Raw genomic sequence first — 57671 nt, forward strand, 5'->3', positions numbered from 1 at the left:
GGAATGGTGTCGGCGACGACAATTTCCGTGAACGGCGCCGCCGCCAGCCGCTCCAGGGCCGGCCCCGCGAACACCGCGTGAGTCGCCGCCCCGCGAACGCTCCGGGCCCCCCGGTCCATGACCAGCCGCGCCGCCTCGCAGACCGTCCCGGCGGTCGCGATCATGTCGTCGATCATGACGACATCGCGGCCTTCCACCTCGCCGATGATGTTGTACATGATCGCCGTGCTGCCGCTGGTGCGCCGCTTGTCGATCACCGCCAGATCGCACCCGACCTTCTCCGCGTACATGCGGGCCCGTTTGACGTTGCCGACGTCGGGGCTGACAAAGGTCACGTTCTTGAAATCCAGATTTTGAAAGTGCTTGGTAAACGCCGGCTCGGCCTGCAAATGGTCCACGGGGATATCGAAGAAGCCCTGAATCTGCGCCGCGTGCAGGTCCATCGTCAGGACGCGATCGGCCCCCGCCTCGCGGATCAGGTTGCTGACCAGCTTGGCCGTAATGGGCACGCGCCCCTCGTCCTTGCGATCCTGCCGCGCGTAACCGAAGTACGGCAGTACCGCCGTGATCCGCCGCGCCGACGCCCGCCGCAGGCAGTCCATGAATACGAGCATTTCGAGGAGATTGTCGTTCACCGGCCGGCAGGTCGGCTGAATCACGAACACATCGCGCCCGCGGACGTCGTCGTTCAGCTTGACGAACAATTCGCCGTCGGGAAACGTCTCGGCATGCGCCCGGCCGGGACGGATCTCCAAGTAATTGCAGATCGCGTCCGTGAGCGCGGGGTTGCCCCGCCCGCTGAAGACTTTTAATTCGCCGTCGGGTTGATTGTGCATCATCATGACGCCCCTCCGACAATGGAACTCTGCGCGGGCGGCCGCCGGACCACCTGCACCGTTCGCTTGGCCGGCGCGTTCGAAATAGGCCGCGCCCCCCCCACCGTGTCCAGCGCCGAGAGCGCGCCCGGGCCCACCCGCGCGCCATCGTTCACCACCGCGCCGTTCGCGACGTACGCGAAAGGTCCGACCGTGCATCCCGCGCCGATGCGGGCATTGCCTTCCAGAAAGCAAAAAGGCTTGATGACCGTCTCTGACCCAATGGCAACGCGGCTGTCAATCCACGTATTCACCGGATCGACGATCGTCACGCCCCGCTCCATCCACGCGTCCTGGATGCGCCGCTGCATCAGCCGCGCGACCTCGGCCAGATCGGCCCGCGAGTTGATGCCCGTCGCGTCCTGCGCGGGCACACTCGTACTCGCCCGAACCGTTCTTCCCGACGAGCGCAGGATCGAGAGGACGTCCGTGATGTAATATTCGCCCTTGGCGTTGTTCGGCGTGACCTGCGAAAGGGCGTCAAACATCGCCGTCGCATCGAAACAGTAATAGCTGGGATTGACTTCGCGAATTTCCAACTGCTCCGGCGTGCAATCCCGGTGCTCGACGATCCCGGCGAAGGAGCCGTCCTTATCGCGGAGGATTCGTCCGTAACTCGTCGGATCCTGCAGCACCGTCGTCGCCAGCGAGGCCGTCGCGCCGGTGGCGCGATGGCTGCCGACCAGCGTCCGCAGCGTTTCCGCGCGGATCATCGGCATGTCGCCGGCGATCACAACGCAGTCGCCCTCGAAGCCCGCCAGGGAATCCTCGCACATCAGCACCGCGTGGCCCGTACCTTTTTGCTCCGTTTGTTCGACAAAGGAAACGCCCGGCTCGGCGCCGAACGCCGCAATGACCGATTCCTTCCCAAAGCCCACGACGACGTAGCACTGCTCAATCCCCGCCTGGCGGCAGGCATCCAGAACGTACGCCAGCATCGGCTGTCCGCAGATCTCATGCATGACCTTCGGCAGGTCGGACTTCATCCGCGTCGACCGCCCCGCCGCGAGGACGATCGCGACCAGGCCGCGGGACGATGGCATTTTGCTTTGCGAATCTGAAGCCACTGGCGATTTCCCGGCAAAAAAACTACCCGGCGAGGACTCGAACCTCGACAAACAGGACCAAAACCTGTTGTGCTACCATTACACTACCGGGTAATGGTGTAGCGTTATTTTCGCCAAACGGCAGCGTCTTAGGCTCGGTCGTCACTTCGACCGGACAAAAGCTTGGCCCACCGGGGCCAGATTGGACGCGGCATCGATTGGGTCCACTCCCGAGGCTAGAGCACCGGGCCGCGTGCCACGATGCCCTCAGACCGCCGCCGCACTTTGGCGCCATCGGCCGGCCTCTTGGGGAGAGACATTCTCGCATTCGATCAATTGAATGCGGTCGGGAAGCGTAACCGGACTGGAACGGGGTGTCAACGCCCTTCAGCGAACCGTCGAAACGGCCCCCATAACAGCATTCTTCACAGCGTCCGAGAAACGCCCAGGAATAAGCCCCGCCGCCCCCACCCCGGCATCTTCGGCTCCCTTAATCCTTTGCCAAGAGCAGCCGCGTATTGGATATCAATAGTACCGTCCGCCCGAATACCGGAGGCGGGCGGCTCGTGTCCATCACGAGAACGCTTCAATGAAACTTCGCGTACATCCATTGTGCCGTATTCCTTCGATGGTGATTCTAGTCGCCGCCCTCGCCCTTCTGCCGGCGATGAGCGGTTGCAGCACCGAGGTGCTGAACGCCATGTTTGACTCCGGCGTTCTTTCTCAGAATTTTCCCGGCCAGACCGTTCCCCCGATCAGCGAAGCCGACCTGGCGGCCATGACCGACAGCGACGGCGACGGGATCCCGGACGATTTTGATGAATGGCCGGACGACCCCGACCACGACGGTGACGGTGTGACCGACGGTTCGGATGGCGATTGGGACGCCGACGGTGTTCCGAACTGGGAGGATCCCGACGCCCTTGCGCAGGACGCCGACGGCGATGGCATCCCCGATCTCTTTGACGAATATCCCCTGGATGATGACGCCAACGGCAACGGCGTGCCCGACGGTGAGGAAAACGACGCCGATGGCGACGGCACGCCCGACGCCTACGACACCTATCCCGACACCGCCGACGCGAACGGCAACGGCGTCCTGGACGGTCTGGAAAACGACTACGACGGCGACGGTCTCGCCGACGCCAACGACAATTACCCCGATCAGGACGACGCCAACGACAACGGCCTGCCCGACGGCTTCGATCCGTCCTACGACAACGACGCCGAGTATATCGGTCCGGTGGATGGAGAGTTGAATTAGGTCATCGCCCTGTGATGCCCCGGCCGCCTCGCGCCTTACGCGATCAAGACACAGAGAGGGCGAGGCACCGGCCGAGCCACGACCGCAAGACGGGTCTCCGTTTACGCGGAATCACATGACTACCTAAACAGGTCTTAGAGCGCATGCGCCGGCGTGGGCATGTCGGAGTGGATCTTCTGCTGCTGCGACTGCTCGCCGTCGTGGGAGAAGAGAACCATCTCGTCGTTGATCAGCGCTTGCAGGTGCACGGGCCGCCGCCAGATCCGCTGCACGTTTCGCAGCGCCAGCGATGCGTACTTGATGTCCAGGTCCACGCCGTTGTGCTTGTGGCCGAGGTACAACTCGCCGCGATTGGCGTAGTTGCCGTCGAGCACGTAGAGATACGGCTGACCGTGGTTGGTGAGCATGAAGAGGAGCTGAGCCTTGATCTTGTCGAAGTCGCGGTTGACCACGACCATGCGCCGCGTCGAGGGATCGAAGCGGTAGTGATAGAGGCGGAAGCGGTCGACGAATTCGGGGGTCAGGAATTCGTCAATGAACGTCACGTCGTTGTGGATGCGGCGGACCTCAAAGACCTTTTCCATCCCCTTGCCAAGCTTCTTGTCCCACTTGCGCTGCTCCTCCATCGAGCGGCATTCTTCGTAGTCCTTGCCGAAACGCCCCTTGTTCCAGCGATCCTCGATGTCGCGGAAGAGTTCCACGCCGATCTTGTACGGGTTCATCTGACCGGGGGACATGGCGACCGTGCCGCTGTGATGGTCGGCGTAGGTGATAATCTCGTCGTCGGCGAGGATTTTGGTGGTCATCAGACGGCTGTGCCAGAAGGTCGCCCAGCCCTCGTTCATGATCTTGGTCTGGCCCTGCGGGGCGTAGTAGTAGGCTTCTTCGCGGATGGTGGAGAGGATGTCGGCCTCCCAGTCCTCGAGCGGGGCGTGTTCCACGAGAAACTTCAGCACGTCCCGCAGCGGCTGCTTGGGCAGAACGCTCTTTTTCTTTTCATGCTGGGCGAGCAGGTTTTTGCGCTGCAGCCTCGTCGCCTCGGGCGGATTGATCCAGGATTCCATGTAGGGCTTGCTCTTGAGGCGGACGATCTTGCCCTCGACCTGCCGCTCGGCCGACATCGTCGTCGGGGCGGCGTCGGCCTCGGTCCGCTGCATGAACATGGCGTGGGGATCGATCAGGTTATCCAGCGAGTAGCAGATATCCACAAACCGTTCGACCTTCTCAAAGCCGAGTCGATCGACGTGACGACGAATGCGCGTGCTATGGTTGGCCATTTCGTCCATCATCTTGCGATTGGTCTTGCTGAACCAGTAGTTGTGCTTGAAGAAGTCGCAGTGCGCATAGACGTGGGCCATCACCAGCTTCTGATCGACCGTCGAGTTGTCCGCAACGAGATAGGCGTAGCAGGGGTCATTATTGATGACCATTTCGTAGATCTTGCCCAGACCGTACACGTGCTGCTTGCGGAGCCGCTCGTATTCCATGCCGAAGCGCCAATGCGGATATCGCTGCGGGAAGCCCCCGAACGCCGCGATCTCCTGCATCGTGTCGAAATCGACCAGCTCGAAGCGCGTCTCGAAAAAGTCCAGGCCGGCGGCGCGGGCAATCGCCGAGATTTCCCTTGCGTAGCGGGCCAGATCGGGTCGGGCGTGGTGGAGACTCATGGGATATTGGTCCTACAGGCCCAAGTGGCCCTCATCACTACTTTCCTGGGGAGAAAAAGGCCTTGAGGGAGTCGTAGATGTCGTCCTTGGTGTTCACCCGGCTGGTCACCACGTTGCCGACGTCGTCCAGGTGTTCGTGGATGACATTGATGAAGTTGCCGCTGCCGTAGGCGCTGGCCACCTGGCAGTAGCCGAACATGTTGATCTGCGGCAGGAGCGAGTCCCGCAGCATCTTGCAGCATTCCCGCGAGTCGCTCTCGCTGGAATTGTCGCCGTCGGAGAAGTGGAAGATGTAAATGTTCCACTCCGAGGGGCTGTAGTGCGTGTCGATGACGCTCTTGCAGAGCTTGAACGCGCTGGAGATCTTGGTACCGCCATCCTCGCGGATATGGAAGAAAGTCTGGCGATTCACCTCCGCCGCGCGGACGTCGTGGACGATGTACCGGCTTTCGATGCCTTCATAATTCCGCCGCAGCCAGGCATCGATCCAGAACGCCTCCAGCCGCACCAGTTCCTTCTGCTCGTCGCCCATCGATCCGGATACGTCCATCATGTAGATCAGCACCGCGTTGGACTGCGGTTTGAGCACGGTCTTCCAACTGCGATACCGCCGGTCAGACCGCACCGGCAGGATCATCGGATTGTCGGGGTCGTAGGTGCCGGCCATGATCTGCCGGCGCAGCGCCGCGCGGAAGGTCCGCTTGAAGTGCCGGAGCGATTCGGGTCCCGTGGTGCGGATGCCGCTGTAGCGATCCTTCTCCGAGGTGATTTGGTGCTGGCCCTTGGGCTTGATTCGAGGGAGCTTGAGCTCTTCGCCCAGGATGTCCGCCAGTTCGTCCAGCGAAACCTCGACCTCCATGATGTGCGAGCCGGGGGACGTTCCGCCGGGGCCCTGGTCACCGTCGCCGGAATCCACGGGATCGCCGACCTGCGCGTCGCCCGCGCCGACGCCGCCGTCGTTGTTGTCGCCGTAGCGGAAGTGCGGGATCTCGATGCCGCGGACGGGGATGCTGATGAGGTTCTTGCCTTCCTTGCCGATCAGCTCGCCGCGCGTGAGGAACTTGCGCAGGTCGTCGCGGATCTTGCCCTTGACGATCTGGCGAAACCTCTGGTGGTCTTTGTCGATCTTCAGATACACGGTCCTACCCGCTCAATGCGCCGCCCAACTCCTCTATTATACGGAGACGAACACTATTCCGGCGGCCATTCTCCAGATACTACGCAAGATATCGGACAGCCTATTGGGCGACTAGAGCATTCGTCGTCCGAACCACCAAACCCGCCGAGGGTGCTTCTTTCAACGCGTTCACTGGCCTGTAAGGCTTCAGAGGGCGAGAATAGCGGCATGTCCGTCAAAGTCGTCGCCTTTGATGTCTACGACACGCTGGCCCGGTGGCCGGTTGGCCGGGTCCAGCCGATCGAGGTCCAGCGACTCCTGGGCCGATTCGGCATCGAGATCAGCTACCAATCCTTCGAGGCCGCCCGGCAGGCGGTCTTTTTCTTCGACAGCCCCAAACGTGAGATCGTCGGGTGGACGGACTATCTCGCCCTCGTCTTCGCGCGGATGGGCGTGATGGTGCCGCTCGACCTCTTGACCTGTGTCGCGGCGGAGTACGAATCACGCAATAACATGGAGATTCTTCCCGGCGCGTTGGAGGCGATCGAGGGGGCGAAGCGGGCGGGGAAGGTGACCTGCGCATTCACGACATTGCCGAAGTTCATGATCGGTCTCCGCAAGCACGAACTGCTGTCGCGGCTGGATCATTATTTTGATGCGAGCGCAACCGGCTTCGGCAAGGGCCATCCGGCGTTCTACCGGCGGATCGCGGAGATGCTCGGCGTCGCGCCGAACGAGATTCTCGCCGTCGGCGACGATCCAATTTGCGATGTGGAGTTGCCAAGGGAGGCGGGGTGGAGAGCGGTGTTACTGAGTCGAGACGGCTCTCAAAGCAACGACAAAATTACCCTAAGCCTAAAGGCGCTTAGCGAATTACCGACTTATTATTCATCGTAGTCAGGCAGATGGTGCTGCGATGCGAACATCTGAATTACGGGCTTGGCATCGATATAGCTCGAATCACCGCTCGTTGATCGAACGGAGCGATCGATGCGCCTGTTTTTATTGTCTTGAGATTTTCCAACCGAGTGAGATCGAGCGATGGATAGACGTTCACGAAGGGAGGGGTACGACGGCCTTGTGCCCCCGCTGTGGCATTGATTCAGTGATTCCATCTGCTGCGCCCGTCGAATTGACCGATGCATTCTTGCGCGAAATGAACGAGCATTTCTTTTGATGCGGGGGGAACTACTTCTGCATCATCCGCTCGATGAAGCCGGTGTCGATGTTGGCGTTCAGGAAGTCGGAGTTCTGGAAGATCTGGCGCAGCAGCGGGATCGTCGTCTTGAGTGGGGCGATGTGGAACTCGTCGAGGCAGCGGCGCATGGTACGGATCGCTTCCTCACGGTTTTTGCGATGTACGATCAGTTTGCCCACGAGCGAATCGTAGTAGGGGCTGATGGTGTAGCCGGCGCAGGCGTGCGAATCGAAACGCACCCCCAGACCGCCCGGCGGGCGGAACTCGGCAATCGGTCCCGGCGCCGGACGAAAGCCGTGTTCGGTGTCCTCGGCGTTGATCCGCACCTCGATCGCGCAGCCGCTGCGCGGGATGTCCTTTTGCCGGAGCGTCAGCTTGTCCCCCGCCGCGATGCGGATCATCCACTTGATCAAATCGACGCCCGTGATTAGCTCCGTCACTGGATGCTCAACCTGAATCCGCGTATTGACTTCAAGGAAGTAATAGCTGCCGCCCTTGTCGACGATGAATTCGACCGTCCCGGCAGAAAAGTAGTCGGCGGCCTGGACCAGCTTGACGGCGGCCTCACACAGGCCGCTCCGCGTCTTTTCGTTGATCGCCGGGGAGGGCGATTCCTCGACGAGTTTCTGATGGCGGCGCTGGAGCGTGCAGTCGCGCTCCCACAGGTGGACGCAGTTGCCGTGCTGGTCGGCAAGGATCTGCACCTCGACGTGACGCGGCTGCTCCACGAGCTTTTCAATATAGACGCGACCGTCTTTGAAGGCGTTTTCCGCCTCGGTCCGGGCGTTGCGAATCTGCGTCCGGAGCGTCGCCTCGTTGTGCGCGATCCGCATGCCGCGCCCGCCGCCCCCCGCCGTGGCCTTGATCATGACCGGATAGCCGATCTCCGCGCTGATCTTCACGGCGTCGTCGTCGTCCTCGACCACGCCCTCGCTGCCGGGGACCGTCTTCACGCGACTCTTCCTGGCCAGCTTCTTGGCCGCGGCCTTGTCGCCCAATAGCTGGATCGATTCTGAACTCGGCCCGATGAATTCGATCTTGCTGGCCCGGCACTGCTCCGCGAAATCCGCGTTTTCCGCAAGAAATCCATATCCGGGGTGGATCGCATCGACGTTCGCGACCTCAGCCGCGGCGATGATTCGGTCGGCCCGCAGGTAGCTCTGCGACGCGGGGGCCGGGCCGATGCAGATCGCCTCATTGGCCAGCGTCAGATACGGCGCCCCGCGGTCGGCCTCGGAAAACACGGCGACCGTCTCGATCCCCATCTCGCGGCACGCGCGGAGGACGCGCAGCGCGATTTCGCCCCGGTTGGCCACGAGGATCTTGGAGAACATGCGTTTCTGCACGCCGCCCTTGGCAGGCTTCCGCGCGAAGGCGTCCGCCATTTTGGCCGACAAGCTGGCCGCCGATGAATTGGAGTCCTTGCCCGATGCCATCAAGCGACCCGCACCATCATCAGGGGCTGACCGAACTCGACGGGCGCGCCGTTGCGCACCTCAATCGATTCGATCGTGCCGGCCCGCTCGGCCTTGATCTCGTTGAAGACCTTCATGGCCTCGATGATGCAGACCACGGTCTCGGGGCTGACCTTGTCGCCGGTCTTGACGAAAGGCGGCGATTCGGGATTGGCGGCGGCGTAAAAGGTGCCGACCATCGGCGAGGCGATCGGTTGAAGTCCGGGATCGGCCACCGGGCTCGTCGCCGCGACGACCGGCGGGTTTGCGGAAGCGGCCATCATGGGCGGCGGCGGCGCATGATGTAACGGCGAGTGAACGACGGGAGCGCTGCCGCGGCGCAGGACAATCCGCTTTTCCCCGTCGCGGATCATGATCTCGGAAAGGTCGTTATCGACCATCAGGTCGGTAAGGGTCTTGATCTCTTCGATGTCCATCCAGGTGCTCTCAAGTGCTAAGCCGCCGGACACGGGGCTCCTTGTTCAAGGGGGCGATTCTAGGGGTACAGCATATTCCACGCAACCGGATTATCGCGGTTCACAAACCTCGTGCTGGTAAGATGATGATGAACGCACTAATTGTGGAGGCTGCATGTGGATGCGTAAACCCGTTCACTCGTCATTCCTATTGGTATTCGCCTTCTTCTCCATGTCGACCGCGTTGATGTGTTCAACAGTAACGATAAGCAGAGGCGGCTACCGCGGAGTATTACTCGCGGCGATCGGCTTGATGCTACTGGCCGACGCTATTTGCCTGAAGGAGATTCTCCGCAAGCATCCGGTCTGGATAGTTATTGCGGGTGCGATGATGCTGCCATCGCTATTCATTATTTGGGATTTTTGTTCGCGAGGACCGCATGTCTTTGGTCTCGTGAAGTGAGCAGCGGCGCGACGACGTATTGGATTAACGCCTGTGAGGATGAAGAGGTGTGGTTGCTGAAATAGCCGTATCGCAACCATCTAGGATGCCAGCGGACTTCGCGGAAGCCGGCCGGGTGATGGTGCCAGCCAATCCAGCCGGCGGAGGGTGAGTGGACGCGATTGGATGTGCCGAAGAGCGTCGTGCCGACGCCGAGAAAGAAGAAATCACCGGGACCGCCGATCGAGACGAGGCCGCTCGCGCATCGGGAGGTCGCGCAAGTAATGTCGTAATCCGGCGAAATCGACGGCGCGATGAGAACCGCGCTGTCAACGCGGATGTCCACGGGGAGCTGCTCCAGCGCCTTCAGCACGATCCAGCACCCGCCGGATTGCGCGAGCAGATTGACTGGGGCATCCGGGTAACGACACTTGTACGAAACGATCCGCTCGACGAGCCGCGCGGTCTGCCGCGCGTGGTGGCAGCGGCTCATCAGGTTGACCAGGCTGCGCAGGAAGGGAATGCCCCGGTTCCAGCCAAATCGCACGACCGCCCCGCGATACCGCGAGCGCAGCATGCCACACGCCATCGCGTGGTTATACGGGCTGGGGCCTTCAATGCCGCCTAATACCAGCAGCAGCCCGCGCTTTCGCCGCCTCGGCGTGTCCGCCTTCGCGGGCAGCCGGGGCCACCAAAATATGCTGGCGATCTTGACGAATACCCCCATGAGCGGATCGACCAGACCGCTCAGGATCGCGAAAGCGCTCCAGTAAACAGAGAAATGTCGCGGGGATGTGGGCAGCGGTGAACTGAGACTCAAATCCGCCATGCAGTCGAACCCTCACGCCAACCCTGTCCCTCGAAGGGAGAGGGAGCGGTCAGGCCCGTTCCATATACTCGCCGGTGCGCGTGTCGACGCGGACCACCTCGCCGTTGGTAATAAACGGCGGAACGCGAACGGTCAGACCGGTTTCGAGGATGGCCTCTTTGCTTTGGTTCGTCGCCGTCGCGCCTTTGACGACCGGCGCGGCATCGGTAACGGTCAGTTCGACAATGTTGGGCAACTCGACGCCGACGACCTGGCCGTCGACGAATTTGGCCATGAGCCGCTCATTGCCTTTGAGGTACTTGTCGGCATCGGGCATGATCTCGGCGGGGACGTTGATCTGGTCAAAGGTCGTGGTGTCCATGAGGACGAAACTGTCGCCCTCCTTGTAGAGATACTCGAACTGCTTGTCCTCGACGTGCGGGGATTCCAGCTCCTCATCCATGTTGAAGCGGTTGTCGATGACCTGGCCGGTCTTGAAGTTCTTGAGCTTGATCTGCATGTAGCTGCGCCAGTTGCCCTTGGCGACGCGCTGCGAGTCGTGGACGAACCAGAGCTTGCCCTCATAGATGACGGCCTGGCCTTTACGGATGTCGGTGGCTTTCGGCATGGTGTTTTCCCGGTTGATCGTATTGGCCAACCGATCGGATTCGCCAGGACAGCGGCGTTCGATAGGCTAACCTACTGTGAATAAGGACTTTGCAGCTCCGACCGACCGATTGGGAACGTCCCACGCATGATTCCAAAGACGGCGGGGCTTTGTAGTCGCACCAGTGTACAAGGAAGTTATAGTTTAGACAAAGGGACAATGGTCGGGCACATGTGGGAATTCATCATTGATCTGGCCGCGGATGTGGCCTATCTCGTTGTCTCGTCCATCGTGGAGACCAGGCGGTGGCTGCGGTAAAAGGAGCCTGATTTGTTTGCGGACATGGCCAAATTCGTCGGGGGGAAAATCGCCACGGCGCTCATTTTCCTCGCCGTCGCCGCCGGGGGTTATTGGTGCTACCAGAACCCCGAGGCGCTGAAGTCGATGGCACAAGTCGTGAAGCTGACGATCGTGTGGATCGTCATCGCCGCCGCCCTGCCGTGGTCCAGCTACCTCTTCATGCGGCCGCTCCTCGCGCGACAGGCCGCCATGCAGTCGGCCGGCAGCGCCGCCGCGACCTCCATCGCCGTCATCGGCGTATATAGCTTTGCGGATATCCTGTTGGCCTTGTGGATGGCCGGCTGGCAAGTTAACGGCGGGTTTACCTGGCTCGTCCTGATTCTTGGTTTTGCCGCCGCAGCGGCGTATAATTTCGTGATCTGCGAGTCCCTGGCCAGGCAGGTGGACTCGTGATCCGTCTTTGCAGCCCCCGTTGTTCTTCAATGGGAAGGGGTTCGTCATGACCGGGCCGCAGGTCGGTGAGCGCATCAGCGAATACGTCCTCGACGCGCTCGTCGGGGCGGGCAGCTTCGGCCAAGTCTGGAAGGCGCACCACCACGTCTGGAAGGACGAAGTTGTCGCCATAAAAGTCCCGACCGACTCCCAGTACGTTCGCAATCTTCAGAAGGAAGCCTGCACGATTCATGGCTTGCGCCATCCAAACATCGTCCGCGCCATCGGACTGGACCCCTACGCCGAGACGCCCTACCTCGTTATGGAATTCGTCGATGGCCAGTCGCTGGCCGGGCTGATCGCCGCCCATCGGCAAGGCTTGCCCATGCGATCGATCGAACAAATTCTGCGCGGCGTGCTCAGCGCCTTGGAATGCGCCCATGCCGGCGGGGTGATCCACCGCGATATCAAACCCGCGAACATCCTCGTGGCCGGCGCCGGAAAGCGGCCCGTCGATCAAATCCGCGCCGAGGATGTAAAGGTCACGGATTTCGGCCTTGGCCGCGCCGGAGAACTGACCGCAAATAGTATTCTCCAATCCGGCAGCCTGCTCGCCGAGGACGGCAAGAGCATTTCCGGCACGCTCGCTTACATGGCTCCTGAGCAGCGCGACGGCGGACAGACCGATGCCCGAAGCGACCTTTACTCCGTCGGCATCGTGCTGTTCGAGATGATCTGCGGCGAGCGGCCCAGCGGAAGCGACCTGCCGTCCTCGCTGCGGGAGGGCCTTCCCGCGTGGGTCGATACGGTCTACACCCGGCTGCACACTCGCCATGATCGGCGCTTCGCGAGCGCCGCCGACGTACTCCGGGCGATGCATGTCACGGCATCACCCGTGTCGGTGTCGGGTCGTGTTGAGATGCCGCCCTTGCCCGGGCCGCGGGCGTTCCGCGCCTCTGGCTGTCCCGGGTGCGGTTACGCCGGAGAGCCCGACGATAACTTCTGCATCATGTGCGGCGAGCAAATAGCGAGCCGCGTTCGCCGCTGTCCGACCTGCGGCGGCTATCCCGGTTCGGAGGATCTCTATTGCATTTTGTGCGGCGCCGTACTGTCGGCGTCCCTGGGGTGATGCGCGATGTTCGTTTGGACGACTGGAATGTCGCTCTTTCCGCTGATCTTCTTCGTGGTGATCTTCGCCGTCGTGGTGTATTCCTTCTTCAGCGCCGTCCGCGGACAAGGTCTGGAGATCGAGGAAAACTTGGGCGGCGGTGCGAATCGGTCGAGGTCGCCGCGGCGTTTCGCTGCCGAGTGGGAGTGCGAACGGTCGACCTGCCGCGCGGCCAACCCCGGCCACGCTCGGTTCTGCCGAATGTGCGGTCGCCGGCGCGAAGCTCCCCGGTAGCGTGTGGAGCGGCTTCAGGACTAGAATTGAGGTTGGATGAGCACAGCGGCGGATCATGCCTGCGAAATCGAGTCTGCCTATCTGGCCGGGGTTCAGGCCAATCTGAAGGCGGCCGGTTCGCGCCTTATCCGCGGCACGACCTTCAAGCACGAGGAACACGACCGCGGCGAGAATGTCCGCGCCGCCATGATCGAGCGCCGCATCTATGACAAGTCGCGCTACGCGAAGATGCCGCAGGGGCGCGGCTTCACCGTTCGCGGTTACGAACGCAGGTTCTTCTTCGGCCGGCGACTGCGAAGCGTCACGGCGGCGACCGTGATTGCCCCACCGGAGCCACTGCTCTCGTCGGATGAACCGCCCCCGCCGGTCACTGTTGGCCAGCTCAACGAGCATGTCCGCAGCCTCGTCCTGGACCACCGAACGCCGCACGTGATCGGCGTGTGCAGCCCCAGCGGGTTCGATCCCAGCGTGTGGGATTCTTTGCCGGAGTCCCCGAACGTCTCGCTCGTGTTGATCAGCCCCCGCGAAGGCGGCGGCTGGACAACGGGCGGCATCGGCCGGCAACTGGATGACCGGCTCCTGGCCTTGTTTGACCCGGAAGACGGCCGCCAGAAAATAGAACGCGTCCGCCGGGAAATACGAGATCGGAGCACCGACCTCTTGACCGGCGGGTTATCGGCCGGTGGACTGGCGGCTCGCTTGCAGCTCCCTCCGAAGGTCGTGCAGACCGCGTTTGAGGTGGAGTCCCGCGCCGATCCCGAGCTTCGCCTGGCAAAGCGATCGGGTGATTTCCTGCTGTATCGTGGAGCGCCTGCTATGGTAGGCGAGGAGGATTCGATGTCGTTGGCCCAATGGATCAAGAGCCTGTTTTTCAGCGCGGGTGAGGAGGGGAAGAAGATCGACGTCCTCGCCGAACGCCGGGCCTCGCTCGCCGACCGCCTGAACCGCATGTACGAGGACATCGGCAAGCTGGAAAAGAAGGAATCCGTGCTGATCGACGAGGGCAAGGCGGCGACGTCCAACGTGGTCAAACGGCGCGTGGCCTCGCAAATCAGCCACCTGCGAAAGGATATTTCCCGCTGCAACACCAGCGCGGCGATGCTGAGCAAGCAGATCAATATCATCAGCACGCACATCCACAATCTGGAACTCGCACAGACCGGCAGCGTGGCCCAGCTTCCCAGCGGCGACGAACTGACCGAGGCGGCGGTCAATGCCGAGGAGATTCTGGAACAACTCGCGGCGAGTGATGAACTGGTCAGCGGAATGGAAGTCGGCATGGCCCAGTCGGCAATCTCGTCGGATGAGGCGGCGATCTTGAAGGAGCTGGAAGCATCGGTCGCGGAAAAATCGCCCGAAGGTGCGCCCTCCGAAGCAGCCCCGACACAAGTCGCCGAGGCGAAGTCCAAGTCGCGGCAGCAGCGAGACAAAGCGCAGGCGGAGTAGTGAATGGCCCTCTTTGACTGGTTGACCAAGAAAGGCAAACCCCTCTCCGCCATGACGCGGCAGGAGCTGCGCCGTCAGGAATTGCTCCTCGCCCGCGATCGCGAGCAGCTTCTGAAACGGATCACCGATGCCGCCGCAAAGAAACAAGACATCTTCGAGCGCGGTCGCCAGGAGAAATCGCCGGAGCTGCGCCGAATCCTTGCGCAGGAGTTCGATCTCAAGACGACCGAGCAGATGATGACAGGGCGGCAGCTCAACATCCGCAGCAAAGAGTTCCTGACGGTCTCGCGGATGCGGATGCTTCGCGAGAACGCCGAACGGGCCAAGGCCCGCGGGTCCAAGCTCGGCCTCATCAGCGAGCGGGATATCATCGTCCTCGAGAAGATGATCGAGAACGACGCCATTACGGCGGACATGTACCAGGAGCGGCTGGATTCGATGCTTCAGGTCGGCGCCGACGACGGCGAGTCGATGCTCACGCCGGGCTCCAAGCAGGTGCTCGACGTGTGGGAGCAGATGGACACCGGACTGATGAAGGACGCGAATCAGGCGTTTGACGAGGCGGATCGCCGTGTGCGGGAGCGGCATCAGGCGCAGGCGGAGGGCGCGTAAATCGTGCCTGTAAAAAACCACTGGTCGGGCGGAGGACCCATCATGCATGTGGCAAGACCGCTACGCCGTTCGCGGCGGCATCGGATGATCGCGGGCGTGGTCGGCGGGCTCGCCGAGTATTTCGGGATCGACCCCACGCTGGCCCGCGTGGCCTACGTCGTACTGTCGATTCTGTCGATCGCCTTCCCCGGCATCCTCGTCTATCTGGTCTGCTGGCTGATTATCCCGGATGAATGGTAGGATGAATGACGAGTGGCGAATAGCGAATAGCGAAAGTACGAAGAGGCGGCGGAATCCTTATTTCGCTATTCGCCATTCGCTATTCGCAATTGTCCGGAGGACCCAATGAGCTTGTTCAAATCCGCCGAAGAGCGCCGCATCGAGCGCGACATCAAAATCCGCCAGGGCATCCGCCGCATCGAGAAATCGATCAGCGAGCAGAAGAAGTTCACCGACGACTTCGTCCGCAACGCCCGGCGGGCCAAGGAGATTGGCGACAACTCGCAGTACGTCTTCATCCGCAATTCCCTCAAGAAGACGGCGACCGTGCGGAAGATGCTGGAGCGGCAGCTTCTGGCGGTCAAGAACGCTCTCATCATCAAGCGGCAGGCGGAGGCCTCGTCGGATTTCGCGACCGCGATGGGCACGATGGCCTCGGAGATCAGCCGAATGTTCGGCGAGACCGACCTCGCTCGGACGCAGCTCGACTGGGAAAAGGCCATGGCCCAGAGCCAGAGCATGGAGGAGCGGATGACGATGTTCCTGGAGACAGTCGAGGACATTGCGGCGAGCGACACTGCGAATGTCCCCGCGGAGGTCGTGACCGATCAGGAGATCGACGCGCTGATCGAGGCAGAAGGCGAGGCGGAACACGCGAAGGACATGGACGAACTGGACGCGCTGCGGGCGGAACTGAACGAAGTTAAGAACGCGGGGCAGAAGGAGACGAAGTAGCTCTTGCTGTGATCGATGGCTTTGCACTTCAACATTACGGGCATTCTTGTCGCCGGGCCACCAATGGCCCTCGGATACGTCATTGCAAAAAAATGCGGCGTCGAGGATTACGAGACATTAGGAATGGTCATTGGAGGCCCGTTAACGGTCGGAGTCGACGCAATTTGGCGGCGTGTCTACGAGATCGATTTGTTTGAGCCGATTCGGGGTCCATCTATTTGTTGGCTTCCTGTTTGGCTAATTGGCGCTACATGGGCCGCATTGGGCTTGGGGCGATTCCTGGGAATGTCGAAATCGGGTGAGATTGCCGTATTGATTTGTGCCGGCTTGGTAGCACTGCAGTGTTGGTACTTCGGGATAAATCGCTGGCGAAATGATCGTCGAGTAGCAAAATTGGCCCATGCCATGGACAACGGCGTAATCGACCCGAGTTCTGGGGCGGCGGAATAGGCCCGCACTACGACCATGAGCGTTTCCTACCCCACCTTCGAACGCCTCAAAGAACGCGGGCTCGCGGCCTATCAGGCTGGGAACTTCGCGGAGGCCAAGCCGTTTCTAATGCAGGCCGCCGACGCGATGATCAAAATCGCCGCCGAGACGGGCGATGCCGCGCGGCGGGCGCGGCGGAAGGCGATGGCCGCCGAACTCATCGAATTCGCCAAGCAGTGCGACGGCAAGGCGGCACACCGGCGGCAGGAGCGGCGGCGGGCGGCGAGCGGCGAAGGTGACGAGGCCGGGGCCGACGCGCAGGACTGGATCGTCCGCGACAAGCCGACCGTCAAGTTCGACGACATCGCCGGTCTCGACGACGTCAAGCACGAGATCCGCCTCAAGATGATCTACCCCTTCGCGCACCCGGAACTCGCGGCGAAGTACCGGATCGCGACCGGCGGCGGCCTATTGCTTTACGGCCCGCCCGGCACGGGCAAGACGATGATCGCCAAGGCCGTGGCCTGCGAGATCGACGCGACAATGTTCGTCGTCTCGCCCGCGCAGGTCATGTCCAAGTGGGTCGGCGAGGCCGAGCAGAACGTCCGCAAGCTCTTCGAGGCAGCCAAGGCCGAGCCGCGCTCGATTATTTTCATCGACGAGATCGAGGCGATGGTGCCCAGCCGGCGGGATTCCTCCAGCAGCGTCATGACCCGCGTCGTGCCGCAGATTCTTCAAGAGCTGGAGGGCTTCGACCGCTCCTCGGCGTCGAAGCCGCTGCTCTTCGTGGGGGCGACGAACGAGCCGTGGGCCCTCGACAGCGCAGTCATGCGGCCGGGACGGTTCGACGCGAAGGTTTACGTGCCGTTGCCGGACGAGCCCGCCCGCCACCGCTTACTGGAGATTTATCTGGGCAGCCGCCCGCTCGCCGATGACGTGGATTTTGCGGAACTTGTGGCGAAGCTGGAGGGCTACAGCGGCGCGGACATCAAGGCCCTCGCCGAACGCGCGGCTACGATCCCGTTCATGGGGGCCGTCGGCGGCGAAACGGCGCGGCCGATCGCGATGGCGGACATTGTGATGGCGCTGGCGGAACTGACGCCGTCCGTGAAGAAAAAGGACCTGTTGCGTTTTGAACAGTTCCGGGATGCGAACTAAGAAAGCTCACGCAGAGGCGCAGAGCACGCAGAGAAAAGAAACAGCCTGATAAGATTTCTTTCCTGACTCTGCGATCTCTGCGCCTCTGCGTGAGACTTTTCTGGGGTGGATGCAACCATGATCTCCGGTGCGTTCAACATCGACCATTTCATGACGGACATGCAAACTGTCGCGTGCGTCGTCCGGCCGCAGGAGGTTTTTTCAATCCTCACGCGGCGCGTAACCGTTCCGCCGGAGTGCGTCGCCCTGGTCTGGGGCGAGTCGTCCTCGCCGGGCTTCGTCGCGTCCGGGCGCGAGATTGAAGCCGCGGACTGCCGCAAGCTGCTCTTCGTCCGCACGACCCCTTTCATGCTCAACTATGAACTCGGGGCCCTCACTTCGCAGGATAACTTCGCCATCCGTGTCAGTGTCGGTCTGTCCGTTTGTGCGGGCAACGACCGCCTAGACATGGTCGCCTTCCAGAAGAACCTGATGGCCGGGATCGAAACCCTGACGGCCGACCGCCTGCGACATTTCTGCGAGCCGCTCGTACGCCGCACCGTCGAGAGGTTCGTCAAGCAGCGGCCCGCGGCGGACCTGCTCTCCACGGACGCCGCCGGCGCCTTCGACGATGGCCTCGCCGAGGAGTTTCAGTCGCTGGCCTTTGAGTCCGGGCTTTCACTGGCATCGGCCGCACGATTCGCCGCCCACTCGACGGATTATGTCGAGACGCAGTCGCTGCGCAAGGCGGCTACCACCCGTCAAGAACGTCTGGAGCAGCAAAAACAGCAGCGCGAGCGCGACCGGCAGTCGCAGGTCGAGCACTTGGCCCACCTCTCGTCAACACTGGAGCAGCTCGGCGCTCTCGCGGCCAAGTCGCCGGGGACCGCGGTCGTCGATCTCATCAAGACGTTTTCCCCCGCCGAGCGCGGTGGGCTGTACCAGGCCCTCCTATCCCGCGGCAGCGCTGCAACGCAGACCAGCGCGGTACTCATTGTGGCCGGCGACGAGCTGATTTCGCTCGATCCCCAAGCGCCTGATCAGCCGCTTCAACGGCAACCTCTTGCACCCTCGCTCGGGCCACTTCGGTCGGTTCGAGTCTGCAACGATGGGACTCGACTCGTCGGAGCGCGCACGGGGGTCCACGTGCTGAAAGAGGGCAGCCAGGATGTCGAGTCCCTCGCGTTTGCACCCTCGCGCGAGCTGCGCGGTGGCGTCAATGCCGCGACGTTGGCCGGAGATCATCTGTTCGCGACGCATTCAGAGGTCGGCCTCATCCGCTGGAAGCTCGGCGAACCGCGACAAGTCGATATGCCGCTGGCGGACCGGCTGGCGGTCTGCAAGTCCGTTCGCGACGTGCAGACGGACGCGACGAGACGGATTTGGCTGGCTGCCGACCGCGAGGTGCTCGCTCTTGCTCCGGAATCGTGCGAAGGACTGATGTCGCTGACGGCCCCTGCAAACGTCACCGCCTTGCTCGTCGCGGAGGAGACGATTATTGCCGGTCTGGCCGACGGGCGGATCGCCCGCTGGCTCTTCGGGGCCTTTGATACGGCGGAGACCATTCGGCCCGCGTGCGGCCGGGCGGTCGAATCGCTCGCGTGGCTACCGGGCGGCGGGGCCCCGCGCGTCGTCGTAGGAGACCGTCAGCCGCACCTGGAAATGCTCGTCCTCGGCGACGCCTTCAGCATCGAATACCGTTGCGGCCAGCCGATCCGCTGGGGCTACGCGGCGGCGGATTGGATCGTCGGTGTCAACGACCGCCGCGACCAGCTCATCCTCTGGCGACCCGACATGCCGCAGGAGCCGGAGCGAGTCGTGAACATAGGGCAACTTTGCGGGCATTCGATTCAGGATGTGGCCCTGATGGCGGCGACTACCGCCTTAGCTTAATCGCGTCTTGGTGCGGTTTGCTTACAGAACCCCGACCGAAAGATCTGGCCGAGTGGCGCACCCCTTGAGGGCGTCCGTCATTCGGCGCGAATCGTTCTCCGGCAGGTACTTGCGTGCCTGGTCCTGATTTTCGACATACTCGCTGGCTGGATAGAATCCCCATTTTCACCGATAATCCAATTCGAAAACACGAGGAAGAGTACGCACCATGCGAATTACTATCGTCGGGACGGGTTATGTCGGGTTGGTCACTGGCGTCTGCCTCGCGGACACGGGCAACGACGTCATCGGCCTGGATGTCGATGACGACAAAGTCGCCAAGCTTTCCCGCGGCGAGTGCACGATCTTCGAGCCGGGACTGACCGACCTGCTCACGGCCAATCTCGCTGCCCGGCGCTTCCGCCTGACGACCAACCTCGTCGAGGCCGTCCAACACGCGGAGATTATCTTCATCGCCATCGGTACGCCGCCGAATCACGACGGCTCGGCGGACTTGTCGGGGATCTTTGCCGCCGTGCAGGACATCGCCCGAGCCGTCACCAAACGGACCGTCCTGGTGATGAAATCCACCGTTCCCGTCGGGACGTGCGCCCAGGTCGAGAAGCTGGTGACGCCGCTGGCCAAACATCCCATTGCCGTTGTCAGCAACCCGGAGTTCCTCAAGGAAGGTTCGGCGGTCGATGATTTCCAGCGGCCGGATCGCGTGGTCATCGGCTCGGAGGATGCGCAGGCGGCGGAAATCATGAAAGAACTTTACGCGCCGTTCGTGCGTAACCGCCACCCGATTCTGGTGGTCCGACGTGCCGCCGCGGAGATGGTCAAGTACGCGGCGAACTGCTACCTCTCCACGCGCATCAGCTTCATCAATCAGATCGCCAACATCTGCGAGGCGATGGCGATCGACGTGGACGAGGTCCGCGAGGGGATCGGCTACGACGCCCGGATCGGTTCGCACTTCCTCTACCCCGGTATCGGCTACGGTGGAAGCTGTTTCCCGAAGGACGTCCAGGCGCTCTGGCACGTCGCCAACGACGCGAACGTGCCCGCCGAAATGCTGCACCAGGTCCACCTCCTCAACGAGCGGCAGAAAGGCCTGCTCGTCGAGCGGATCAAGTCACACTTCAAGGGGCAGCTCACCGGTCGGTCCTTCGCCATCTGGGGCGCGGCCTTTAAACCCAAGACCGACGACATCCGCGAGGCCCCCGCGCTCCGCGTCATCGAGGGTCTGCTCGACGCCGGGGCGAAGGTGCGGATCAGCGACCCCAAGGCCCTGGACAACCTGCGCCGCGTCTTCAGCATGAAGATCGAATATTGCGCGGACGCCTATCAGGCCGCGCAGGGGGCCGATGCCCTGGTCATCTGCACTGAGTGGAACGAATACCGCTCGCCGGACTTTGACCGCCTCAAGGCGATCCTCAAGCAGCCAGTCATCTTCGACGGCCGCAACCTCTACAAGCCCGATCAGATTCGCCGGCGAGGGTTTGCGTACTACTCGATCGGGCGGCCTCCGGTGGTGTAGCGGCAATTTCGAATGAAGAATTACGAGTGAAGAAAAGAAAGCCGAGGAGTCCCCTTTGGGTTACTTCAGGCGGATTGGCATTCTCTTGTCCGTCGTCATGTCAATTGGTGGAGCCGTCATTGGGGCGGCGAGCTACATCCACCAAGTCCGGGGCGGATACCAGATTACGATTTGGCCGCTCGAATACGGAAGCGGGAAGATATCGGCATCGATCATTGGCGGATGTCTTTCGTTCAACCGACAGGTGCGTTATTCCGGGACTTCATCGAGCAAAGATTTGCAGATCAGCGTGCCTGGTGTGTTTGAGTTTTCTGACTGTATCACGGACGGTGGGTTTGTCGTTCTATCAGGACGCCCGCCACTTTTCAGAGCATGGGACATCAGCGTCGACTTAATGGCGGTCGCAGCAATCGCCCTGGTTTATCCTGGGTTAGTTTCTCGTCGACTTCGTGGTATTTTAAAATGGGCCTTTCTGATAGCCTCGCTTGCCTGTTTCACTAACCTTTTCCTCAATTTGATGCCCGTATTGGGAGCCTTGCACGGATCGGCGCAACAGGACACTTACGAGAAACTCGGGCGTCTTCTATTGTTTTCAGTTCTTGGTTCAATCTTCTACCTTCAGGCCCTTAAGGACACTCGACAGCGACAACAAGCTTGCCCCGTGTGCGGTTACGACTTGATGGGCAACGTCAGCGGTATCTGTCCCGAGTGCGGAAGGCGTATGTCAGCACGTTCTTAAGGGCGTGTATGTTTTGTCGTGTCGGGTTGCGGTGACTGACCCTTGATTCCCTCCCGACGGATGACGACACGATCGGGATGCTCGGCCTGTTCGCGGCGTAGGCGGTCGGCAATACGCCGGATATCTCCACCGCATTCTTCGGCAAGCCGCGCTCCGTTAGTTCTCATTTCCTCGACAACAGGATCAAAAAACATATCCAGTTTTACTCCCGCGATTCCAGCATCAGTTCTTCGGGCGAACAAATGACCGGCGAGATCAATCGAAGCCGCTGGTTTAGGGTTTCGATGTGCTTCCTCTTGCTGGCATTGGCTAGATGAGCATAGTTCCACGTCAACAGATAGTCCACTTCGTAGACCGACGCGAAAGCGATGTGGAAAGCATCGCGGGCATCGCGCCGAGGCATCGCAAAGTTGGCCATATAGAAGTCGGCGGCATCGATGACGGAGTCGCTGATATCTAGTGATGCAAACTGTTTGACGAGTTCGAGCCGCCGGGTCGCTCGAAGCGAATCCCCTTGCGCGAGTTCATCCAAAACATACTGAGAAATGCGCACTTCGAATCGCCCCAACTCCTCATCCCACCAACGACGAATAATCAAGTGGCGCGCACGGATGATGGGGTCATCGCTTGCCGGTTCCAGCCAGTAGCTCGGAACGGAAGAATCCAAATATACCGTGGGCTTCATAGCTCCAAGCTATTCTAGCGTATTTCGAAAACGCCCCGTAGCCTGAGGCGGCGCAGAAAAGAAGCCTGTCGCAAGACAAGAGCCCACGCCGTGGCGCTCGGATGAGGGCGGAGTCTTACGACAGGCCAAAAAGCGGCGGAACCGGCGTCCGTTGCAACATCCTTGATCGGTTCCGCCTGCCGCGCTCACGCTGGAGCGCTCGTCTTTTGCCTGATCGTCCGTAATCAGACCAAATTCGACTTCTACGGCCGGCAGGGACGCCGGCCGCAACACACCGGCTAAGAGCCGGTGCCACAAAGTTTCACGCGGACTCGGATCGGTCCTCGACCCTTCGTGTGTCGCGCTCCTTCCGGGTCCTTTTGACGACCAGCGCCCCGGCCAGAAGGCCCCACGCCAGCATCTCGCTGCGGGCCAACTCCCGGACGAGTCCGCCGGTCACCGAGCGGAGTCCGCATTCAAAAATCATCTGCTCGACACGACCGGCGATCATCCTTGAAGCCGGCGTATCGAGCAGGTGATGTCGTCGCAGGTGTCGGATCAGCAAAGTCTTGTCCCAGCGCTTCTGCACGAAGCGGCCGTCAGCCGGTCGCGGTGTCGCCACCGTCACGCGGCGCCGCTGCCGATCGCGGAAATGCGCGTGCTGGCGAATGGCCAGACCGGCGGCGGAGTGCCCCGTCTGGGAGAGCACGAGTTCCACCAGTTCCGCCAGGTGCTTCGAAGGGACCGGCGACTCGGGGTACGAGTTCTTGAGATACTCGTACACCGCCTCGGCCAGCCCCCCTGCCGCGCTGGTGTCGATGGCCAGGGGCTCGCCGCTGGCGGCCAGCCCGTTTTGCACGCAGTTCAAGATCTTGCCGATGACGAACGGTTCGACGGTCCCGTCGCGCTTGGCGACGGAAAGACCGCTATGGCTCACTATCGGATCGTTCATGGAATAAATCCTGCTGGCCCGCGACCTCTCGTTGATCGCGGTCCAAAATCGCCTGGGCCTCCTCGATGAAATCATCGACCTGTTGGAATTCGTGATACATGCTGGCGAACCGCAGGTAGGCGATCTTGTCGAGCTTGGCGAGTCGTCGGGAGACGGCGCTACCGAGATAGGAGCTGGGCACTTCGCGATCGAATTCGCGGAAGACCTCTTCCTCGACTTCGTCGGCCAGCTTTTGAAGCGCTTCGATGCCGATGGGGCGCTTCCAGCAGGCGCGCTGCAATCCGCCGAGCAGTTTTTCCCGCTCGTAGGGCACGCGCTCGCCGCTCTTCTTGACGACCAGCAACTTGCCGGTCTCTTCCACTCGCTCATACGTCGTATATCGCTTGTTGCAGGACAGGCATTGGCGTCGCCGCCGAATGACCGTACCGCCTTCGGTCGCTCTGGAGTCGATGACCTTGTCGTTACGTTGTTCTTTGCAGTAGGGACATTGCATCTTTCTGCCACGGACTCCTGCGGGCCGTCCCTGACCCCAACAGGTAGTATGAAGGGGAGGTTAAGGCCCTATAACCGGGGTGTCAAGCGAAAAATGCCGTCCTTCGTGATGGAGCCCTGTGAATTGTTCTGGATGCCAAGGTAATCACGGGGTCTGAGCGGGCTGCGTACCCGCGCGATGGTTCATCTGTTCGGTGCGCAGCGCGTTTTTCCTCTGCCGGGCCGCAGCGTGATCGGGATGGTCGCGAAGGATGGCCTCATAGGCGCGAAGCGCTTCATCCGTACGGCCCCGCACTTCCTCAAGACGCGCCAATCCAAATTTCGCCTCCAGGTAGTCCGGCTTGATCCGCAGGGCCTCGGAGAATTGCGCGGCCGACTCGTGGAACCGATTGAGGTTGGACAGGGCGACGCCGTAGTTGTAATGGGCCTGGGGATGGGACGGCAGGCGAAGGATCGCCTGCTCGTAATGCTGCACGGCGAGCGCGTACTTGCGTCGGGCGAAGAGGAGATTTGCCAGCTTCAAGTGCGCCTCTCCATATTCCGGCTTCAACGTGACCGCTCGCCAGTAATGCTCGACGGCCTCGTCCTTATTGCCGCTGGCTTCCAGCATCGCGGCGATGTTGTAATGCACGAGGGCCATTCTCGGCTCCTTGTGCTTGACGTCGAACCCTTCCAAAGCCGACTTGTAATGGGCCAGTGCGGCATCGACCTCCCCGCGCTGCTCCAGGAGTACAGCCAGGTTGTTATGGGCGTCCGGCAGGTCCGGCTTGGATTCCAGGGCGTGACGGTAATGTTCGATGGCCTTGTCCGTATTATTTCGCTTATCCGCGATCACGCCGAGCCAGAACTGGACCATGGCCAGACTGGGGTCCAACTGGCGCGCCTTTTCGAGAAAATCGGCGGCCTCGTCGAGACGATTCTGTCGGATCCGCGAATCGACCAGGCCAATGTAGCCTGGTGGGCCAAGGGGATTGAGTTCGATCGCGCGCTCAAAAGAACGGGCGGCTTCGTCCACTCGATCGGTCTCGTTAAGGACCACGCCGAGATTGTTGTGCGCCATCCAAGAGCTGTCGTTCTTTTTGATCGTGTCCCGCCACAGCGTTTCGAGATCGCGATAGACGTAACCCTGGCGCCACGTCAGGATCCCGAGCGGCAGCAGGAGGCAACCGGCGCCCGCCAAACGAACCGCCGCCGAGCGGATTCCCAAGCGCCCCGCGAGCAATGCGGAAATCAGAACGATCGGTCCGATGCTGGCGAGGTACTGAAAATGGTCGGCCACGAAGGAGAAGATCATCGGAAAGACATCGAAGAACCCCAACGCAGGCAAAAGCGTCCCGCCGAAAAACAGCGCGGCGACGAGCGGCCCCTTGCCGACGCGCTTTCGCAGCGCCCAAAGCGCGGCCACCACGACCAGCGCCGCAATCGGAAATGCGTACTGCCACGCCTCGCTCGAATCGATTCGCCAGCGCGGATAGGTGAAGATCAACGGATGCGGCCAGAGTAGCTTGCCGACATAGAACCACACCGCCCGACCGGCGATCAGGATTCGGTCGATGGACGATAAGCCCCATTGGACCTTCGCCGCCCCGACGTGATGGCGTTCGAGCCATGCCGTCGTCAGCCCCATCACCAGGCCGAGGGCGAAAAACGGAACCAGCGGCAGCACATCCCGCAGCACCAGCCGGTCACGCTTCCACCAAAGGACAAGCAAGATCGCCGCCGGAAGCGACGCCGTTACGGTCTTGCTCAGCAGCGCCCCGCAAAAAAGCAGGAGGGCCGGTGCATACCATTTCCACGCCGGTCGTAGCGGGATTTTTTCGTCCGGAAGATGGGAAAACCGGAGATAACATGCGGCGGAGCAGAAATATAAGAGGCCGGATAGGACGTTCTTCCGCTCCGTGATCCAGGCGACGGACTCCACGTGAACCGGGTGAAGGGCGAAGATCAGCGCCGCAAGATAAGCGCCGGGCACCTTCAGACGCAGGAGGATCCGCCACAGGAAAATCGCGCTGCCAATATGAAGCAGCAGGTTGACGACGTGGTAGCCAAGGGGATTCAGGCCCCAGATGTGCCGCTCGACCCAGAACGTCGTGAAGACCAGCGGGTAATACTGCGGCGTGGCCTCAAACTTGGTCCATATTCGCCATAGGCCCTTGAGCGAGGTGAGCGTAGTGTTGAGGGTAACGTAGGCGTCGTCGTCCCAGATGAAATCGCCGCGCAGGGCAGGGACGTAGGCGATCGCTGTCACGACGAGAATCAATCCGCCGCCCAGGAGGAGGCGCTTTCGGGCCGGGTTCATGGACTTTCCCTTACCACAAAAAACGGCTGCGCAGAAGTCCCACGCCCTGTCTCGATGTTTCGACAGTCCGTCCCGGCACGACTAGACTTGGCCGAAGACGTGAGTCTATGTGATAGCGGGCGGCGTTAAATGGCACGACTCGTCGAACACTTTATCGAGAACCTCCGCCTCCTCGGCTACAGCGTCGCCGGCGAGGAGACGGTCATCGCCGCGCCCGAACTCAACGTCTGCTTCGATGTCGGCAACGCCCCGGCGGAGATGCTGGCCATCGACCACGTTCTCCTTTCCCATGGCCACATGGATCACGCCGCTGGCCTGGCCTATTACTTCAGCCAACGAAATTTCGTCGGCAATGCCCCCGGCTGCGTCCTCGCCCCGCATCCGCTCGTGCAGCCGATCCGCGATCTGCTCAAGGTCTGGGCCCGGATCGAAGGCCATGAGTCGCCGGCGCGGATCATCGGAATGGCAGCAGGTGACAAGTTCGATATCCGGCGGGGCCTCGTCGCCCGCGCCTTCGACGTGAACCACCGCGTGGCCTCGCTGGGCTACAGCGTCGTCGCCGTCCGCCACAAGCTCCGCCCGGAGTTTGCCGCCAAGACCGGCCCGGAGCTGGTCGCGCTGAAGAAGCAGGGCATTCAGATTGAGCAGATCATCGAAGTCCCGCTCGTCACCTTCTGCGGCGACACGGCGGAGGGTCCCTGGATCGATCAGGAGGTCGTCACCAAGGCCAAGGTCGTGATCCTGGAGTGCTCCTTCTTCGAAGCCGACCACATCCACCGCGCCCGTGACGGCTACCACCTCCACGTCCGCGACGTGGCCCGGATCATTCACCGCCTCGACGGCCCGCATTTTGTGTTGCACCACGTTTCCCGCCGAACGGGCCTCCGCGACGCCAAGGACACCCTCCTCAAACTGATCGGCCCCGACCAGATGGCCCGCGTGACGTTTCTCATGGACCGCCGCAAGGCCGCCGAGGCATTAAGCGAAATTAGTAGCCGATCTGTCGGGAAGCCGACGTGAGGATACCGGTATGATCATGAATGGTCTGGCGTGCATTTTGGCTTGTCCCGCTTGCTTAATGAGTTGCGAGTCTCCGAAAGCGGGCGCGAAAAGCCCCGCTTGGCACAAATGCCAAGTCCTCTGTCACCCGTCGAATCCCAAGATCCAAAAGGACTCCGAGGCCACCCTCGAAGCGGCGTGGAAGGTCGCTGAGAAAATGCTCGGCGAAGTCCCGACGTCCAAGGGGGAGCCATCGTCGCTTCATCTTTATGAATCGATTGAAGAATATGAGAGTGCCGAACAAGATCTCACCGGAGGCCGTTTCAAAAGCAACTTGGCATTTACTCATGGGGATTCAAAAACCGCCCATGTCTTAATACAGCCGCCGTGCACCCGTGAGACATTACGAATGATCGGTCTTCCCGTAATGACGCGCCGGCTCATTGCGCACGAGGCTTTTCATCTTGTTGGGCATTCGCTGGGCCTGAACTACCGCGAGCTGCCACGCTGGATCAAAGATGGGGCCGCGTCCTACATCGATGAGAAGGTGCTAGTCGAGATCGCTTGGAGCGCCGGTCCGGAAATGGACCCGTTAACATGCCGTTATGTCTGCATAACGGCCCGGCTTTTGAAGGACGGCAAGCTCCCCAAGATTCGCGAAATTATGCATCGTGAACTTGATGCACTTTCCCCAACGGCGCGTTACGGGCTGCGCTGGCTGCTCTTCCGATTCCTGGAGGAAGGGCCGCGGCCGGGCTCGGGCAGCAAGTTGATTCGGAAAATGTTGCGAATCCTAAAGGAGTCTTCCGATTCCTCGAGTTCCAAGCCTTCGGCCAAGTTCGCCAAGCTGGAAGATGAGTTCATCGGCCTCGACGACGAATTCGCCGAGTTCATCCGGGGCTTGAAGCCCGAATGGGACGAAGAGTATCGGTCGCTCGATACGTCAAGAAAGCAGTGGTACCAACTTGCCTTTCCCGAGACAAACGCGGTTGCCTGGCGGTTCGCGCCGGTCGGCCAGGATCAATACAAGATATCCGGCCATGTGCGAATCCTGCCCGGCACCAAGCAACAGATGAACTTCTATCTCGGCCGCTCGGATGAGGGATTCGTTTCCGTCGCCTTCGTCGCAGGGTACGGCGTCACGGTCTTTCGGTATCGCACGGGCAAAGACGAGTGGGAGAACTTGGCGACGGCGAAGGCCCCCGGCGTGGAGTTGAACAAGGACATCGCCTTTCGCCTGGTGATTTCTCCCGGAGAGGTCAAAGTATCGGTTAACAAAAAGTCCGTCCTGACCGCAACGGTGGGCGACTTTTCTCTGCGGGGCCCCTGGGGACTCGGGGCTCAGGCCGGCGCCGCGGGAATCTGGACCAAAATCCGCCGTACGCCGTCCTCGAAACCAATACCCACCGACTGACCCCATCGGGGCCTTTTTTTTTCCGCATTCCGAATTCCGCATTCCTAAAAATTCGCCTCCTGTTAGGGTTGACGTTCGGTCGAAGTTAGGATATGCTTGCCGTGGCGGCAACGATTCGCGGCCTTTTTGGCCGGCTCTTCTCGATTTCCCGCGCCCCTATCCGGGTCGCGGCCGTCGAGCCCCGGGAGGGGAGGCCTGTGCCGGTCGATGGGGCGCTCTGCCGTTTCGGCCCCGGCGGCGCATATCGCGTCGATTGGACGCCGGGGCGGCCTGCGGTTCGTTGTGCGCCGTCGCCGAGCATGGTGGCTCGGCGAAGCGTCGAGTCCGCGCCCGCGTGGGACGATCTTGCCGCATCGCCCCACCCGGCCGCCCATGTGACCGCCCTGACCGGCGACGAGTCCGACTGGCCCTTACTCATCCTCGGGCCGGAGGGACTCGCCGGCCGGCCGTGGCCGTCCAAGAAGGAGAGTCGCCATGTCGTTGTATTACAGCAAGGGACGGCCCAGACGTGCCCGCCGCCCGCCCCCCCCGCGCGGTCGCTCGAAACAGACCCGCCCCGCGACCCCGCGCCAAGCCGAGATCCTGACCTTCGTCCGGGACTACACCCACAGACATGGCTTTTCCCCGACCTACGACGAGATCGCCGCCGAGTTCGACATCTCCAAGGTGACCGTCTTCGAGCACCTCTCCATCCTCGAAGGGCGCGGACTGCTCCGGCGCGACAAGCACAAGGCTCGCTCTTTGCAATTGGCTGACCATCTGGAGCTGCCCGATGACCGTCCGAGCTGCCTGAAGCTCGTCGGCCGCATCGCCGCCGGCTCGCCGATCGAGGCCATCGAAAATCCCGAGGTCGTCGACCTCGAAGAGATTTTTTTCTCGCGCTACGGGGCCTACGTTCTTGAGGTGAAGGGCGACAGCATGATCAACGACCAGATCGCCGACGGCGACTACGTCGTGATCGAAAAGCGCTCCACCGCCAACAACGGCGAGATCGTCGTCGCCCTGTTGGAGAACGGCGAGGCCACGCTCAAGCGGTTTTTCCGCGAAAAGCACCGCATCCGCCTCCAGCCCGCCAACGAACGCTACGAGCCGATCTACACGACGCAGGTCGATATCCAGGGCGTCCTCATCGGCGTCATACGCCGCTCGCGCTGACGCCCCGGCTCGCCTTGGTCCCTCGATCGACCCGGGATACAATGTTATCTCGGGCGTTGGGAGGATTTCGTCATGAGGCCGGCGAAGAAGGGTGCACACGTTGTGCCGGGCCCACCCGTCCCCATCTCGCCCGAGACCATCGGCCGGTCGGACCACTCTTTCCGGGCGGATTTTCCCGCCGGGTTTCTCGAATCGCCGGATTTTCATCGAATCCTCGATCTCGTCCCCGCCCTCATCTGGGTCGCCGCTCCCGACGCCAAGAGTATCTACTTGAACCGGCCCTGGTTGAGCTTTACCGGGCGCACCCTCGAACAGGAACTCGGCGATGGTTGGGCGGATTGCGTCCACCCCGACGACGTCCGATCGTGCATGGACACCTACCTGGACGCCGTGCGCCGGCGCCGGACGTTTCATATCGAGTATCGCCTCCGCCGCCACGACGGCGTTTTTCGGTGGCTGCTCGATACCGGCGTTCCCCTCCACGATTCGGACGACCGATTTCTCGGCTACATCGGCTCGTGCGTTGACATCACCGAGCACAAATACGCGGATCGCGCCCTTCGCGAGACCGAGGAGCGCTATCGCTCGGTCGTTGCGGCGATGGCCGAGGGCATCGTTCTGACCGACGCGATCGGGATGATCTACTTTTGCAACGCCTCCGCCGAGCGGATCCTCGGACTCTCCGCCAAAGGCATCATCGGACGGGCCGTCAAAGACTCCCGCTGGGGCGCGATTCACGAGGACGGAAGCGTCTTTTCCCCCGAGGCCTTTCCGGTCGTCGTGACCCTCGCGACCGGTCAGCCCTGCTTCAACGTCGTCATGGGCCTGCCCAGGGCGGGCGGCGACGTGGCGTGGCTGTCCATCAACACCCAGCCGCTGATCGGCGAAGCCGGCCAGTCGCGCGGCGTGGTCGCCACCTTTGTTGACATTACCGAGCGAAAGCGGGCGGAAATCGCGCTGCGCCGCGCGCACGAGAACCTCGAGCAGCGCGTCAAGGACCGCACGGCCGATCTTGAAAACGCCAACCAGCGACTTCGGGTCGAGATCGAGCAGCGCCGCATCGCCGAACAAGAACTTAACGAGAGCGAGGAACGCCTTCGCGTCGTTCTCAGCCGCGCCCCCGACGCCATCTTCCTCCACGATGGTGAGCGGTTTCTCTTTGCCAACGACCAGGCCGCCGCGCTGTACGGTTTCGAACGATCGTCGGATCTTGTCGGGCGTCCCATCTGGGACTTTATCCCGCTGGCGCGCCATCCGATTGTTCGCGAGCGGATCGCAAAGCTCATGGTCGACGGCGGCGTCTTGCCCAGCTATGAAACCGTGATGATTCGCGCCGACGGCACCGAGCTTCCTATTGAAATTTCCGCGGCGGTCTGTCCATTTCACGGACGGTCCATCGTGCAAGCCATCGCCCGCGACATCACCTCCAGAAAAGAAGCGGAAAACGCTCTGCGGCGCTCCGCCGAGCAAATCAGCGACCTCTACAATCACGCCCCCTGCGGATACCACTCCCTTGACGCCGACGGCCTGGTCATCCGCATGAACGACACCGAACTCAATTGGCTCGGCTACCGCCGCGAAGAGGTCGTCGGCGTCAAACGCTTCGTTGAACTCATGGTCCCGATATCCCGACACATTTTTTCGGCGAGCTTCTCCCGGCTGATCGATGCAGGATTCGTGCGTAATATCGAATTCGAGCTGCTGCGAAAAGACGGCTCACCTCTCCCCGTCGTACTGAACGCCACCGCCGTCCGCGACAACGACGGCGCCTTCGTGATGACCCGCTCCACGGTCTTCGATATGACCGAACTCAAACGGGCCGGTCAGGCCCTGCGCGAAAGCGAGGATCGTTTCCGCCAGCTCGCCGAGGCGACGTCCGAGGGCATTGCGATCCACGAAGGCGGCACGATTCTCGATGCCAACGAAATCCTCGCGCGGATGTTCGGTTACGACCGCCGCGAATTAATCGGCAAGATCAAGTCCGAGCTGGTGGTGCCCGCCTCATTGACCGGAGAGGCCGCCGCTCTGGGAAACAAAAGTCATGGGGCCGGAGACAAACCCTACGAAACCCTCGGAGTTCGCCGCGACGGTTCCACGTTTCCCATCGAGGTCCGGGGAAAGGAAGTTCCTTACCAGGGCCTGATCGCCCATGTCACCGCCGTCCGCGATCTCACCGAGCGGAAACTGACCGAAGAACGCGCCCGCCAGCATCAGGAGCAGCTCGCCCACGTCCTGCGCCTCTCGACGATGGGCGAGATGGCCGCGGGGCTGGCCCACGAAATCAACCAGCCGCTCACCAGCATCGCCAATTACGCCAAGGGGTGCCTGCGCCGGATTCAATCCGGCGCCGACGCCCCCGCCGGGTTTAAGGAGATCCTCAATCAGGTGGCGCTGGAGGCCCAGCACGCCAGCGAAGTCATCCGCCGTCTGAGAAACTTTATCCGTAAGCAGGAGTCGCAGCCCTCAAAGGCGAATATCAACGATGTGGTTCGCGAAGCCGTCGCCTTTCTTGCTCCGGAGGCGTTGCAGTCCGGTCTGACCATCGATCTCGAGCTGGCCGACGGCCTTCAAAGGATTGAAATTGACGTCATCCAAATCGAGCAGGTACTTCTGAACCTGTTGCGCAATGCCTGCCAGGCCCTTCACGAACCGCACACCGCGCCGCGCCGAATCGTCGTGTCCACCCATCTCGGCGAACGCGGGACCATCGAAGTCGCCGTCTGCGACACCGGTCCCGGCGTCTCCCCCGCTGTCGCCGACCGGCTCTTCCAACCCTTCTTCACCACTAAGTCCGACGGCATGGGCCTGGGCCTGTCCATCAGCAAGTCCATCATCGAATCCCACGGCGGTCGCCTCTGGGCCACCGCCAACGCCGACCGCGGCATGACGTTTCGCTTTTCTCTCCCCGCCATCGGCCCCAACCCCCGCCCCGCCGCCCGGTAACGGCGGGTCACAGCGTGCGCGCGTGCCGCCTCCGCATCCGGTTTATTAGTGTCCGTTCAATTCCCGGTTGTATCCGCTCCAAACCGGGCCTCCACTCCCTGGCCTTCTGCCACCGCCGTCAACTCCGCCTCCGGCGGACGGCGGAAGCCCAGCCACGGAACCAGCACGCCGGGAAGCGACCACAGTATCTGGATCAGGCGCATGGACAGCGTCAGCGCCAGCATCTGCGAGGCGGTACACCAGCCGCCCTCCACCATGACCTTATAGAACACGGCCTCCAATAGACCAAATCCTTGAAACGTGATCGGCACGGAGGCGAACAGATACCCCACCACCGCCGACAGCAGGCACGTCCAATAGAGCATGGCCTCTGTCTGACCGCCCGTCGGATGAATTCCGAGCGCGTGCGCCGTGCAATAGACCGACGTGACAATGCAAAAATGGCTGACGATCGTCGTCGCCAGCGCGAACGCCGCCTGGGCATGGTGATAGCGGAAGCTGAACGTCGTTTCGTCGATGCGCCGAATCTTGTCCGCCAGCGGTAGTTTCGTCAGCAGCGTGTCGTAGCGAATCAGCCGGCGGAACCGCCGCGAGAAAAACAGGCAGCCACCGACAATGAATGCAACGAGCAGGTAACCGACGGCCTGACCGTATCCGCCGATCATCGACGACCGCCACGACGCGAGAATCGTCGCCGCCGCGAGGATGAGGAAGCTGATGAGGCCAACGGCGCGATCGAGAAGGACGATGGTGATGCCCTCGGTCCGCCGATGCGTCCGTTTGGCAATGTGATAGGCCTTGTAAATATCGCCGCCGGTCGTGCCGGGCATGGCGAAGTTGAAAAAATTGCCGGCGAAGGTGAGGAGCAGGCAGTCCCGATAGGAGAGGTGTATTTCTTGAGTCGCGAGGAGAATCTGCAACCGCCACGCCATGATGAAGGCGGTAGGGCCCAGGGTGAGGATGGCCCAGAACCCCCAGTTCCAGTCGGCCCCCCGGACAATGCTCTTCAGGCCAAGTTCAATGTCTCGCTCGCCTTTGCCGAGTTGGTCGGTCGTCGCCAGTTCCGATCTCAGCACCTCGCGCTCGCGTCCGGACTCGTCGGCGACGCGAAGGACATCGCCGGTGACGGCGATGAGGCGGAGCGTCTCATCGGGATTGGAGCGCAGTCGAACTCGATCGTTCCACGTGACTTTGTCGCTCAAATACCACAATGCCCCCGCACAGACGGCGAGTTTGAGGAATCGGGACAGCCATTTCCTTGCGGATTTCGACAATCAACCCTCACCAAGAGGCGGTAAGCCTAACGATGGCATGGGTCCGTGACAACGAAGCCAAAGTTTCCGGATTGGGAAATCACATCGCGGGCTTTATCATTTATCGGATGTAGCACCGCCGCCCCTGGGAGAATCGCAATGGACCCATTCATGCAGGCAGCGATCGACGAAGCAAAGCTCGGCCTCGCCGAGGGAGGCATCCCCATCGGTTCCGTGCTGGTCATCGATGGGAAGATTGTCGGACGCGGGCATAACCGCCGCGTGCAAAAGGGCAGCGCGATTCTCCACGCCGAGATGGACTGCCTGGAGAACGCCGGCCGCCTGACCGCGCGTGATTACCAGCGGTCGGTCCTTTATTCCACGCTCTCCCCCTGCGACATGTGCAGCGGGACGGCCCTGCTTTACAAAATTCCCAGGATTGTTATCGGCGAGAATCGAACATTTCAGGGACCGGAAAGCTACGTGCGCCAGCGCGGCGTCGAACTCGTCGTTCTGGATGATCCCAGCTGCATCGCCATGATGCGCGACTTTATCCGCGCCCGTCCCGAACTTTGGAACGAAGACATCGGGGTATAGGACCTTCGGTGGGCCTCGTTCCGAGTTTCCAACGGGCAGACGCGACATATCGTATTGTCGTTAATTAAGAAGTAAGCGGCCCGGGCCGATTCGATACACAGTCAGGAATCCGCCCACGGGCTCGTTAGGGGCCCGCCGGCGTAATCGACCAGGACGGGGTGCAGCCGGCTCTACGGATGCACCGGCGAAAAAAAAGTTCATCGCTTCCGGAGGATGTGAATAATGAGACGCAGCGCCTTTACCCTCGTCGAATTGTTGATCGTCGTGATCATTCTCGGCATTCTCGCGGCCGTAGTCATCCCACAGTTCACCGACTCTACCGCCGATGCCCGCATGAGTTCCCTGGCCACCAACCTGCAGACGATCCGCGGCCAGATCGACCTCTACAAGCTCCAGCACAATGGGAGCTATCCGGGACAGGCGACTTTTTCTGACCAGATGACCAAGAAGACCGACGCCGACGGCACGGTCAACGCCACGGGCAAGTACGGGCCGTACCTCCAGCGGATTCCGACGAATCCGTTCACGGTCGGCGGCACGGGCAACGACGTTACCAATACCGCGGCGGCGACGAACAAAGCGTGGTACTACGATGCGACCACTGGCACGTTTAAGGCCAACGACGCCGGAACGACCGCCGGTGTGGCCCATGATTCGCTGTAACGCGTAGAAACACGAAGCCAGTACCTCCCGACGGAAGCAGCGGCCGGTCTTTGATCGAAGCATTCGATCGGACCGGCCGCATTATTTCTGCGGGCGGTGCGCCGTGCCGCCTAACGAAGCGACTCCATGATGAATGGGCCGCGGAGAATCTCTGTCGCGGGTCCGTCAATCTCGACGAGCATCATTTCGATGGTCAATCCGGGGCCGAACGCCAGCAACTGGAATCGTCCCACCATGCCGGCCTCCAATGCGGCGCGCAGGATGAACAGAATCGTTGGCGACGACATGTTTCCGTAATGGCGCAGGACCCGGCGTGAAAGGGTCAACGCTCCTCCGGGAAGTTCAAGCGCCGAGTTCACCGCATCGAGTATTTGAGGTCCGCCCGGATGAACCAGCCAGTGATCGATCTGCGCCGCCGTCAGCCGCGCCTCTGCCAGAAAGCTCCGAACCGTGTCGGGCAGGTGCGCGGCCAGCGTCGCTGACAACTCGGGCGACAACGACAGGCGCAGACCGAAATCCCCCGCCCTCCAGACCATCTGTTCCGCAAAGGCGGGAATCGCCAGACAACGAGCCTGGACGATTCGAATCGGCGAGGGGCGCTCGTGCATCAGCACCGCCGCGGCGCCATCCGCAAAGAGCAGGTTGGCCGTCAATTGCTCCAGATCGGCCGAATATTGAAAGTGCAGCGATGAAAGCTCGCACGCCACCGCAAGCGCCGGCACGGCGATGTTCCGATGCGCGAGTCGCATCGCCGCCAGGGCCGCCGAACAACCCATGAAACCGAGATTCCACCGTTCGACGCCATGGGGAACGGTCGTACCCTTGAACACCGCCTGCTCCAGGCCCGGCGAGGAGGCGTGCGTGCAACATACGGTAATCAGGCTCGCCACCGCGGAAAGTTCCTCCGACGCCATCGGGCGAAGCAATCGCGCGACCAGCCGATTCGACGCCTCGTCAAAGGCCTGCGAACGCGCGTGCATGCCGGGACCTCGCAGCTGGTCGACCGCGCGGCGATAGAGACCGTCAGGTTCGTCGAGACTCGCCTGGGTCTCCAATGCGGCCAGGTGTCGGCGCTCGATGCCGGTGTGCGGGAGCAGTTTAGCCATGAGCCGAGCGGTGCGGGCATCCGGGCAAATGTCCGCGAGTAGCTTGGCTGCGTTCTGCGTGGTCAACGCGGCTTCGGGCACGGCCGTGGCGAGTGCGTGGATGTAAGTCGCCATCAGACTCCCTGCGCGAGAGGACGTATCCCCTGCTTTCCAGGTTTGACGTGCACGCCCATTAACACTCGCTCGATGAGTGTACCGGGGACCGGTAGGGGTAGTCTTGCCAAAGCGAACGCGGCCCGGCTCCGGAGCAGGCTGCCGAGCCAGCGCGTTCGGCGGCGAATTCGCCGATGGTCACGAAGTTGTTCCGAATAATTGCGCGCCACGTCATCGTTGGACCCGCCGGCGAGCACAGCATGCGCTGCGGCCATGCCGCTCCGCAAGGCCTGTCCGATCCCCTCGCCGCTGAACGGCTCTTCGAAGCCTGCGGCATCGCCGAGGAAGAGGAGGTTTCCGCGCCCCACGCATCTCGGTCGAAGAGGGAACCCCGCTATTCCCAGTAATTGCGGTGAGGAAGGCGGATGGATGCCGTGGAGGATGCGGGCGTCCGTATTGGCTGACTGTAATGCTACCCATGGCTTCCCGCCACGAAGTAAAGTTGCGTCAACTGCCGAGGCGATCAGGCACTTATCGTCCGAGACCGTGGCCAATCCCACGTAACCGCCTTGCAGCCAGTGCATGCTGACGCCCCCGATCGGCGGACAGACGTCGCCGCATCGAAGATCCGCCTCGCGCGGAACGACCGACCAGGCGTGCCCGATCAAGGCTCTGTTGCACGCTTTTGGTCTGTAGGACTCATCCTTTATCGCATTCAGCCCCGTCGCCCAAAGTATCCACCTTGGTCGCAGGGATTGGCCGCCCGCGCTTATCCCCAACCGATCAGCGCACACCGGCTCGAGTTCGGCGCGAAGCCCCCAGCGCAAGTTGGCGCCCGCTTTTGCTGCGGCGGCCGCCAATTGCGTGTCCAGGATTTCACGCGGAATGATCCGGCATTGGCCACCGGAAGTCCCAAACGAGTGACGCCCGATTTCAAATGTGATGCGCGTCACGCGTGTGCCCAGTTCAAAATCCTCCCCGCCGAGCAGTTCATCCAGCAGATTAACCGCATCGCCCGATAGACAACCTCCGCACACCTTGCGCCGCGGAAATATCGCCCGTTCGTAGACCGTTACCGCGACCCCCGCCCGGGCGAGCAGGATCGCCGCCGCCGAACCCGCCGGCCCGGCGCCGACGACCACGACATCGGATTGCGAGGAAGCGTTCATCAGGGTTGCTCTCGTTGCCAGATCATGATCCACCGGAACGGGAAACTCGGCTGCACCGTCGCCATCCGCAGACCCGCGGCGTTCGTCAGCGCGCGCACCTCCTCCGGACGGTAGGCGGCACGGACGGAACGCGGTCCGTCCACGTGAAATATCCGCGAGCGGCTGGTGAGCCGCGTGAACAGCCAGGTCATTGCCCATGCGAGCCGGTTGCGATTCAGATCGCCGACGATCACTGCGCGGCAGGCGACACGGGCGGCTTCCTGAAGAAATCGAATCGCACCGTCGGAATCGAAATGATGGAGTAAGAGCGAGCAGACCACGACGTCGAGCGACCGATCGGCGAACGGTAGCCGCATTGCGTCCCCAGCGACAAATCTTGCAGACTGTACCGCGGCGAGATACGCCCTGGCGTCGGTCAGCGCAAATGGCGAGCGATCCGTCCCGATCAGGAGGGGAGGTCGCGGCGACCCGTTGAATCGGAATCTCAGGGCTTCGAGCAGGCCCCCGCCTCCGGTCCCCAATTCGACGATCCGCGCGCCGTCGCCGGGAGCGACCTCGGCAACCGCACGCGCCAGATGAGCATCGAATTGCAGCAGACGGTTCGACCGGCGCAGCGCGGCAAGCGCCGCCCGATGCGCGCGCGGATCCACCTGGGGGTCATCCATCATTTCCGGTTCACATCGACGACGCATGGTGAACAAACTCGGAGGGTGGCGGCGTATTCTCGCAAGGCGGTCGAAGTCTACGAGGAACTCCGGCTTGCCGCCATTCGGCTCCACCGCTCACGTCTAATCATCGGGGGACGCGTCCTGATCGCATTCTTCGACGCCGCTCTTGCCGGCCATTGACCCGCACCCTTGAGTTGTGGTCTATTACACCCTTGCCGACTGCCTGGAGGGGGCGATGATCGATCGACAAAATCCAAAGTTGGAGCGGGGAATCCATCGCCGCCGTTTCGTCCTGATTGCCGGCCTCCTTCTGGTCGCGCTTATCGGCATGCCCACACCGAGCGTTGCAATCTCCCTTCTTGTCGGCGCTTCGATGACCGCCGGGCCGTGCGAGCCCTGCGACGCGAACTGCGATTCGTTCCTCGATATTCTCGACATCCCGCCCTTCGTGGATGCCCTGGTGCAGGAGACGTCAGGGTGTTCGTCCTGCGCGGGTGACGTGGACAACAACGGCACCTTTGATGGACGCGACGTCCAGCCTTTCATCGACTGCCTGCTGGGTCCTCCGCCCTCGATGGGGGCGTGTTGCACCGGCACGGACGCCTGCATCGTGACCCTGCAGGCCGGTTGTGCGGGAGTCTGGATGGGACCGGACAGTTCCTGTGATCCGAACCCCTGCGACTTTGGCTCCGTGACGGCGTACCGGCCGCAGCACGGCGCGGGGTATTTCCCGTTCGCGAAGACAGCCGTTGCCGAGGCAGACGAAGAAGATGCCGCCGCCGGGCCGGGTATTCGCATCAACGCCCCGGGTGACAGCGATCCGGCGGGCGAGGATGACTTGATCGAGCTGTTGATCGAGAACGACCAGCCCGGAATCTCTCTCGCTTTGCGGCGGACCAATTCCGCACTCTCCGCATGGACCACGCGAACCAAACTCTCCGGTTCGGAAATCCCTTTCACGAATGATCGGACGGATGCCCTGGTGCTGGGCGGCGGCGGAACGTCTCTGTCCATCTGGGTGGAAAGGGCCGCCGCTGCGCACGGCGACGGCGAGCTGCATCTCGAACCACTCTCCGGCGCCTATTCGTTGGACACGCTCCGCTTCCACACCTTCCGGAGCATCGTCATGTCGCTGGGCGGTGAAGGTCAGGTTCCCTCGGTCCCGGTCGATCCAAACCACGGCACCTTCGTCGTGGCGACCGCGCTTTACGAGCAGGGTTACGACGTCCATATCTATGACGAGGACAACGTCTCCGCCGATGGGAATGGCGCGGTCTACAATGAAGTAGTCACCGCGGTCGCCGATCGCCTGATCGATGAGGTGTCCATTTACGGCTACAGCCACGGGGGTGGTTCGACCTACGACCTTTCCGAGCGGTTGGACAATAACCGGCCCGGCATCGGCGTGTTCGAGATCGTGGCCACCTCCTACGTGGATGCGGTCGAGAATGACTCGGATATTGACGTCTCCCAGGAGCTGCGCCGCCCGCCCAGCACCGGCTATCACGCCAATCACTATCAGGTCGGCACCTTCAGCGACTTCTTTCTCGATGGGGGACCGGTGCCGAATTCCGATCCGGGTCCGTCCGGCCTGAATGTGGAAACGATCTTTTGGGGCGTCGGTGCGACGCACTACGTCGTCGACGATTATTCGCAGGTCCGCGACTTCATCGAAATGGGCATCGCAACCCGGCTGACGCCGTAGTTAGAGGAGCAGGTCATGGCAGGAAGAAACACCGGTCGGCGTCCATGCGGGACTTCGCGAAGCGTGTCTTTGGGGTTCGTTCTTGGGCTCGCGATCTTCGGGGCAACGGCACAGGTCTCCAAATCCGATCCGGCGGCCCCGATCGTGGCGACCAATACGCGCACCGTGGAAATCACGCCGGACGACACCTACCAGGTCGCCCTTTCGAAATTGTTCAACGCGCCGGACAAATCGTCGTTCAACGTGCAGGCCGATCAACTTCCGGCGCTGGGCGAGGGCGACGTGCAGAAGCTCATTCCCCAGCTCCTGTGGTTTGCCGCTCAGCATCACCAGGATACGCGAACCCATGCGTTCGTGGGCAGGGTATTGTCCCGGCTCAGTGCACCCAAAGAGGTGATCGTGGACGCCTTGGCGCCGCAGTTGGACAATCGCGACGATACCGTCACGGCGATGGTGCAGGACCTGCTCAGGGGTTATGAGGATCGCTCCGCCACGCGACCGCCGGACTTCTCCGCCTATCGGGCCCTGATCGAAGCGGACGTCCGGGCAGGCCGGGAGCCACAGACGTCCCTGGTGAAATTCATGTACGAATCGGAGCCGGGAACCGCCCTTCAGACCATGGTCCGGGCCTGTCAACTCCGCAAACCAGAGGAAATCAAGCCCCTCCTCTGGGCCGAACATGTCGTCGCCGAACTACTCTGGAAACGTCAGTACGGCTTCGTGGAGCGAACCGCCGCGGACGTGGCGGTCGTCCAGGAATTGGAAAAGCTCTCCCGTCAACCTCAATGGTGGGTCCGGCTTTACGTGGTAGAGATCGTCCTTGCATACCCAGAACTCGGTCCACCGGGGGTCGTGGAACGGCTACTGGAGGACGCCGACCCGCGAATTAGAGAATCGATGCAGCGCGCGGCTGCGAGGACCGACAGGGAACCCGGAAAAAGTGACGCGTCACCGAAGTAGCGCCTCGACGCGTATTCCCGAATGGGTGAGAGCCGTGCGAACGGCCCGCGCGATATCGACCGCGTGGGGCGTGTCACTGTGCAGGCCAATGGTTTCCGCCTGTATATTCACAAATCCACCTTCCCGGGCCAAAAGGCCGGAGGCCATGGCGATGCCGACCGCCTGGGCTGCGGCCGCCTGGGGATCGTCGATCAATGCAGCCAACTCCTGGCGGTCGCGCAACGAACCATCTGATTCATAACAGCGGTCGGCAAACGCCTCCGCCGCGACGCGGAATCCCATCGCTCGCCAGGCCTCGAGCGCCGGCGCACCCGCCAAACCGACCAGGATCACGGATTGGTCCAGACGCCCGATGCCCCGGGCTACGGCTTCCGCAATTTCCGGTTGCCGCATCGCCGCGTGGTACAGCGCGCCATGCAACTTCACGTGCGTGAGCGCGCCGCCCAGCCGGACAACGATCCGCTGAAGCGCCTGCACCTGAGCGGCCATCGCGTCATCGAGTTCCGCAAGGGCCATCGCGAAAGCCTCGCGGCCGAAATGCGCTCGATCCGGATAACCGGGGTGCGCGCCCAGGGCGACTCCGCGTTCCATGGCGGCGGCGACCGTGCGCACCATGCTGCGTTCGTCCCCGGCGTGGCCCCCACAGGCAATATTGGCGGAGGTGACGCACTCCAGCAGCGCAAGGTCCGCGGCGATGCCGGCCGCATCCTCGCGCTCCCCCAGATCGCAGTTGAGGTCGATCGTCGCTGCCGTCATTCAATCTCCTGGCCGCGCGTCTCCGGCAATAACAGAACCAGTCCGGCTCCGACCACATACAACACCGACGTGGCCGCCAATGCAAATCCCAGACCGCGCTCGTCCGCGAGCGCGCCGATCGCCCAGGGTGCCACCGCCCCGGCCGCACGGCCCACGTTGTAGCAGAACCCCTGCGCCGTGCCGCGCACCGCGGATGGAAACAACTCCGCCAGCATCGCTCCGAAGAGGCTGAAGTACCCGTGTCCCAGAAAACCTACGAGAGGACCCAGGATCATCAGCGTTAGTTCACTTCGCGCGCTGGCTCCGTAAATCGGCACGATGGCCGCCGCTCCCAAAACAAAGGCGATAAACGTGGGTCGGCGTCCCAGCCGATCCGCCAGAAATCCGAAACTGATGTATCCAATGAACGCACCGATCTGCATGGGGATGATCCACCGCGTTGATTTCACGATCCCCAATCCGGCGCCGCCGGAATCCTGACTCGCCAAATAGGTCGGCACCCAGGTAAACAAACCCCAATAAGAACAAAGCAGCGCGGCGGTCGTCGCGGTGGCGATGAGAACGCGCGACCGAAGGGGCGGCCGCAGCAACAACCTGACATGGCTCATGCCGCGTTCGGTGGAAACCTCCCGCTCCCTCCACACTTGTGGCTCGGGCACATGGCGGCGAACCCATATCGTCAGAAAGGCAGGCGCGAGACCGACCAGGAACAGCGCCCGCCAGCCCCATACCGGAAGAATCAGCGCGCCGAGCGTGGCGGCGAGGATGTAGCCGATGGCCCAACCCGATTGCATCAGTCCGATGGCCTTTCCGCGATGTCGGGCCGGGCAGGTCTCCGCGACCAACACCGCCCCCGCCGACCACTCGCCCCCCATCCCGAGTCCCACCAGTACCCGCCAGAACACGAGCTGTGACAGACTTTGAGAAGTGGCCGTCATCGCAGTAAACACCGAATAGGTCAGCATCGAGACCATCAGCATCCTGACCCGCCCAAACCGGTCAGCCAGGACTCCGCTGGCAATGCCGCCAACCGCCGATGCCACCAGCGTTGCCGAGGCGACGGCCCCCGATTGGGCCCTGGTCAGATCAAACTCCTCGCCGATCGCGCCGAGGGCAATGACGTACAGCGTCACATCCATGGCGTCCAGCATCCAGCCCGCGCCCGCCGCCCCCAGTGCCCGCCAGGCGCGGCCGTCGATCTCCTGCCACCAATAGGCGGCGCGCCGTTCGCTCATGGCGGCGGCACCTCCGCATTGAGGGACTGCTCCTGCTCCGCGAACAGCGACCGCGACTCCGCAAGGCTCACGCGCTCGAACCGAAGCGTCTGGCGCGGCCTGACCTGGCCCAGCACTGGGAGGTCGACAGCGGCGACGCAGGCGATCACCGGATAGCCGCCCGTCGTGGGGTAATCGACCATCAGCACGATCGGCTCACCGGAGGCCGGGACCTGCACGGCGCCGGGCATCATCCCCTCGCTCGGCATGCGCCCGCCCAACGTCGAAGGCCCAAGCCGTCCTTTCAGCCGCATGCCGGTGCGATCGGATTGCACGGAGACCTTGAACGAAGTAGTCCACAATCGCTCGATGGCCTGGAAGTCGAAAGTGTTCAGATGAGGACCATCGACCGCTCGAACGCTGCGCCGGCTCAGCCGTGATTCGCAGTAAGCGCGGGCCGCCGCAGCCAGGTGCGAATCACCGATGCGTCCAGTTTCGCCACCCACCTCCAGCAGGTCGCCAGAACGAAGTGCCCGGCCTTTCAGGCCGCCGAATGCCCCGACGAGATGGGTGGAGCGACTCCCGAGTCGTTGCGGAACATCGATGCCCCCTGACACGCACAAATAGGAGCGCACGCCCGATCGGATCGGCCCGGTCACTAACTTCTCTCCGGAGCGAATCTTGAAGGGCTTCCACTCGGCCGCGGGGCGTTTATCACGCCGTCCAATGATCTGTGCGGTAACCGCGCCGCCGCTCAATACAATGGTCGCGTCCCGTTCAAACTCAAACGTGCCGCCGACCAGCGTCATTTCAAAGGCCGCCGCGCCGTCGTCATTGCCCACGAGCCGGTTGCCGACCCGTAGCGAGAGCGTGTCCGCCGCACCGCCGCGGCCCACGCCGATTCCACTCCATCCGACTCGTCCCAAATCCTGGACGGTCGTGAGCATCCCCGGATCGATAACCCGAATCACAGCAGGCTTACTCATGATCGCGATCGCCTCGCATTTGCGCGTCGAAGTCCGCCATGCGGATGGCTTTGAAACGCACGCGGTCGCCAGTAGACAACAGGGACGGACTCTCGCGTTTGGCGTCAAACATCACCAGCGGCGTCCGGCCGATCAGCCGCCAGCCGCCGGCCGTCGCCGTGGGATAGACGCCGGTCTGCTGCTCTGCGATGCCGACGCTGCCGACCGGTACGCGAACGCGCGGCGTGGCCAGGCGCGGGGTGGCCAACTCACTCGGCAGCCCGCTCAGATAGGCGAACCCCGGTGCGAACCCGATGAATCCAACGGTGTAGAGCGGCTGAGTGTGCAATCGGACAAGGGCGGGAACATCGATGCCGAGAATTCGGGCAACGACCTCCGCATCCGGTGCGCAAGGCGGTTCGTAACATACGGGGATTTCGATGATGGGCCGCGATGTTGGGACGGGGAAGTCTCCGGAATGCGCCACAGCGGCGCGGACAGCGTCCAGGACCTTCCGGTCGTCAAACTCCCCCAATGCAAACTCCAGCAGAATGGTCGAATAGGCCGGCGTAATATCGAGGAGTCCGGGCGGGCGCGCTTTCTTGAGCGCTGCCACGGCCTGACGCACGCGCGCCAGCGTCGCCACCGAATCTCCCGTACCGAAAGAAACTCGCAGGTGCCGCTCGCTGGCCCAAGTCAAGTCAGGGAAGTGGCCTGGATCCATCATGCCACAATTCTACAGCCATAGCCCCTCCCGTACGGCCGCGAACCTGCCCTGCGGAAGATAAGGGGGCGCAGCGGGTCCGGTCACGCTGCATCTTGGAAAACGCGGCAAAGACAATCTATGCGCGCCATCGCCTCGTCTCCGGTCAGGTGTTGTCCGCCTCGGTCGATGTTCCCCGCCGGGGGACTTGCTTGCGAAGGCCCCATTGCCAATCCCGGATCTCGGGCATGTCGTCACCGTGCTCGGCGATGTAGTGCTTGTGGTCGATCAGTTTTTCCCGGATGGCCTGCTGGGCATAGGCCGCCCGCTCGCCCAGCTTCGGAACGCGATTAATGACATCGCTGACCAGCGTGAAGCGGTCGAGCTGATTACAAACGGCCATATCGAAGGGCGTCGTCGTGGTCCCCTCTTCGCGATAGCCGTGCACGTGGAGGTTCTCGTGGTTGGCTCGCCGATAGGTCAGGCGATGGATAAGCCACGGATAGCCGTGGAATGCGAAGATAACCGGCTTGTCGATGGTAAAGATCGCGTCGAAATCCGCGTCCGGCAATCCGTGCGGGTGGTCATCGGGCGACTGCAGCGTCATCAAGTTGACGACATTGACGACCCGCACCTTGAGCGACGGAACGTAACGGCGCATCAGGTCCACTGCCGCCAGGGTTTCCAGCGTCGGCACATCGCCGCAGCACGCCATCACCACGTCCGGCTCGACGCCCTTGTCATTGCTGGCCCATTCCCAAATGCCCAGCCCGGCGGTGCAGTGCTTGACCGCCTGGTCCATTGTCAGCCACTGCGGCGACGGCTGCTTGCCGGCCACGACGACGTTGACGTAGTTGCGGCTGCGCAGGCAATGATCCGTGACGGAGAGCAGGCAATTAGCGTCGGGCGGCAGGTACACGCGGATGACCTCGGCCTTCTTATTGACGACGTGGTCGATGAAGCCCGGATCCTGATGGGAGAAGCCGTTGTGGTCCTGCCGCCAGACGTGGCTGGAGAGCAGGTAATTCAACGACGCAATCGGACGCCGCCAGTTGATGTGATTGCAGACCTTCAGCCATTTGGCGTGCTGGTTGAACATCGAATCGACGATGTGGATAAAGGCTTCGTAACACGAGAAAAATCCGTGACGACCGGTGAGCAGGTATCCCTCCAGCCAGCCCTGGCATTGGTGCTCACTGAGCACCTCCATCACGCGGCCGTCAGGCGAGAGGTGGTCATCCTCCGGATAGATTTCCCCCATGAAGCAGCGGTCGGTCACGTCCAGCACGTCGTTCCAGCGATTGGAGTTGTTTTCGTCCGGGCTGAAGAGGCGGAAGTTTCGATTCACGAGATTCTGCTTCATGACATCGCGCAGGAATTTGCCCATGATGCGGGTTGCTTCGGCGGAGGTGGCGCCGGGCCGCGGCACCTTTACGGCGTAGTCGCGAAAGTCCGGAAGGCGCAGGTCCCTTAGCAGCAGACCGCCATTGGTATGAGGGCTGGCGCTCATGCGACGCTCCCCCACCGGCGCCAAGTCGGCCCATTCGGACTTGAACCGGCCGTCACGATCAAAGAGCTCCTGCGGCCGATAGCTTTTCATCCATTGTTCCAGGATCTTAACGTGCGCCCGCGTGCTCATGTCGCCCATGGGGACCTGGTGACTGCGCCAGTAGTCCTCGCACTTCTTGCCGTCGATCTTCGGCGGGCAGGTCCAGCCTTTGGGCGTCCGGAGGACGATCATGGGCCACGCCGGTCGGCGAACCAAACGCTTCGAGCGCGCCTCGGCGCGGATTTTCAAAATATCGCGCGTGCATTGATCCATTGCGGAAGCCATAGCCCCATGCATGCGCTCCGGTTCGTGGCCCTCTACGAAATAGGGCTGATAACCGTATCCCTCGAAGAGCTTGCGCAGCTCGTCATTGGGAATCCGGGCGAGGAAACAGGGATTGGCGATCTTGTAGCCGTTCAAATGCAGAATGGGCAGAACGCAGCCGTCCCGCTGCGGATTGAGAAACTTGTTGGAATGCCAACTCGTGGCCAGCGGTCCGGTCTCGGCTTCTCCGTCGCCCACAACGCAGGCGACAATCAAGTCGGAGTTGTCGAACGCGGCGCCGTAAGCATGAGACAGGGCGTAACCCAGTTCTCCGCCTTCATGGATCGAGCCGGGCGTCTCTGGCGCAACGTGACTGGGAATGCCGCCGGGAAAACTGAACTGTTTGAAGAGCCGCTGCATGCCGGCCTCATCCTGCGTGATATTCGAATAGACCTCGCTGTACGTCCCCTCCAGATACGCGTGGGCGACCAGACCGGGCCCGCCGTGCCCGGGGCCGATGATGTAGATCATGTCGAGGTCGTGGGCCTTAATGATCCGGTTGAGGTGAACGTAGATGAAGTTCAGGCCGGGTGTTGTCCCCCAGTGGCCAAGCAGGCGCGGCTTGATGTGTTCGCGGCGGAGCGGTTTGCGAAGTAGGGGATTGTCCAGTAGATAAATCTGGCCGACGGAGAGGTAATTCGCGGCCCGCCAGTAGGCATCGATCTTGCGGAGCGATTCACGATTGAGGGGATTTCCGGGTCGGACGCGGCGGCCCGAGGTATGAGTTTTTCTCATCGGTTTCGGTCCTCTCGGCCGATGGGGCCAATTAGCGTCTACCGGGTGAAGCGGCGCTCCAAGGCAAGCACCTTGTTGAGACGACGCTGGTGCCGTTCCTCGGCCGTGAAGCGCGCTTTGAGGAACTCCTCAACCAATTCCATCGCGAGGGCTTCTCCGACAATCCGTCCGCCGAGTACCAGCACGTTCATGTCGTCGTGCTCGACGCCCTGATGGGCCGAATACGAATCGTGACAGAGACCGGCGCGGACTCCCGGGACTTTGTTGGCGGCGATGGAGGCGCCCACACCGCTACCACACACCAGGATTCCGCGGTCCGCTCTACGATCACGAACCGCCAGCGCCACCGCCTCCGCGAAGTCGGGGTAGTCCACCGGTTCGACTGAATTCGTCCCAAGGTCAGTCGCTTCGTGGCCGAGTTTCAGGACATGGTCCTTCACCCGCTGTTTGAGGTCGAAGCCGGCATGATCTGATCCGAGGGCGATTTTCATCAGTTACTCATCTCCAAAGGAGATTTCCAGGGCCCGCGCGGTAATGACCGCGTTTCCGTCGAGCGGCACAAGCCTGAGTTTGCTCACAGCCTGTTCGAGCGGAATATGTTCAATACGAGGAGGGTTCAGCGCGACCATGACGCCGCTCTTTCCCGCCGCCAGGGCGCGGACTGCGGCGGCGCCGAAGTTCAAGCCCAGCAGGCGGTCGAGCGAGGAAGGAGAGCCGCCTCTCAATAAGTGTCCGAGAACGACCGCGCGGGTTTCATTGCCCGTCAATGACTGCAATTGATCGGCGACGGTTTCTCCGATTCCGCCCAGACGTTCGACGTGGTCCGTACGCGCCTTCTCCTTGAGCGAAATCCCGCCACCCGCGGGTTTGGCCCCTTCGGCCACGACTACGATGGCGTACGACTTTTCTCCAGAGATCCTCCGGCGAAGGTGGTCCGCAACTTTTTGTATGTCGTAAGGGATCTCCGGAATGAGAATCGCGTCGGCGCGACCGGCGATCCCGGCGTGAATGGCGATCCAGCCCGCATAGCGTCCCATGACCTCGACGACCATGATCCGCCGATGCGACTCGGCCGTGGAATGGAGCCGATCGATGCACTCGGTGGCAAACGAAACGGCGCTATCGAAGCCGAAGGTCACGACGGTCGATTGCAGGTCGTTATCAATCGTCTTCGGCACGCCGACGATGGGAAGGCCCTTTTGGCTGAGATGGTGCGCGATCGTAAGCGTGCCATCGCCTCCCACCGTAATCAGTGCATCGAGCTTGGCCGCGCGAAAGCGAGAGATCAGCTCATCGGTCCGGTCCTCCATGCGACCGCCGCTATCGTTCGATTTGTGTTGGAGCGGATTGCCGCGATTCGTCGTCCCGAGGATGGTCCCGCCGAGGTGGGCGATATTGCGTACGGCTCGGCGATCTAACTTGACGAGTCCTTCATTTCCACCGTCGGGCGCGAGGAGACCCTCGAAACCCTCGCGAATGCCATATACCTCCCAGCCCTGCGCCGTCGCGGCATAGACGGCCGCGTGGATGACCGCATTAAGTCCGGGCGCATCCCCCCCGCCGGTGGAGATGGCGATGCGATGAATCTTGCTCGACATGGCGCATTCCCATCATCAGAAATCGATGACATCTCCCATCGCGGGAAGCGTGCACTTCAGCTGGTAACGGCGCTGGATTTGCCGGGCGAGTTCCTGACGAGGGCCGTCTTCGCCGTGCGTCAGGATGACGCGCGGCTTGCTGGGTGCGATCACGCCGAACCAGTTGAGCAGGTCGGTCTGACCCGCATGGGCGCTGAAGCCGCTCAGCGTATGCACCCGCGCCTTGACGGCGACCTTTTCGCCGTGGATGCGAACCTCCTTGACGCCATCGACCAGTTGGCGCCCCAGCGAACCCCGGCCCTGGTAGCCGACGATCAACACCTGGGTCTCGGGTTTCCACAAATTCTGCTTCAGATGGTGCAGCACGCGCCCGCCGTTGCACATCCCGGCGCCGGCCATGATCAGGCACGTCCCCGATACATCGTTAATCTTCTTGCTGTCGTCGGCGGTCGCGCACATTTTCATAGTGCGCAGTTCCTCGCGCAGCGGCTTCTCGCGAATAAACTTATCCATCTTCTCGTGAAACAGCTCACGGTGCTGCGTGTAAATCTTCGTCGCCTCGATGGCCATGGGGCTGTCGAGGAAGATCGGGAAGGGCGAGATCTTTTTCTTGCGGGACATCCACCCCAGCAGGCTCGTCAGCAGTTGCGCGCGGCCCACCGCAAAGGTAGGCACGATGATCTTCCCACCCGCTTTGACTGCTTTTTGGACGACCGCGACAAACTCCTCGACGGTTTGGAGAAAGTCGCGATGATCGCGATCGCCATAAGTGGATTCCAGAAACAGGAGGTCGGCGTGTTTGAAGGGATCGAAGTTTCGCAGAAGTGGAATGCTGCGCGGTCCCAGATCGCCGGAAAACACCACTTTCTTTTCTTTCCCATCTTCGCGAATCAGCAATTGAATGCTGGTCGATCCGAGCATGTGCCCCGCTTCGGCCCAGGTCGCCCGAATCCCCGGCGCCACGTCGACGGGCTTTTGATACGGGACGGTTTGCATCTGCCCGATGATCCCATCCGCCTCTTCCGGAGTGTAAAGCGGTTCGACCGGCGGCTTTCCCATGCGCAGGTTCTTTCGCGTTTGACGCTGGGCATCCCCCACCTGGAGCCGCGCCGAATCGCGAACGATCAACGCCGCCATTTTCGCCGTGGCGGGAGTGGCGAAGACCGGCCCCCGCCATCCGAGCTTGGTGAGCAGCGGCAGGCGCCCGGTGTGGTCCAGATGCCCGTGGGTCAGCAGCACCGCGTCGAGTTTCATGTTCGGGTTCGCCGGCGGGCGGTTCAGCGCCTCGCTCCGTTTCCCGCCTTGGAACAGGCCGCAATCCACCAGGATGCGGGAACTTTTCGTTTCGACCACGTAAGCCGAGCCGGTCACTTCGCCGCCCGCCGCACCCACCACTTTGATCTTCATTTGCTCCTCTTCGGGGCTTGCGGGCGCCGGTCAGATGACCTCAATCGCGCGCGAACCGTCGGGGAAAGGCTGCGCCGAATGACGTCAACGGCCTCGGCGGGCGAATCGGTGACCCACCCAAAGCGCACTTCATCGTCCGTAAAGACACCTTGCTTCTTCATGAATTGGCCCCAGGCCCGCATCCCCGCCCAGAACGTCTCTCCCATGAGGATCACTGGAAACGGTCCAATTTTTTTGCACTGAATCAGCGTCGCCGCCTCGAAGAGCTCGTCCAGGGTGCCCAGCCCGCCGGGCATGATAATAAACGCACAGGAGTATTTGACGAGCATTACCTTGCGCGTAAAGAAGTAATGAAACTCGACGCTCTTGTCGACGTACGGGTTGGCGCACTGCTCGTGTGGGAGAATGATGTTCAGTCCGTAGCTGACGCCGCCCGCCTCATGGGCCCCCCGATTGGCGGCCTCCATAATGCCCGGCCCGCCGCCCGTAAGCGTCGCGAAACCCGCCCGGGCCAGTTCGGACCCCACGGCCCGCGCCAGCTTGTAATAGCGATGATTTTCCTTGAAGCGCGCGGAACCAAAGACCGTGACAGCCGGGCCGAGCTGGTAGAGCCCTTTGAACCCGCGCACGAATTCACCCTGAATTCGCTTGAGCCGGGCGGCCTCCTTTTGCGGCGAGCGCGTTTCTGCGAGAAATGCGCGCTCACCATCGCCCTTGCCCGTGACGGGTAGTTCGTAGGCCGGACCGCCGGCCTTTTTCCATTGCGCCTTCCAATCCCGTTCCCACTCGTCGACCGTTCGCCGCTTGCGAGGCATGAATGCTCAAACTTCCCTTCGGGCCCTTCGCGCCAGGAAACGTCCCCGCGGAAAGTGTAACAGAAAACGACCGTGAACCCGCGGAATCCCATTCGCGCGGCTGCGGCAACGTGCAAACAAGTGAACGAGCCGACAGAATCTGAACAAAATTACGACCGGCGACGACGCTCCGCGGACATGCCGCTATCCCGTTTAACCTTAACTAGTTATGCTCCACCCACTGGCAAAGTGACCGACCTGGCATGGGAAATGCTAGTGACATAGATAACGCGGCTTATCCAAAGGGACGCTTGTGATATGCGCGCACTTCAACGAGGTTTTGAATCATGAGTACTGCACCATTTACCGCCAAGCCGAATGCCTTTGATCCTGTCATCCACGGATTCGAATACGCGGTCGACGCGTTTCAGCGATCCATCCTGTTCTGGGATGTGCTGCGACAACGCGGCAACAACTACCTGGACCATAAAAAAAAGGGGCAACCCCCAATTCTTCAATTCGAATACGAGACGATCATCGACGGGCGAACTCTCGAGCAGCCCGTCAACTACGCCCTGCTGCGGATCAAGCCCGAGCCGGGAAAGCCGACTGATCCGCGCAAGCGACCGTACGTCATCGTCGATCCGCGCGCGGGACATGGGCCGGGCATCGGCGGGTCGAAGCACGATTCGCAGGTCGGCGTGGCGTTGCGCGCGGGGCATCCCGTTTATTTTGTGACCTTCTTCCCGGAGCCGATGTCGGGACAGAAGCTGCGCGATGTCGCCGCGGCCGAGGCGCACTTCATCGAAGAGGTCGCGCGACGGCATCCGAATGCCCAGGGCAAGCCGTGTGTCGTCGGAAACTGCCAGGCCGGATGGGCCGTCGCGGCGCTGGCGGCAGTGCGACCGGACATCATGGGCCCGGTCATCCTCAACGGCGCGCCGCTTTCGTACTGGGGCGGGGCCTCGGGCCAGAACCCGATGCGCTATGCGGGCGGTCTCTTGGGCGGGAAGTGGCTGGAGTCAATGGCTTGCGACCTGGGCGACGGCCTGTTTGATGGCGCGCATCTGGTTTCAAACTTCGAGAACCTCGATCCGGCCAACACGTTTTGGAAGAAATACTACAACCTCTATTCGAAGATCGACACGGAGGCCCCCCGGTTCCTGGGGTTTGAAACCTGGTGGGGCGGTTATTTCCTGATGAACCGGGAAGAAATCGACGCCATCGTATCCGAACTGTTCATTGGGAATAAGCTGGCGACCGGGCGGATCGCGAGTCCCGACGGAAAGACGGTGGACCTCCGCAACATCCGTTCGCCCATCGTCGTGTTCGCTTCGCAGGGCGACAACATCACGCCGCCTCAGCAAGCACTGAACTGGATCGAAGATGTGTACGGCGACGAGCAGGCGATCATCGCCAATGACCAGGTGATCGTGTACATGGTCCATGAGGACATCGGGCACCTGGGCATCTTCGTTTCGGGGCGCGTGGCGGCGAAAGAGCACAAGGAGATGGTCGAGACGCTGGAGATGATCGACGCCCTGCCGGCGGGACTTTACGAGATGATCATCGAGCGCAAGGATTCCTCTGCCAAGCGCGCTGACTTGGAACCCGGCGACTACCTCGTGCGGTTCGAGGCGCGGAAGATGGACGACATCCGCTCGCTGGAAGATACCCGCAAAGACGAGGAGGCCTTTCAGACCGTCGAGGCCGTCTCCGAAGTCAATGATCAGCTCTACAAGACATTCGTCAGCCCGTGGGTGCAGGCCATGTCACCGCCGTGGGCCGAGACGTTGCGAAATCTCCACCCGTTGCGCACTAAGTATGAGTGGTTCTCCGATCGGAATCCGCTGTTGGCGCCGGTTTCGGCGACGGCCGATGTCGTGCGGGAAAACCGCCTCCCTGTGAAGGCGGACAATCCGTTCCTGGCGTTTGAAAAGATGGCTTCGGAGGCCATCACCTCCTCGCTCGATGCATTCCGCGACCTGCGTGACACGTGGAGCGAGGGCGTTTTCAAGATGATGTATGGGCCGTTGGGTTTCGGCGCAATCTACCCGCCCAAACCTCGCGCTACGACACCCGCCGCACCCACCGAGTCTTCAGCCGCGTTTCCGGACGAAGACTATGAATCGGGCGGACCCCTGGCGGCCGTTCTCCGTATGATCGCAGCGGCGGTGATCGAAGTCGGCGTCTTCGATCGCCGATCTGCACGGGTGTTCCGCGCCTTACTGGAAAAAAGCCAGTTCAAAGACACCCAGCCGGAAGAGGTGCGGACGATCTTTAAGCAGCAGGCCCGGTTGTTGCGACAAAATCGGGACCGCGCCCTCGAGGCACTGGCGGTGATGCTCCCCACCCGGGAGGTGCGCCGCCTTGCTGTCGATGTTGTACGACAGATACTGCTTCTGGCCCCCGACGACATTCGCGTCGACCGCCCCTTGGCCAAAAAACTCTCAGACGTGCTGGATATGAACCTGCGGGAATTGCCCGAGTCGGCGGCCCTCGCCGCCGTATGACGGATGCAAAGGTGAACATCATGAGCGCAGCAGCAACGATGGACTCAAAAACCGAACGACGCCACGACGCCTACGAGAAATTACTTCAACGATGCCGGGCGCTCGAGCCGGTGGTGACGGCCGTGGCGTATCCGTGTGAGGAAACGGCGTTGACCGGTCCCGTGGAGGCGGCCGAAGCTCGGCTGATCAAGCCGATTCTGGTGGGTCCGCGGCAGAAGATCCGCGACGTCGCCAAGTCCGCGGGATTGACGATCGATTGCTACGAAATTGTGGATGTGCCCGACAGCCACGCGGCGGCGGCGAAGGCGGTCGAACTCGTCCGCTCGGCCCGCGCCGAGATTCTGATGAAGGGCAGCCTGCACACGGACGAATTTATGGGCGCCATCGTTGCTTCGGCCACGGGGCTGCGCACCGGTCGGCGGATCAGCCACGCATTTGTCATGTCCGTCCCGACCTATTCCAAGGCTCTGATCATTACTGATTCGGCAATCAACATCGCCCCGACCCTCGACGACAAGCGGGACATCTGCCAGAACGCGATCGACCTGGCCCATAGCCTGGGTCTGGAGTTGCCAAAGGTCGCCATTCTCTCCGCAGTCGAGACAGTTACCACGAAAATTCCCTCGACGATCGACGCGGCGGCGCTGTGCAAAATGGCTGACCGCGGACAGATTACCGGCGCGTTGCTTGACGGGCCGCTGGCCATGGACAACGCGATCAATCTCGAAGCGGCCCATACCAAGGGGATCGATTCGGCGGTCGCGGGCGACGCGGATATCCTCATCGCCCCCGATTTGGAGGCAGGGAACATCCTGGCCAAACAGTTGACATTCCTGGCGAAGGCCGACGCCGCCGGATTGGTGCTAGGCGCGCGCGTTCCCATCATCCTCACGAGCCGCGCCGACAGCGTGCGCGTGCGCATGGCCTCCTGCGGTGTCGCGCTGCTGGTCGCGCACGCGCGGCGGACCGGCCAAGCCGTCGGCAACGCCTCTTGACCCAGGCAACAAGGAGTATCGCCCATGGCTGACATTTCCTCGCCACCGTTACTCGGGCGAAAGGCGCTGGTGCTCGGAGTGGCCAACGAGCACTCGATCGCCTTCGGTTGTGCCCGTGCCTTCCGGAAGGTCGGCGCCGAATTAGCCCTCACGTACCTGAACGAAAAGGCCAAGCCATTCGTCGAGCCGTTGGCCCGGCAGTTGGAGGCCGCCATCTTCGAACCTCTCGACGTGCAGAAGCCCGGACAACTCGAAGCAGTTTTCGAGCGCATTCGACAGACCTGGGGCCGACTGGACATCGCCCTCCACTCGATCGCCTTTGCGCCGAAGGAGGACCTCCAAGGCGGCCTGCTCAACTGTTCGCCGGAAGGATTCTCGCTGGCCATGGACGTGTCCTGCCATTCGTTCGTTCGGATGGCACGATTAGCGGCCCCGCTCATGAACGACGGCGGGACGCTCCTTGCCATGAGTTACCACGGCGCGAACAAGGTCGTTCCCAACTACGCCGTAATGGGCCCGGTGAAGGCGGCGTTGGAGGCGGCTGTGCGCTACCTGGCCCATGAACTGGGGCCGAAAGGAATCCGCGTCCACGCCATCTCTCCCGGCCCGATTAAGACGCGCGCCGCGTCCGGTCTCAAGGACTTCGACTTGTTATTGAACAATGCGGCGAATCGCGCGCCGGTCGGGGAACTGGTCGACATTGACGACGTCGGTATGACTGCCGCATATCTGGCGACACCATACGCCCGCCGCGTCACTGGCAGCACGACCTACGTCGATGGCGGACTGAGCATAATGGGTTAGGGAACAGCGACGCACCAGACCAATGCTCATTGAAGGAATGATCCTATGAATGATGCCATCATTGTTCTCAACGCCGGTTCGTCGAGCCTGAAGTTCTCGATTTATGCGATGGTCGATCAGCGACTGGACCTCAAAGCGCGGGGACAAATCGAGGGCCTCGGCACGGCGCCGCACTTCAAAGCCAAGGATTGCGACGGTCGGTCGTTGGCGGACCACACCCTGGGAGAATCGTCTGCGAAGTTCGGTCATCCCGAGGCCTTCGCACATTTGGCGGAGTGGGTGCGGTCGGAGTTTGGCGGGCAATTGAGGGCTGTGGCCATCGGCCATCGCATTGCCCACGGCGGGCCGGATTTCGTCAAAGCGACGCGGATCGATGACGACGTCTTGTCGCGATTGGAGCAGCTCATCCCTCTGGTGCCCCTCCATCAACCGCACAACATCGCCGCCATCAAGGCCGTCGCCAAACTGCGACCCGACATGACTCAGGTCGCCTGCTTCGACACGGCCTTTCACCAGGGTCGGGCAAAAGTGACCGAGCGATTGGGACTGCCCGACCAGATGTTTCGGCGGGGGGTGCGCCGCTGGGGCTTCCACGGCCTCTCCTACGAATCCATTTCGCGGCAATTCCGGGAGATCGCCCCCGAAGTCGCGGCCGGCCGCGTGATCGTCGCACACCTGGGCAGCGGGGCGAGCCTGTGCGCGATGAATAATGGCCGCAGCGTGGAAACCACGATGGGTTTCTCCGCGCTGGACGGCGTGCCGATGGGGACGCGTTGCGGGAGCCTCGACCCCGGCGTCATCCTCTATCTCTTGCGGGAGGGCTGGGACCTCGAACGCCTCGAGGATCTGCTCTACAAGAAATCCGGGCTCCTGGGAATCTCGACCGTCAGTAATGATGTGCGCGTTCTACTCGATAACAGCAATCCGCTTGCAGCGGACGCGATTGAGTACTTCGTCTATCGCGTCGTACGCGAAATCGGATCGTTAGCAGCGGCGCTGGGCGGATTGGATGCGCTGATCTTCACGGCGGGTATTGGTGAGAATTCTCCCGTGATACGCGAGCGCGTGTGCCTGGGCGCGGCTTGGCTCGGAATTGACATCGATCGCGAGGCTAACCGGCAAAACAAACGGCGCATATCAATGCCCGGGCCGAAACCGTCCGTCTGGATGATCCCGACGGATGAGGAAGGCGTGATTGCCTCCCAAACGAATGAAATCGTCTGCGCAATGGCGAACCGGACGAGAAACGATTAGAATCGTCGCCTTAGCCTCTGGAGGAACTTATGTTCATCAGATCGTTTATCTCCTCGCTCGTAATTTCCCTCGTTTGTTTTCTGGTTTCACCGGACAATTCGCTCGGCGACGCCCCTGACCTCGTCAACCGCGTTCCTCCCGGCGCCAACGTCATCGCCTATGTCAACGTGGAGGCGATGCTCAATAGCAAGGTAGCGCGGCAGGAGAATTGGCGCAGCATGATGTCGAACGCCTACTCCGCCGGGCCGCTGATCGTGCCGCCCGACGCGAAACAAGTGATGATGGCCTCCTGGTTGGAGCCGACCACCGTGGAACCGATTTGGGAAGTCTCGGTCATTCAACTTTCCAAGCCCGTTTCCATGAAGCGCATCGCGAGTGATGCGAACGGTTTTACGGACGCCCTGGGCGGCAAGTTGGCCGCGTGGTCGCCGGCGAACGCCTACTACGTTCGACTCGACAAACAGCTTCTCGGCGTCGTGTGTCCCGCGGATCGGCAATTCGCCGCGCGGTGGACCGCCGGAGCGGGCTCCAGCGCCGAGACGCTCTCACCATATCTGCGCGCGGCGGTGGACGAAATAAAGCAAGGAACGGGATATTTTTTCGCCCTCGATCTTCAGGACGCAGTCGGCGAAAAACGCGTCCGCCGCCGGTTAGACATGGGCGAATTCGATTGCCTGGCAGACAAAAAGTTTGACGCCCGCAAAGTCAGCGAGATCATCGCCAGCGTGAAGGGATTGAAACTGACGGTTGAAGTTCATGGCGATATTAGGGGCAAGTGTGCGATCGAATTCGGTCGCCCGGTCGCCGCCTTGTCCGCCTTTGCCCAGCCGTTGTTAATGGAGATTCTCGAAAAGGCCGGGGCCTCCATCGACGATATCGCGGGGTGGAAGTTCACAACGAGCGACACGTCAATCCTTGCCAGCGGTTCGCTTTCGACGGAGGGACTGCGCCTCCTGTGCAGCATTATCAATCCGCCCCACCCGACGGACACCGAGGAAACCGCCGACCAACCCGGCGACGAGGGCAAATCGAAGGGCGAATCGCCGAGTAACGCCCAAGTCGCTGCGTCAAAACAGTACTATCGGTCAGTTTCGAAAACCATTGATGGGTTCGGCGCGCGGGCGCGAACGGCCACGTCCCTGGCCAAGGGCGCCACCTACGTGGGGCGCGA

General features: G+C 61.9%; 51 protein-coding genes and 1 tRNA gene (2 of these 52 running past the window's edge). 26 read left to right on the plus strand and 26 right to left on the minus strand.

The annotated features are described in order from the left end of the window. The 3 genes from VJZ71_07400 to VJZ71_07410 form a co-directional block, all read right to left on the minus strand. Positions 1–842, minus strand: the 5' portion of a protein-coding gene (locus VJZ71_07400) for a ribose-phosphate pyrophosphokinase (GenBank protein HKQ47876.1). It extends 124 nt beyond the left edge of the window; 842 of the gene's 966 nt are visible here — the first part of the coding sequence; its start codon is at positions 840–842; its stop codon lies beyond the left edge, outside the window. Then, complete coding sequence (locus VJZ71_07405; protein HKQ47877.1) at positions 839–1918, minus strand: NTP transferase domain-containing protein; 1080 nt, start codon at positions 1916–1918, stop codon at positions 839–841. The genes VJZ71_07400 and VJZ71_07405 overlap by 4 nt, the downstream gene beginning before the upstream one ends. 46 nt (positions 1919–1964) lie before the next feature. Further along, positions 1965–2035, minus strand: a tRNA-Gln gene (locus tag VJZ71_07410). Between the two features lie 475 nt (positions 2036–2510). Between VJZ71_07410 and VJZ71_07415 the strand changes: the two genes are divergently transcribed. Next, the gene (locus VJZ71_07415; protein HKQ47878.1) at positions 2511–3185 is read left to right on the plus strand and encodes a hypothetical protein; all 675 of its coding nucleotides are present in this window, start codon (positions 2511–2513) and stop codon (positions 3183–3185) included. Between the two features lie 134 nt (positions 3186–3319). On the opposite strand, the gene VJZ71_07420 is transcribed toward VJZ71_07415, so the two are convergent. Beyond that, positions 3320–4852: a SpoVR family protein gene (locus tag VJZ71_07420; GenBank protein HKQ47879.1), complete on the minus strand. Its 1533-nt coding sequence runs from the start codon at positions 4850–4852 to the stop codon at positions 3320–3322. Positions 4853–4889: 37 nt separating this feature from the next. Further along, positions 4890–5990 (minus strand): DUF444 family protein, encoded by a 1101-nt coding sequence (locus VJZ71_07425; GenBank protein HKQ47880.1) that lies wholly within the window; start codon positions 5988–5990, stop codon positions 4890–4892. A 207-nt stretch (positions 5991–6197) separates the two neighbouring features. On the opposite strand from VJZ71_07425, the gene VJZ71_07430 reads away from it, so the two are divergent. Further along, entirely contained in the window at positions 6198–6866 is a 669-nt protein-coding gene (locus VJZ71_07430) for an HAD family hydrolase (GenBank protein ID HKQ47881.1), read from the plus strand. A 291-nt stretch (positions 6867–7157) separates the two neighbouring features. Here the strand turns inward: VJZ71_07430 and accC are convergent, their stop codons facing one another. The 4 genes from accC to efp form a co-directional block, all read right to left on the minus strand. Further along, the gene (accC, locus tag VJZ71_07435; protein HKQ47882.1) at positions 7158–8501 is read right to left on the minus strand and encodes an acetyl-CoA carboxylase biotin carboxylase subunit; all 1344 of its coding nucleotides are present in this window, start codon (positions 8499–8501) and stop codon (positions 7158–7160) included. A gap of 101 nt (positions 8502–8602) precedes the next feature. Then, a complete protein-coding gene (accB, locus tag VJZ71_07440; protein HKQ47883.1) occupies positions 8603–9058 on the minus strand; it encodes an acetyl-CoA carboxylase biotin carboxyl carrier protein in 456 nt (151 codons plus the stop codon). A 389-nt stretch (positions 9059–9447) separates the two neighbouring features. Next, the gene (locus tag VJZ71_07445; protein HKQ47884.1) at positions 9448–10308 is read right to left on the minus strand and encodes a hypothetical protein; all 861 of its coding nucleotides are present in this window, start codon (positions 10306–10308) and stop codon (positions 9448–9450) included. Positions 10309–10357: 49 nt separating this feature from the next. Next, entirely contained in the window at positions 10358–10915 is a 558-nt protein-coding gene (efp, locus tag VJZ71_07450; protein ID HKQ47885.1) for an elongation factor P, read from the minus strand. A 321-nt stretch (positions 10916–11236) separates the two neighbouring features. Here efp and VJZ71_07455 point away from each other — a divergent pair, with 321 nt between their 5' ends. From VJZ71_07455 to VJZ71_07505, 11 genes are all read left to right on the plus strand, one after another. Then, positions 11237–11647, plus strand: coding sequence for a hypothetical protein (locus tag VJZ71_07455; protein HKQ47886.1), 411 nt, complete (start codon positions 11237–11239; stop codon positions 11645–11647). Positions 11648–11693: 46 nt separating this feature from the next. Beyond that, entirely contained in the window at positions 11694–12755 is a 1062-nt protein-coding gene (locus VJZ71_07460; protein HKQ47887.1) for a serine/threonine-protein kinase, read from the plus strand. 27 nt (positions 12756–12782) lie between these two features. Next, positions 12783–13028 carry a hypothetical protein gene (locus VJZ71_07465; protein HKQ47888.1) on the plus strand — a complete coding sequence of 82 codons (246 nt, stop codon included), beginning with the start codon at positions 12783–12785 and terminating at the stop codon, positions 13026–13028. A 36-nt stretch (positions 13029–13064) separates the two neighbouring features. After that, positions 13065–14474: a hypothetical protein gene (locus VJZ71_07470; protein ID HKQ47889.1), complete on the plus strand. Its 1410-nt coding sequence runs from the start codon at positions 13065–13067 to the stop codon at positions 14472–14474. A gap of 3 nt (positions 14475–14477) precedes the next feature. Then, positions 14478–15086, plus strand: a complete 609-nt coding sequence (locus VJZ71_07475; GenBank protein ID HKQ47890.1) for a hypothetical protein — start codon at positions 14478–14480, stop codon at positions 15084–15086. A 42-nt stretch (positions 15087–15128) separates the two neighbouring features. Continuing rightward, entirely contained in the window at positions 15129–15326 is a 198-nt protein-coding gene (locus VJZ71_07480; GenBank protein HKQ47891.1) for a PspC domain-containing protein, read from the plus strand. Positions 15327–15431: 105 nt separating this feature from the next. Next, entirely contained in the window at positions 15432–16040 is a 609-nt protein-coding gene (locus tag VJZ71_07485; GenBank protein HKQ47892.1) for a hypothetical protein, read from the plus strand. A 465-nt stretch (positions 16041–16505) separates the two neighbouring features. Then, positions 16506–17627 (plus strand): ATP-binding protein, encoded by a 1122-nt coding sequence (locus tag VJZ71_07490; GenBank protein ID HKQ47893.1) that lies wholly within the window; start codon positions 16506–16508, stop codon positions 17625–17627. Between the two features lie 117 nt (positions 17628–17744). Further along, the gene (locus VJZ71_07495) at positions 17745–19499 is read left to right on the plus strand and encodes a hypothetical protein (GenBank protein ID HKQ47894.1); all 1755 of its coding nucleotides are present in this window, start codon (positions 17745–17747) and stop codon (positions 19497–19499) included. 208 nt (positions 19500–19707) lie between these two features. After that, complete coding sequence (locus VJZ71_07500; GenBank protein HKQ47895.1) at positions 19708–21018, plus strand: UDP-glucose/GDP-mannose dehydrogenase family protein; 1311 nt, start codon at positions 19708–19710, stop codon at positions 21016–21018. Between the two features lie 55 nt (positions 21019–21073). Further along, complete coding sequence (locus tag VJZ71_07505) at positions 21074–21757, plus strand: hypothetical protein (protein HKQ47896.1); 684 nt, start codon at positions 21074–21076, stop codon at positions 21755–21757. Positions 21758–21959: 202 nt separating this feature from the next. Here the strand turns inward: VJZ71_07505 and VJZ71_07510 are convergent, their stop codons facing one another. The 4 genes from VJZ71_07510 to VJZ71_07525 form a co-directional block, all read right to left on the minus strand. Then, positions 21960–22442, minus strand: coding sequence for a type II toxin-antitoxin system VapC family toxin (locus VJZ71_07510; protein ID HKQ47897.1), 483 nt, complete (start codon positions 22440–22442; stop codon positions 21960–21962). A 301-nt stretch (positions 22443–22743) separates the two neighbouring features. Next, entirely contained in the window at positions 22744–23373 is a 630-nt protein-coding gene (locus VJZ71_07515) for an ATP cone domain-containing protein (GenBank protein ID HKQ47898.1), read from the minus strand. Continuing rightward, entirely contained in the window at positions 23348–23866 is a 519-nt protein-coding gene (gene nrdR, locus VJZ71_07520; protein HKQ47899.1) for a transcriptional regulator NrdR, read from the minus strand. Before nrdR ends, VJZ71_07515 begins: the two co-directional genes overlap by 26 nt. A gap of 144 nt (positions 23867–24010) precedes the next feature. Then, the gene (locus VJZ71_07525; GenBank protein HKQ47900.1) at positions 24011–26164 is read right to left on the minus strand and encodes a tetratricopeptide repeat protein; all 2154 of its coding nucleotides are present in this window, start codon (positions 26162–26164) and stop codon (positions 24011–24013) included. 129 nt (positions 26165–26293) lie between these two features. Here VJZ71_07525 and VJZ71_07530 point away from each other — a divergent pair, with 129 nt between their 5' ends. The 4 genes from VJZ71_07530 to VJZ71_07545 all read left to right on the plus strand — a co-directional run bounded on the left by VJZ71_07530 (position 26294) and on the right by VJZ71_07545 (position 32675). After that, entirely contained in the window at positions 26294–27184 is an 891-nt protein-coding gene (locus VJZ71_07530; GenBank protein HKQ47901.1) for an MBL fold metallo-hydrolase, read from the plus strand. A 388-nt stretch (positions 27185–27572) separates the two neighbouring features. After that, positions 27573–28577, plus strand: a complete 1005-nt coding sequence (locus tag VJZ71_07535) for a hypothetical protein (GenBank protein HKQ47902.1) — start codon at positions 27573–27575, stop codon at positions 28575–28577. Positions 28578–29051: 474 nt separating this feature from the next. After that, entirely contained in the window at positions 29052–29732 is a 681-nt protein-coding gene (gene lexA, locus VJZ71_07540; protein HKQ47903.1) for a transcriptional repressor LexA, read from the plus strand. A gap of 72 nt (positions 29733–29804) precedes the next feature. Beyond that, a complete protein-coding gene (locus tag VJZ71_07545; protein ID HKQ47904.1) occupies positions 29805–32675 on the plus strand; it encodes a PAS domain S-box protein in 2871 nt (956 codons plus the stop codon). Between the two features lie 56 nt (positions 32676–32731). On the opposite strand, the gene VJZ71_07550 is transcribed toward VJZ71_07545, so the two are convergent. After that, positions 32732–33949 carry a lysylphosphatidylglycerol synthase transmembrane domain-containing protein gene (locus tag VJZ71_07550; protein ID HKQ47905.1) on the minus strand — a complete coding sequence of 406 codons (1218 nt, stop codon included), beginning with the start codon at positions 33947–33949 and terminating at the stop codon, positions 32732–32734. A gap of 138 nt (positions 33950–34087) precedes the next feature. On the opposite strand from VJZ71_07550, the gene VJZ71_07555 reads away from it, so the two are divergent. Together VJZ71_07555 and VJZ71_07560 are read left to right on the plus strand one after the other, a co-directional pair. After that, a complete protein-coding gene (locus VJZ71_07555) occupies positions 34088–34525 on the plus strand; it encodes a nucleoside deaminase (GenBank protein HKQ47906.1) in 438 nt (145 codons plus the stop codon). A 222-nt stretch (positions 34526–34747) separates the two neighbouring features. Next, on the plus strand, positions 34748–35188 hold the full coding sequence (locus VJZ71_07560; GenBank protein ID HKQ47907.1) for a prepilin-type N-terminal cleavage/methylation domain-containing protein: 441 nt from the start codon (positions 34748–34750) through the stop codon (positions 35186–35188). Between the two features lie 110 nt (positions 35189–35298). On the opposite strand, the gene VJZ71_07565 is transcribed toward VJZ71_07560, so the two are convergent. The 3 genes from VJZ71_07565 to VJZ71_07575 are packed head-to-tail and all read right to left on the minus strand — an operon-like array spanning position 35299 to position 38248. Beyond that, positions 35299–36408, minus strand: coding sequence for a 3-oxoacyl-[acyl-carrier-protein] synthase III C-terminal domain-containing protein (locus VJZ71_07565; protein HKQ47908.1), 1110 nt, complete (start codon positions 36406–36408; stop codon positions 35299–35301). After that, complete coding sequence (locus VJZ71_07570) at positions 36408–37556, minus strand: FAD-dependent monooxygenase (protein HKQ47909.1); 1149 nt, start codon at positions 37554–37556, stop codon at positions 36408–36410. The genes VJZ71_07565 and VJZ71_07570 overlap by 1 nt, the downstream gene beginning before the upstream one ends. Further along, a complete protein-coding gene (locus tag VJZ71_07575) occupies positions 37556–38248 on the minus strand; it encodes a methyltransferase domain-containing protein (protein ID HKQ47910.1) in 693 nt (230 codons plus the stop codon). Before VJZ71_07575 ends, VJZ71_07570 begins: the two co-directional genes overlap by 1 nt. A gap of 211 nt (positions 38249–38459) precedes the next feature. On the opposite strand from VJZ71_07575, the gene VJZ71_07580 reads away from it, so the two are divergent. Then, the gene (locus tag VJZ71_07580; GenBank protein HKQ47911.1) at positions 38460–39929 is read left to right on the plus strand and encodes a hypothetical protein; all 1470 of its coding nucleotides are present in this window, start codon (positions 38460–38462) and stop codon (positions 39927–39929) included. 15 nt (positions 39930–39944) lie between these two features. Further along, positions 39945–40889 carry a hypothetical protein gene (locus tag VJZ71_07585; protein HKQ47912.1) on the plus strand — a complete coding sequence of 315 codons (945 nt, stop codon included), beginning with the start codon at positions 39945–39947 and terminating at the stop codon, positions 40887–40889. On the opposite strand, the gene VJZ71_07590 is transcribed toward VJZ71_07585, so the two are convergent. From VJZ71_07590 to VJZ71_07630, 9 genes are all read right to left on the minus strand, one after another. Then, entirely contained in the window at positions 40878–41645 is a 768-nt protein-coding gene (locus VJZ71_07590; GenBank protein HKQ47913.1) for a 5-oxoprolinase subunit PxpA, read from the minus strand. The genes VJZ71_07585 and VJZ71_07590 overlap by 12 nt on opposite strands. After that, the gene (locus tag VJZ71_07595; protein ID HKQ47914.1) at positions 41642–42880 is read right to left on the minus strand and encodes an MFS transporter; all 1239 of its coding nucleotides are present in this window, start codon (positions 42878–42880) and stop codon (positions 41642–41644) included. Before VJZ71_07595 ends, VJZ71_07590 begins: the two co-directional genes overlap by 4 nt. Then, positions 42877–43845, minus strand: a complete 969-nt coding sequence (locus tag VJZ71_07600) for a biotin-dependent carboxyltransferase family protein (protein HKQ47915.1) — start codon at positions 43843–43845, stop codon at positions 42877–42879. Before VJZ71_07600 ends, VJZ71_07595 begins: the two co-directional genes overlap by 4 nt. Next, on the minus strand, positions 43838–44551 hold the full coding sequence (gene pxpB / locus VJZ71_07605; GenBank protein HKQ47916.1) for a 5-oxoprolinase subunit PxpB: 714 nt from the start codon (positions 44549–44551) through the stop codon (positions 43838–43840). The genes VJZ71_07600 and pxpB overlap by 8 nt, the downstream gene beginning before the upstream one ends. Positions 44552–44693: 142 nt before the next feature. Further along, on the minus strand, positions 44694–47135 hold the full coding sequence (locus VJZ71_07610) for a phosphoketolase family protein (protein ID HKQ47917.1): 2442 nt from the start codon (positions 47133–47135) through the stop codon (positions 44694–44696). Positions 47136–47173: 38 nt separating this feature from the next. Next, on the minus strand, positions 47174–47626 hold the full coding sequence (gene rpiB / locus VJZ71_07615) for a ribose 5-phosphate isomerase B (protein HKQ47918.1): 453 nt from the start codon (positions 47624–47626) through the stop codon (positions 47174–47176). Between the two features lie 3 nt (positions 47627–47629). Further along, positions 47630–48733 carry an ATP-dependent 6-phosphofructokinase gene (locus VJZ71_07620; GenBank protein HKQ47919.1) on the minus strand — a complete coding sequence of 368 codons (1104 nt, stop codon included), beginning with the start codon at positions 48731–48733 and terminating at the stop codon, positions 47630–47632. 15 nt (positions 48734–48748) lie between these two features. Further along, the gene (locus tag VJZ71_07625; GenBank protein HKQ47920.1) at positions 48749–50140 is read right to left on the minus strand and encodes an MBL fold metallo-hydrolase; all 1392 of its coding nucleotides are present in this window, start codon (positions 50138–50140) and stop codon (positions 48749–48751) included. Next, positions 50137–50955, minus strand: a complete 819-nt coding sequence (locus VJZ71_07630) for a TIGR00730 family Rossman fold protein (protein HKQ47921.1) — start codon at positions 50953–50955, stop codon at positions 50137–50139. The genes VJZ71_07625 and VJZ71_07630 overlap by 4 nt, the downstream gene beginning before the upstream one ends. 326 nt (positions 50956–51281) lie before the next feature. Between VJZ71_07630 and VJZ71_07635 the strand changes: the two genes are divergently transcribed. The 5 genes in view from VJZ71_07635 to VJZ71_07655 are tightly spaced (at most 45 nt apart) and all read left to right on the plus strand, a layout consistent with a single transcriptional unit that may run on beyond the window. Beyond that, positions 51282–53447: a DUF3141 domain-containing protein gene (locus VJZ71_07635; protein HKQ47922.1), complete on the plus strand. Its 2166-nt coding sequence runs from the start codon at positions 51282–51284 to the stop codon at positions 53445–53447. Between the two features lie 20 nt (positions 53448–53467). Beyond that, positions 53468–54442: a bifunctional enoyl-CoA hydratase/phosphate acetyltransferase gene (locus VJZ71_07640; GenBank protein ID HKQ47923.1), complete on the plus strand. Its 975-nt coding sequence runs from the start codon at positions 53468–53470 to the stop codon at positions 54440–54442. 24 nt (positions 54443–54466) lie between these two features. After that, positions 54467–55246, plus strand: coding sequence for an enoyl-ACP reductase FabI (fabI, locus tag VJZ71_07645; protein ID HKQ47924.1), 780 nt, complete (start codon positions 54467–54469; stop codon positions 55244–55246). Between the two features lie 45 nt (positions 55247–55291). Then, complete coding sequence (locus VJZ71_07650; GenBank protein HKQ47925.1) at positions 55292–56500, plus strand: acetate/propionate family kinase; 1209 nt, start codon at positions 55292–55294, stop codon at positions 56498–56500. 29 nt (positions 56501–56529) lie between these two features. Beyond that, on the plus strand, positions 56530–57671 hold the 5' portion of the coding sequence (locus tag VJZ71_07655) for a hypothetical protein (GenBank protein ID HKQ47926.1). It continues 367 nt past the right edge of the window; the window shows 1142 of its 1509 coding nt (coding positions 1–1142); the start codon lies at positions 56530–56532; its stop codon lies beyond the right edge, outside the window.

Source organism: Phycisphaerae bacterium (genome assembly GCA_035275405.1).
Taxonomy (GTDB): Bacteria; Planctomycetota; Phycisphaerae; order UBA1845; family UTPLA1; genus DATEMU01.

Bases quoted from the DNA above. Each gene is read 5' to 3' on its own strand.
- VJZ71_07535 (HKQ47902.1), top strand. From the start codon at position 27,573: ATGATCGGTCTTCCCGTAATGACGCGCCGGCTCATTGCGCACGAGGCT.
- VJZ71_07600 (HKQ47915.1), bottom strand. From the start codon at position 43,845: ATGAGTAAGCCTGCTGTGATTCGGGTTATCGATCCGGGGATGCTCACG.
- VJZ71_07630 (HKQ47921.1), bottom strand. From the start codon at position 50,955: ATGCCTCGCAAGCGGCGAACGGTCGACGAGTGGGAACGGGATTGGAAG.
- VJZ71_07510 (HKQ47897.1), bottom strand. From the start codon at position 22,442: ATGAAGCCCACGGTATATTTGGATTCTTCCGTTCCGAGCTACTGGCTG.
- VJZ71_07525 (HKQ47900.1), bottom strand. From the start codon at position 26,164: ATGAACCCGGCCCGAAAGCGCCTCCTCCTGGGCGGCGGATTGATTCTC.
- VJZ71_07465 (HKQ47888.1), top strand. From the start codon at position 12,783: ATGTCGCTCTTTCCGCTGATCTTCTTCGTGGTGATCTTCGCCGTCGTG.
- VJZ71_07595 (HKQ47914.1), bottom strand. From the start codon at position 42,880: ATGAGCGAACGGCGCGCCGCCTATTGGTGGCAGGAGATCGACGGCCGC.
- VJZ71_07445 (HKQ47884.1), bottom strand. From the start codon at position 10,308: ATGGCGGATTTGAGTCTCAGTTCACCGCTGCCCACATCCCCGCGACAT.
- pxpB (HKQ47916.1), bottom strand. From the start codon at position 44,551: ATGATGGATCCAGGCCACTTCCCTGACTTGACTTGGGCCAGCGAGCGG.
- VJZ71_07475 (HKQ47890.1), top strand. From the start codon at position 14,478: ATGGCCCTCTTTGACTGGTTGACCAAGAAAGGCAAACCCCTCTCCGCC.
- VJZ71_07455 (HKQ47886.1), top strand. From the start codon at position 11,237: ATGGCCAAATTCGTCGGGGGGAAAATCGCCACGGCGCTCATTTTCCTC.
- VJZ71_07625 (HKQ47920.1), bottom strand. From the start codon at position 50,140: ATGAAGATCAAAGTGGTGGGTGCGGCGGGCGGCGAAGTGACCGGCTCG.
- VJZ71_07620 (HKQ47919.1), bottom strand. From the start codon at position 48,733: ATGTCGAGCAAGATTCATCGCATCGCCATCTCCACCGGCGGGGGGGAT.
- VJZ71_07470 (HKQ47889.1), top strand. From the start codon at position 13,065: ATGAGCACAGCGGCGGATCATGCCTGCGAAATCGAGTCTGCCTATCTG.
- VJZ71_07635 (HKQ47922.1), top strand. From the start codon at position 51,282: ATGAGTACTGCACCATTTACCGCCAAGCCGAATGCCTTTGATCCTGTC.
- VJZ71_07555 (HKQ47906.1), top strand. From the start codon at position 34,088: ATGGACCCATTCATGCAGGCAGCGATCGACGAAGCAAAGCTCGGCCTC.
- VJZ71_07420 (HKQ47879.1), bottom strand. From the start codon at position 4,852: ATGAGTCTCCACCACGCCCGACCCGATCTGGCCCGCTACGCAAGGGAA.
- VJZ71_07480 (HKQ47891.1), top strand. From the start codon at position 15,129: ATGCATGTGGCAAGACCGCTACGCCGTTCGCGGCGGCATCGGATGATC.
- VJZ71_07460 (HKQ47887.1), top strand. From the start codon at position 11,694: ATGACCGGGCCGCAGGTCGGTGAGCGCATCAGCGAATACGTCCTCGAC.
- VJZ71_07650 (HKQ47925.1), top strand. From the start codon at position 55,292: ATGAATGATGCCATCATTGTTCTCAACGCCGGTTCGTCGAGCCTGAAG.
- VJZ71_07500 (HKQ47895.1), top strand. From the start codon at position 19,708: ATGCGAATTACTATCGTCGGGACGGGTTATGTCGGGTTGGTCACTGGC.
- accB (HKQ47883.1), bottom strand. From the start codon at position 9,058: ATGGACATCGAAGAGATCAAGACCCTTACCGACCTGATGGTCGATAAC.
- VJZ71_07495 (HKQ47894.1), top strand. From the start codon at position 17,745: ATGATCTCCGGTGCGTTCAACATCGACCATTTCATGACGGACATGCAA.
- accC (HKQ47882.1), bottom strand. From the start codon at position 8,501: ATGTTCTCCAAGATCCTCGTGGCCAACCGGGGCGAAATCGCGCTGCGC.
- VJZ71_07485 (HKQ47892.1), top strand. From the start codon at position 15,432: ATGAGCTTGTTCAAATCCGCCGAAGAGCGCCGCATCGAGCGCGACATC.
- VJZ71_07560 (HKQ47907.1), top strand. From the start codon at position 34,748: ATGAGACGCAGCGCCTTTACCCTCGTCGAATTGTTGATCGTCGTGATC.
- VJZ71_07585 (HKQ47912.1), top strand. From the start codon at position 39,945: ATGGCAGGAAGAAACACCGGTCGGCGTCCATGCGGGACTTCGCGAAGC.
- fabI (HKQ47924.1), top strand. From the start codon at position 54,467: ATGGCTGACATTTCCTCGCCACCGTTACTCGGGCGAAAGGCGCTGGTG.
- VJZ71_07415 (HKQ47878.1), top strand. From the start codon at position 2,511: ATGAAACTTCGCGTACATCCATTGTGCCGTATTCCTTCGATGGTGATT.
- VJZ71_07570 (HKQ47909.1), bottom strand. From the start codon at position 37,556: ATGAACGCTTCCTCGCAATCCGATGTCGTGGTCGTCGGCGCCGGGCCG.
- VJZ71_07640 (HKQ47923.1), top strand. From the start codon at position 53,468: ATGAGCGCAGCAGCAACGATGGACTCAAAAACCGAACGACGCCACGAC.
- VJZ71_07565 (HKQ47908.1), bottom strand. From the start codon at position 36,408: ATGGCGACTTACATCCACGCACTCGCCACGGCCGTGCCCGAAGCCGCG.
- VJZ71_07580 (HKQ47911.1), top strand. From the start codon at position 38,460: ATGATCGATCGACAAAATCCAAAGTTGGAGCGGGGAATCCATCGCCGC.
- efp (HKQ47885.1), bottom strand. From the start codon at position 10,915: ATGCCGAAAGCCACCGACATCCGTAAAGGCCAGGCCGTCATCTATGAG.
- VJZ71_07515 (HKQ47898.1), bottom strand. From the start codon at position 23,373: ATGAACGATCCGATAGTGAGCCATAGCGGTCTTTCCGTCGCCAAGCGC.
- lexA (HKQ47903.1), top strand. From the start codon at position 29,052: ATGTCGTTGTATTACAGCAAGGGACGGCCCAGACGTGCCCGCCGCCCG.
- VJZ71_07490 (HKQ47893.1), top strand. From the start codon at position 16,506: ATGAGCGTTTCCTACCCCACCTTCGAACGCCTCAAAGAACGCGGGCTC.
- VJZ71_07405 (HKQ47877.1), bottom strand. From the start codon at position 1,918: ATGCCATCGTCCCGCGGCCTGGTCGCGATCGTCCTCGCGGCGGGGCGG.
- rpiB (HKQ47918.1), bottom strand. From the start codon at position 47,626: ATGAAAATCGCCCTCGGATCAGATCATGCCGGCTTCGACCTCAAACAG.
- VJZ71_07590 (HKQ47913.1), bottom strand. From the start codon at position 41,645: ATGACGGCAGCGACGATCGACCTCAACTGCGATCTGGGGGAGCGCGAG.
- VJZ71_07610 (HKQ47917.1), bottom strand. From the start codon at position 47,135: ATGAGAAAAACTCATACCTCGGGCCGCCGCGTCCGACCCGGAAATCCC.
- VJZ71_07545 (HKQ47904.1), top strand. From the start codon at position 29,805: ATGAGGCCGGCGAAGAAGGGTGCACACGTTGTGCCGGGCCCACCCGTC.
- VJZ71_07575 (HKQ47910.1), bottom strand. From the start codon at position 38,248: ATGCGTCGTCGATGTGAACCGGAAATGATGGATGACCCCCAGGTGGAT.
- VJZ71_07530 (HKQ47901.1), top strand. From the start codon at position 26,294: ATGGCACGACTCGTCGAACACTTTATCGAGAACCTCCGCCTCCTCGGC.
- VJZ71_07430 (HKQ47881.1), top strand. From the start codon at position 6,198: ATGTCCGTCAAAGTCGTCGCCTTTGATGTCTACGACACGCTGGCCCGG.
- nrdR (HKQ47899.1), bottom strand. From the start codon at position 23,866: ATGCAATGTCCCTACTGCAAAGAACAACGTAACGACAAGGTCATCGAC.